This is a genomic window from Gilliamella sp. X-57 (assembly GCF_057063565.1).
The window spans coordinates 57,672-115,342 of record NZ_JBXSQI010000001.1; the positions used below are offsets into that span (position 1 = coordinate 57,672).

61 protein-coding genes (2 of these 61 cut by a window edge) are annotated in these 57,671 nt (G+C 34.3%); 28 read left to right on the forward strand and 33 right to left on the reverse strand.

What is annotated here, in order from left to right; translation table 11 throughout:
* A protein-coding gene (locus tag ACYIAL_RS00240) for a phosphoethanolamine transferase (RefSeq protein WP_174796026.1) crosses the window boundary here: on the forward strand, positions 1-327 show its end. It extends 1,272 nt beyond the left edge of the window; the window shows 327 of its 1,599 coding nt (coding positions 1,273-1,599); the start codon falls outside the window, past its left edge; the stop codon is at positions 325-327.
* A gap of 914 nt (positions 328-1,241) precedes the next feature.
* Here ACYIAL_RS00240 and ACYIAL_RS00245 read toward each other — a convergent pair.
* The 12 genes from ACYIAL_RS00245 to prfC all read right to left on the reverse strand — a co-directional run bounded on the left by ACYIAL_RS00245 (position 1,242) and on the right by prfC (position 16,369).
* Complete coding sequence (locus tag ACYIAL_RS00245; RefSeq protein WP_174796025.1) at positions 1,242-1,934, reverse strand: DUF2461 domain-containing protein; 693 nt, start codon at positions 1,932-1,934, stop codon at positions 1,242-1,244.
* Positions 1,935-1,937: 3 nt separating this feature from the next.
* Positions 1,938-2,702: a 3-deoxy-manno-octulosonate cytidylyltransferase gene (gene kdsB, locus ACYIAL_RS00250; protein WP_483750628.1), complete on the reverse strand. Its 765-nt coding sequence runs from the start codon at positions 2,700-2,702 to the stop codon at positions 1,938-1,940.
* Between the two features lie 17 nt (positions 2,703-2,719).
* Positions 2,720-2,905, reverse strand: a complete 186-nt coding sequence (locus ACYIAL_RS00255) for a Trm112 family protein (protein WP_483750629.1) — start codon at positions 2,903-2,905, stop codon at positions 2,720-2,722.
* Between the two features lie 3 nt (positions 2,906-2,908).
* Positions 2,909-3,916 carry a tetraacyldisaccharide 4'-kinase gene (lpxK, locus tag ACYIAL_RS00260; protein WP_483750630.1) on the reverse strand — a complete coding sequence of 336 codons (1,008 nt, stop codon included), beginning with the start codon at positions 3,914-3,916 and terminating at the stop codon, positions 2,909-2,911.
* 101 nt (positions 3,917-4,017) lie between these two features.
* On the reverse strand, positions 4,018-6,321 hold the full coding sequence (locus ACYIAL_RS00265; protein ID WP_483750631.1) for a DNA internalization-related competence protein ComEC/Rec2: 2,304 nt from the start codon (positions 6,319-6,321) through the stop codon (positions 4,018-4,020).
* 304 nt (positions 6,322-6,625) lie between these two features.
* Positions 6,626-6,916 (reverse strand): integration host factor subunit beta, encoded by a 291-nt coding sequence (ihfB, locus tag ACYIAL_RS00270; protein WP_065638907.1) that lies wholly within the window; start codon positions 6,914-6,916, stop codon positions 6,626-6,628.
* A gap of 98 nt (positions 6,917-7,014) precedes the next feature.
* Positions 7,015-8,697 carry a 30S ribosomal protein S1 gene (rpsA, locus tag ACYIAL_RS00275; RefSeq protein ID WP_160431020.1) on the reverse strand — a complete coding sequence of 561 codons (1,683 nt, stop codon included), beginning with the start codon at positions 8,695-8,697 and terminating at the stop codon, positions 7,015-7,017.
* 111 nt (positions 8,698-8,808) lie between these two features.
* Positions 8,809-9,489 (reverse strand): (d)CMP kinase, encoded by a 681-nt coding sequence (gene cmk / locus ACYIAL_RS00280; protein WP_483750632.1) that lies wholly within the window; start codon positions 9,487-9,489, stop codon positions 8,809-8,811.
* 1 nt (position 9,490) lies between these two features.
* Positions 9,491-10,771 carry a 3-phosphoshikimate 1-carboxyvinyltransferase gene (gene aroA / locus ACYIAL_RS00285; protein WP_483750633.1) on the reverse strand — a complete coding sequence of 427 codons (1,281 nt, stop codon included), beginning with the start codon at positions 10,769-10,771 and terminating at the stop codon, positions 9,491-9,493.
* A 21-nt stretch (positions 10,772-10,792) separates the two neighbouring features.
* The gene (locus ACYIAL_RS00290) at positions 10,793-11,665 is read right to left on the reverse strand and encodes a helix-turn-helix domain-containing protein (RefSeq protein ID WP_483750634.1); all 873 of its coding nucleotides are present in this window, start codon (positions 11,663-11,665) and stop codon (positions 10,793-10,795) included.
* A gap of 98 nt (positions 11,666-11,763) precedes the next feature.
* Positions 11,764-14,598, reverse strand: a complete 2,835-nt coding sequence (gene ptrA / locus ACYIAL_RS00295) for a pitrilysin (RefSeq protein ID WP_483750635.1) — start codon at positions 14,596-14,598, stop codon at positions 11,764-11,766.
* Between the two features lie 178 nt (positions 14,599-14,776).
* Complete coding sequence (prfC, locus tag ACYIAL_RS00300; protein WP_174796016.1) at positions 14,777-16,369, reverse strand: peptide chain release factor 3; 1,593 nt, start codon at positions 16,367-16,369, stop codon at positions 14,777-14,779.
* A gap of 201 nt (positions 16,370-16,570) precedes the next feature.
* On the opposite strand from prfC, the gene ilvY reads away from it, so the two are divergent.
* The gene (ilvY, locus tag ACYIAL_RS00305) at positions 16,571-17,473 is read left to right on the forward strand and encodes an HTH-type transcriptional activator IlvY (RefSeq protein ID WP_065638941.1); all 903 of its coding nucleotides are present in this window, start codon (positions 16,571-16,573) and stop codon (positions 17,471-17,473) included.
* 134 nt (positions 17,474-17,607) lie between these two features.
* A complete protein-coding gene (locus tag ACYIAL_RS00310) occupies positions 17,608-19,797 on the forward strand; it encodes a 3-hydroxybutyrate oligomer hydrolase family protein (protein ID WP_483750636.1) in 2,190 nt (729 codons plus the stop codon).
* Between the two features lie 74 nt (positions 19,798-19,871).
* Here the strand turns inward: ACYIAL_RS00310 and ACYIAL_RS00315 are convergent, their stop codons facing one another.
* From ACYIAL_RS00315 to fsa, 3 genes are all read right to left on the reverse strand, one after another.
* A complete protein-coding gene (locus ACYIAL_RS00315) occupies positions 19,872-20,453 on the reverse strand; it encodes an acyl carrier protein phosphodiesterase (protein ID WP_483750637.1) in 582 nt (193 codons plus the stop codon).
* Between the two features lie 16 nt (positions 20,454-20,469).
* Positions 20,470-21,279 (reverse strand): siderophore-interacting protein, encoded by an 810-nt coding sequence (locus tag ACYIAL_RS00320; RefSeq protein WP_483750638.1) that lies wholly within the window; start codon positions 21,277-21,279, stop codon positions 20,470-20,472.
* 149 nt (positions 21,280-21,428) lie between these two features.
* A complete protein-coding gene (gene fsa, locus ACYIAL_RS00325) occupies positions 21,429-22,091 on the reverse strand; it encodes a fructose-6-phosphate aldolase (protein ID WP_483750639.1) in 663 nt (220 codons plus the stop codon).
* A 265-nt stretch (positions 22,092-22,356) separates the two neighbouring features.
* Between fsa and ACYIAL_RS00330 the strand changes: the two genes are divergently transcribed.
* Entirely contained in the window at positions 22,357-23,223 is an 867-nt protein-coding gene (locus ACYIAL_RS00330; RefSeq protein WP_483750640.1) for a helix-turn-helix transcriptional regulator, read from the forward strand.
* A 65-nt stretch (positions 23,224-23,288) separates the two neighbouring features.
* Positions 23,289-23,543 (forward strand): hypothetical protein, encoded by a 255-nt coding sequence (locus ACYIAL_RS00335; protein ID WP_483748018.1) that lies wholly within the window; start codon positions 23,289-23,291, stop codon positions 23,541-23,543.
* Here ACYIAL_RS00335 and ACYIAL_RS00340 read toward each other — a convergent pair whose 3' ends face one another.
* Positions 23,544-23,765 carry an EexN family lipoprotein gene (locus ACYIAL_RS00340; protein WP_483750641.1) on the reverse strand — a complete coding sequence of 74 codons (222 nt, stop codon included), beginning with the start codon at positions 23,763-23,765 and terminating at the stop codon, positions 23,544-23,546.
* A gap of 351 nt (positions 23,766-24,116) precedes the next feature.
* Between ACYIAL_RS00340 and ACYIAL_RS00345 the strand changes: the two genes are divergently transcribed.
* Positions 24,117-24,332, forward strand: a complete 216-nt coding sequence (locus ACYIAL_RS00345; RefSeq protein ID WP_483750750.1) for an HTH domain-containing protein — start codon at positions 24,117-24,119, stop codon at positions 24,330-24,332.
* Between the two features lie 527 nt (positions 24,333-24,859).
* Here the strand turns inward: ACYIAL_RS00345 and proP are convergent.
* Positions 24,860-26,365 (reverse strand): glycine betaine/L-proline transporter ProP, encoded by a 1,506-nt coding sequence (proP, locus tag ACYIAL_RS00350; RefSeq protein ID WP_483750642.1) that lies wholly within the window; start codon positions 26,363-26,365, stop codon positions 24,860-24,862.
* Between the two features lie 338 nt (positions 26,366-26,703).
* The gene (locus tag ACYIAL_RS00355) at positions 26,704-27,585 is read right to left on the reverse strand and encodes a DMT family transporter (RefSeq protein WP_483750643.1); all 882 of its coding nucleotides are present in this window, start codon (positions 27,583-27,585) and stop codon (positions 26,704-26,706) included.
* Positions 27,586-27,808: 223 nt separating this feature from the next.
* Here ACYIAL_RS00355 and ypfJ point away from each other — a divergent pair, with 223 nt between their 5' ends.
* Both ypfJ and surE read left to right on the forward strand, forming a co-directional pair.
* On the forward strand, positions 27,809-28,666 hold the full coding sequence (ypfJ, locus tag ACYIAL_RS00360) for a KPN_02809 family neutral zinc metallopeptidase (protein ID WP_483750644.1): 858 nt from the start codon (positions 27,809-27,811) through the stop codon (positions 28,664-28,666).
* 9 nt (positions 28,667-28,675) lie between these two features.
* Positions 28,676-29,455, forward strand: a complete 780-nt coding sequence (gene surE, locus ACYIAL_RS00365) for a 5'/3'-nucleotidase SurE (protein ID WP_483750645.1) — start codon at positions 28,676-28,678, stop codon at positions 29,453-29,455.
* A 60-nt stretch (positions 29,456-29,515) separates the two neighbouring features.
* Here the strand turns inward: surE and ACYIAL_RS00370 are convergent, their stop codons facing one another.
* The 11 genes from ACYIAL_RS00370 to ACYIAL_RS00420 form a co-directional block, all read right to left on the reverse strand.
* Positions 29,516-30,724, reverse strand: coding sequence for an MFS transporter (locus ACYIAL_RS00370; protein ID WP_483750646.1), 1,209 nt, complete (start codon positions 30,722-30,724; stop codon positions 29,516-29,518).
* 336 nt (positions 30,725-31,060) lie between these two features.
* Complete coding sequence (locus ACYIAL_RS00375; protein ID WP_174796002.1) at positions 31,061-31,309, reverse strand: hypothetical protein; 249 nt, start codon at positions 31,307-31,309, stop codon at positions 31,061-31,063.
* 116 nt (positions 31,310-31,425) lie between these two features.
* A complete protein-coding gene (locus ACYIAL_RS00380; protein WP_174796001.1) occupies positions 31,426-31,860 on the reverse strand; it encodes a hypothetical protein in 435 nt (144 codons plus the stop codon).
* Positions 31,861-31,980: 120 nt separating this feature from the next.
* Positions 31,981-32,364, reverse strand: coding sequence for a hypothetical protein (locus ACYIAL_RS00385; protein ID WP_174796000.1), 384 nt, complete (start codon positions 32,362-32,364; stop codon positions 31,981-31,983).
* 8 nt (positions 32,365-32,372) lie between these two features.
* Complete coding sequence (locus ACYIAL_RS00390; protein WP_483748010.1) at positions 32,373-32,660, reverse strand: hypothetical protein; 288 nt, start codon at positions 32,658-32,660, stop codon at positions 32,373-32,375.
* A 373-nt stretch (positions 32,661-33,033) separates the two neighbouring features.
* Positions 33,034-33,420, reverse strand: a complete 387-nt coding sequence (locus ACYIAL_RS00395; RefSeq protein WP_483750647.1) for a hypothetical protein — start codon at positions 33,418-33,420, stop codon at positions 33,034-33,036.
* Positions 33,421-33,480: 60 nt separating this feature from the next.
* The gene (locus tag ACYIAL_RS00400) at positions 33,481-33,819 is read right to left on the reverse strand and encodes a DUF7716 domain-containing protein (RefSeq protein ID WP_483750648.1); all 339 of its coding nucleotides are present in this window, start codon (positions 33,817-33,819) and stop codon (positions 33,481-33,483) included.
* Positions 33,820-33,879: 60 nt separating this feature from the next.
* A complete protein-coding gene (locus tag ACYIAL_RS00405; protein ID WP_483750649.1) occupies positions 33,880-34,290 on the reverse strand; it encodes a hypothetical protein in 411 nt (136 codons plus the stop codon).
* 66 nt (positions 34,291-34,356) lie between these two features.
* Positions 34,357-34,839: a competence protein ComJ gene (comJ, locus tag ACYIAL_RS00410; RefSeq protein ID WP_483750650.1), complete on the reverse strand. Its 483-nt coding sequence runs from the start codon at positions 34,837-34,839 to the stop codon at positions 34,357-34,359.
* Between the two features lie 846 nt (positions 34,840-35,685).
* Complete coding sequence (locus ACYIAL_RS00415; RefSeq protein ID WP_483750651.1) at positions 35,686-36,120, reverse strand: hypothetical protein; 435 nt, start codon at positions 36,118-36,120, stop codon at positions 35,686-35,688.
* A gap of 78 nt (positions 36,121-36,198) precedes the next feature.
* Positions 36,199-36,702 carry a CPCC family cysteine-rich protein gene (locus ACYIAL_RS00420; protein ID WP_483750652.1) on the reverse strand — a complete coding sequence of 168 codons (504 nt, stop codon included), beginning with the start codon at positions 36,700-36,702 and terminating at the stop codon, positions 36,199-36,201.
* A gap of 127 nt (positions 36,703-36,829) precedes the next feature.
* On the opposite strand from ACYIAL_RS00420, the gene ACYIAL_RS00425 reads away from it, so the two are divergent.
* From ACYIAL_RS00425 to ACYIAL_RS00480, 12 genes are all read left to right on the forward strand, one after another.
* Positions 36,830-37,282, forward strand: coding sequence for a hypothetical protein (locus ACYIAL_RS00425; protein ID WP_483750653.1), 453 nt, complete (start codon positions 36,830-36,832; stop codon positions 37,280-37,282).
* 182 nt (positions 37,283-37,464) lie between these two features.
* Entirely contained in the window at positions 37,465-38,058 is a 594-nt protein-coding gene (locus ACYIAL_RS00430) for a hypothetical protein (protein WP_483750654.1), read from the forward strand.
* A gap of 86 nt (positions 38,059-38,144) precedes the next feature.
* On the forward strand, positions 38,145-38,522 hold the full coding sequence (locus tag ACYIAL_RS00435; RefSeq protein WP_483750655.1) for an Imm8 family immunity protein: 378 nt from the start codon (positions 38,145-38,147) through the stop codon (positions 38,520-38,522).
* A gap of 201 nt (positions 38,523-38,723) precedes the next feature.
* On the forward strand, positions 38,724-39,188 hold the full coding sequence (locus ACYIAL_RS00440; RefSeq protein WP_483750656.1) for a hypothetical protein: 465 nt from the start codon (positions 38,724-38,726) through the stop codon (positions 39,186-39,188).
* 150 nt (positions 39,189-39,338) lie between these two features.
* The gene (locus ACYIAL_RS00445) at positions 39,339-39,608 is read left to right on the forward strand and encodes a hypothetical protein (RefSeq protein ID WP_483750657.1); all 270 of its coding nucleotides are present in this window, start codon (positions 39,339-39,341) and stop codon (positions 39,606-39,608) included.
* Positions 39,609-39,755: 147 nt separating this feature from the next.
* Positions 39,756-40,202 carry a hypothetical protein gene (locus ACYIAL_RS00450; protein WP_483750658.1) on the forward strand — a complete coding sequence of 149 codons (447 nt, stop codon included), beginning with the start codon at positions 39,756-39,758 and terminating at the stop codon, positions 40,200-40,202.
* Between the two features lie 79 nt (positions 40,203-40,281).
* On the forward strand, positions 40,282-40,593 hold the full coding sequence (locus tag ACYIAL_RS00455; RefSeq protein ID WP_483750659.1) for a DUF7716 domain-containing protein: 312 nt from the start codon (positions 40,282-40,284) through the stop codon (positions 40,591-40,593).
* Positions 40,594-40,720: 127 nt separating this feature from the next.
* Entirely contained in the window at positions 40,721-41,602 is an 882-nt protein-coding gene (locus ACYIAL_RS00460; protein WP_483750660.1) for a hypothetical protein, read from the forward strand.
* Between the two features lie 283 nt (positions 41,603-41,885).
* Positions 41,886-42,278, forward strand: coding sequence for a DUF2750 domain-containing protein (locus ACYIAL_RS00465; RefSeq protein WP_085164754.1), 393 nt, complete (start codon positions 41,886-41,888; stop codon positions 42,276-42,278).
* Positions 42,279-42,341: 63 nt separating this feature from the next.
* Positions 42,342-43,463 carry a leucine-rich repeat domain-containing protein gene (locus ACYIAL_RS00470; protein ID WP_483750661.1) on the forward strand — a complete coding sequence of 374 codons (1,122 nt, stop codon included), beginning with the start codon at positions 42,342-42,344 and terminating at the stop codon, positions 43,461-43,463.
* 155 nt (positions 43,464-43,618) lie between these two features.
* Entirely contained in the window at positions 43,619-43,978 is a 360-nt protein-coding gene (locus ACYIAL_RS00475; RefSeq protein ID WP_483750662.1) for a hypothetical protein, read from the forward strand.
* A 174-nt stretch (positions 43,979-44,152) separates the two neighbouring features.
* Positions 44,153-44,770 (forward strand): hypothetical protein, encoded by a 618-nt coding sequence (locus tag ACYIAL_RS00480; RefSeq protein ID WP_483747093.1) that lies wholly within the window; start codon positions 44,153-44,155, stop codon positions 44,768-44,770.
* A gap of 18 nt (positions 44,771-44,788) precedes the next feature.
* On the opposite strand, the gene ACYIAL_RS00485 is transcribed toward ACYIAL_RS00480, so the two are convergent.
* Positions 44,789-45,121 (reverse strand): hypothetical protein, encoded by a 333-nt coding sequence (locus ACYIAL_RS00485; protein WP_483747094.1) that lies wholly within the window; start codon positions 45,119-45,121, stop codon positions 44,789-44,791.
* Positions 45,122-45,758: 637 nt separating this feature from the next.
* On the opposite strand from ACYIAL_RS00485, the gene ACYIAL_RS00490 reads away from it, so the two are divergent.
* The 4 genes from ACYIAL_RS00490 (at position 45,759) to ACYIAL_RS00505 (ending at position 49,626) form a co-directional block, all read left to right on the forward strand.
* Positions 45,759-46,073, forward strand: a complete 315-nt coding sequence (locus ACYIAL_RS00490; protein ID WP_483750663.1) for a hypothetical protein — start codon at positions 45,759-45,761, stop codon at positions 46,071-46,073.
* A 247-nt stretch (positions 46,074-46,320) separates the two neighbouring features.
* Positions 46,321-46,689: a hypothetical protein gene (locus ACYIAL_RS00495; RefSeq protein WP_483750664.1), complete on the forward strand. Its 369-nt coding sequence runs from the start codon at positions 46,321-46,323 to the stop codon at positions 46,687-46,689.
* 80 nt (positions 46,690-46,769) lie between these two features.
* On the forward strand, positions 46,770-47,195 hold the full coding sequence (locus ACYIAL_RS00500) for a hypothetical protein (protein WP_483750665.1): 426 nt from the start codon (positions 46,770-46,772) through the stop codon (positions 47,193-47,195).
* Between the two features lie 112 nt (positions 47,196-47,307).
* Positions 47,308-49,626, forward strand: a complete 2,319-nt coding sequence (locus ACYIAL_RS00505) for a zinc/cadmium/mercury/lead-transporting ATPase (RefSeq protein ID WP_483750666.1) — start codon at positions 47,308-47,310, stop codon at positions 49,624-49,626.
* A gap of 75 nt (positions 49,627-49,701) precedes the next feature.
* On the opposite strand, the gene birA is transcribed toward ACYIAL_RS00505, so the two are convergent.
* The 3 genes from birA to murB are packed head-to-tail and all read right to left on the reverse strand — an operon-like array spanning position 49,702 to position 52,842.
* Positions 49,702-50,655: a bifunctional biotin--[acetyl-CoA-carboxylase] ligase/biotin operon repressor BirA gene (birA, locus tag ACYIAL_RS00510; RefSeq protein ID WP_483750667.1), complete on the reverse strand. Its 954-nt coding sequence runs from the start codon at positions 50,653-50,655 to the stop codon at positions 49,702-49,704.
* On the reverse strand, positions 50,630-51,772 hold the full coding sequence (locus ACYIAL_RS00515) for an MFS transporter (RefSeq protein WP_483750668.1): 1,143 nt from the start codon (positions 51,770-51,772) through the stop codon (positions 50,630-50,632). The genes birA and ACYIAL_RS00515 overlap by 26 nt, the downstream gene beginning before the upstream one ends.
* Before the next feature lie 59 nt (positions 51,773-51,831).
* Positions 51,832-52,842: a UDP-N-acetylmuramate dehydrogenase gene (gene murB / locus ACYIAL_RS00520; RefSeq protein ID WP_483750669.1), complete on the reverse strand. Its 1,011-nt coding sequence runs from the start codon at positions 52,840-52,842 to the stop codon at positions 51,832-51,834.
* 456 nt (positions 52,843-53,298) lie between these two features.
* Between murB and ACYIAL_RS00525 the strand changes: the two genes are divergently transcribed.
* The 4 genes from ACYIAL_RS00525 to add form a co-directional block, all read left to right on the forward strand.
* On the forward strand, positions 53,299-54,528 hold the full coding sequence (locus ACYIAL_RS00525; RefSeq protein ID WP_160431065.1) for a phosphopentomutase: 1,230 nt from the start codon (positions 53,299-53,301) through the stop codon (positions 54,526-54,528).
* Positions 54,529-54,580: 52 nt separating this feature from the next.
* Positions 54,581-55,297 carry a purine-nucleoside phosphorylase gene (deoD, locus tag ACYIAL_RS00530; protein ID WP_483750670.1) on the forward strand — a complete coding sequence of 239 codons (717 nt, stop codon included), beginning with the start codon at positions 54,581-54,583 and terminating at the stop codon, positions 55,295-55,297.
* 107 nt (positions 55,298-55,404) lie between these two features.
* Entirely contained in the window at positions 55,405-56,661 is a 1,257-nt protein-coding gene (locus tag ACYIAL_RS00535; RefSeq protein WP_483750671.1) for a nucleoside permease, read from the forward strand.
* A gap of 279 nt (positions 56,662-56,940) precedes the next feature.
* On the forward strand, positions 56,941-57,671 hold the 5' portion of the coding sequence (gene add, locus ACYIAL_RS00540) for an adenosine deaminase (RefSeq protein ID WP_483750672.1). The gene runs 439 nt beyond the window's last position; 731 of the gene's 1,170 nt are visible here — the first part of the coding sequence; its start codon is at positions 56,941-56,943; its stop codon lies off the right edge, out of view.

The following is a 57,671-nucleotide window of genomic DNA, read 5'->3' on the forward strand; positions in this document are numbered from 1 at the left end:
AATAAATATAGTGATAATTATACTGTGATTTATACCTCGGATCATGGTGAGATTGTTAATGTAGGGCACGGTATAGGAAACAATCCTGACCAGTTTTTAATTCCATTTATGTTTACATCAACTAATCACCACTATGACTGCCAATTTATCGAATCGTTTCGAGGATCAACAGGTTATTTAAGTGGGCTGATGAATAAATATATTTTATCTATTCTATTAGGATACAATATTGATCAAACTATTCTTGAGAAAGAAAAAAGTAATGATCGAGTATTTATGCCAGACGGTAATGTCATGCCTTTTTTAGAAGTGCTTAACAAGCACTAATCCTTTACTTAATATGTTGAGTAACAAACTGCGAATATCGACGCAATAGCATTAAAGAGGGGCTAGCTTGTTAGCGTTGTCAAAAAAGATAAATAACCTAACAAATACCCCTGTTTTTGCTATTACATGCTTGTCTCGTTTATTTTCAATAGTAGACTTAGTTGAGAATGTGGATAATTTTCCAGTAAGGCTTACGCATTATTAACAGTGAGCCTAACGACTTAAATTACCCATCACTAATAGCCTAGTAAGAACAGGTTATTGATAACATAAATCACGTTTAGGTATATCAAACTTGTGGGCACATTTTCTGTGATTAGAGATATAACGTTTCGGCAAGAACTTTAAGTCAACTGTTGAAAGAACTCGTCTTGCGAAAATATGTTGTAGGAAAACGCTGGGCTGTTTACACTTGACGATTAAGCTAATCCTCTAAAAATGCATAAGGCTTTTTAGCTGAAATCGCTTTATACAGTTTAACTACATTGTAGAAGTTAATATTTTTTCTATTTTTTGAATCTTCAAATATTTGCTGATTATGCCATATCACAATTAAGGTACATATCACGCTTTTTGTTTTACCATCCGTTTTTGGACTCGCTGGTTTCGTGAATTTTGTTAAATTGTTTACATCCATTTCAATATTAATACCTTTACCACTATGTATTCTTTTTTGGTTTTATATGCCAGTATAGGAAACATAATGCGTTTTATAGTAAAGGAGGGGATTGAAGCCACCTATAAAATCATGTTTTTTGCTAGTTTGTGTTGAAACATAATTTATTATAAATGGTGTAAAAGAATTAATATTAAATTTTCCAAATAGTTAATATCAAAACATCATTTAAATATGTAAAAATATAATTCTAAAACGCAATAGTGATAAATTAAACATTACTGCTACTCAAAGTAAATTACAGTTTTGGTATATTTTTGATCATTTCCACTCGCATTAAATAATCATAAAGCGGGACTAATTGTTTAAATCCTTTCATTAATTTGTTGGGCAAATCGCTACTTAACACATCTTCAATATGCTCACTTGTTACCATAACAGCAAGATTTTTGCGGTTATACCATGTTGCTATTTTTGCATCTTGCTCTTTGATTAACGGTCGTTTATAACTTTCACCAACAAGCTCAAATGGTTTTTTAACGCAATGCGTCATCGCTAAAAACTTCTTAGTATCATTACGAATTTCTTCTCGAAAAATATCCATCGTTTGTTTTGATGAACAATAATAACCAAGTCCATATTGATAACTACTTGGGCTAATTTCAAAAAAGTAAGCGGGTGCTTCTTTCCAATCTCGATTGGGTCGTTTAAAGGTCAACCATAAGCGACTACGATAAAGTGATTTATCATTTGAAAAACGAGTATCACGATGAATACGTGAAATCGTTTTACCAATTGCGGGGCGAGTTTCGAACCATTTATCAATTTTAAGCATCTCTGGTGCTAGTTGCTCAACCAAAAGCCTAAAGGGTTTAACTAAATCGTTATCATAAATAGCGCGATGTTGTTCAAACCAAGGTTTGCTGTTATTTATCCAAGCATCTTGCAAAAAATTAAGCCCTGCTTGTGTAAAACCAGTGAAGTTTGCCATTGCTTACCCCTTAAATAATGCTCTTACTTTTTCTAAATCTTCTAGCGTATCAACCCCTATTGCAGGTGGCTGTTTTGCCACTGCAACATGAATTTTTTCACCGTACCAAATTACCCTAAGTTGTTCTAACATCTCAATTTGCTCAAGTGAAGATGGCGCCCAGTTGATATACTGACGAATAAAGCCAGCACGATAAGCATAAATACCAATATGACGAAGATAAAAGTCACCAATACTGGATTGTTTTAATAGATCAACCGATTTAGCAAAACGATCTCGTTCCCAAGGAATCGTAGCACGAGAAAAATAAAGCGCATATCCATCTTTGTCGGTCACAACTTTAACTGCACCGGTATTAAATGCTTCTTCAACAGAAGCAATAGGCACCGCTAATGTTGCCATTCCGGTTTTATATTGCACCAAGTTTTCAGCCACTTGATCAATAATAACGGGTGGAATTAAAGGTTCATCCCCCTGTACATTGACAATGATTTCATCATTAGCAAACTGATAAGCATTAATGACCTCTGCTAACCTTTCAGTACCAGAATTATGCTTGTCACTAGTAAGAATGACTTCACCGCCATACTCCTTGACTACGTCAAAAACTCGCTGATGATCTGTTGCAATAATCACTCGAGTGGCTGACGATTTTTTTGCTTGCTCCATCACTCGAACAATCATAGGTTTACCATGAATATCCGCTAGCGGTTTAGCTGGCAAACGACTTGAAGCATACCTAGCAGGAATAATAACTGAAAAATTCATAATTAATACCTTAACTCTTATTCTTGAACAGGCTGTGATTGATTAAGTGGCTTTGCTTCAATTTCTAGCAATACAGGAATGTTATCTTTGATTGCATAAACTAGATTATCCGCTTGGCAAATTAACTGCTGATTGTTGGCATCATATTGTAGTTGCCCATGGCACTTAGGACAAGCAAGTGCACTTAATAAGATTTCTTTCATGTTTTATTCTCTCTGAGATTTTGTCTTGGCTAATAACAAACAGATCTGATCAACCGCCTCTACAGGTATTACCGCATCAATGGGTAGATACCACCAATTTTTCTGGGCAAATTGCCTACATTTAACGGCGTCTTTTTCAGTCATTAAAAGTGTTTGTTCACTATTTGCGACATTGTTTAATAACGATAAAGTAAATTTTTGGTGATCGGCAAAAGAAGCAGTTTTAACCACATCCACTTGCATTTTAATCAACATATCAAAAAAACGTTGCGGGTGACTAATACCCGCAATAGCACAAATATTTTGCAGCGAAGATAATGCTTTTTGTTCTTTAGTAAGCAAATTTACTGCATACAGTGGTGCTAATTGCATTGTGAAAGTTTTTTTTGAGTATTGCTGAGTTAAATGATTTACACTATCACCATTTATGATAATCAAATCAACTGATTTTAATCGACTTTCTCGTTCTCTCATTGGCCCTGCAGGCATCCACCATCCATTACCAAATAAGCGCTTTCCATCAACCACTACGACCTCAATGTCACGCGCTAATGCATAATGTTGCAAGCCATCATCGGTCAAAATAACATCTAACTCATACTGCTTTAATAATGCTTGAACAGCTTCAGGGCGATGAGGCGATACAGCAACAGGTACATTAGTACGTTGAAAAATAAGTACCGGCTCGTCACCAGCTTGTTCGGTTGTGGTTGTATTATCTAAAATAACCGGATAGCTATCAGCCTTGCCACCATACCCCCGCGAAACAACGCCAACTTGTAATCCTTTTTGTTTTAACGATTCAATTAAACCAACAACCAGTGGTGTTTTGCCATTACCACCAACGGATAAATTGCCAATAACGATAATAGGTACAGGAGAGCGCCAAGATTTGAAAATACCTAATCGATACAAAGAGCGACGAATAAAAGCAATCAAACCATATAATAAAGAAAATGGTATGAACAACCAAAATAATCGATTTTTACCATACCACAGTTTTTCAATCATAACTTTAACATCACTTAATTACATTCAGTAAAATTGTTTTATCTTTTAATGTCGACATAACAATTATTAAAATGGTTGCCTATAGCAAACGATAGCCTATTTTACTCATAAATTGGTAAACTACCAAACCAATCATGATACCATCTAGGTTTAATTTCGCCTCGCATGTTTTTTAACTCCCAAGTGTGTTTATTAAAAAATAGACTTATTTGACCAGTTCTAGCAGTAACATAATAATCCAAGCGTAAATCTTGATACCGCGTTATTACCTTATTGGAAGGCAGTTTCCAAGGGTTATAACGAGATGTTGACGCCAACGATTTTAGTGGTTTAACATGGTTTAAAAATGCATAACTTGACGAAGTACTACTACCATGATGCGGAATTTGTAAGATTGTGGATGCTAACTGATTTCGATATTTTGTAATTAACTGATACTCCTGATTACGCTCTAAATCCCCAGTTAATAATACAGAAAAGTGCCCATCGGTTACTTGTATTACACAAGAGTCCTCATTTTGGGCATATTTTACCAACTTATTAGGCCACAATATATTAAATGTCAGATCGTTCCAATTAATACGATTATCGGCTAAACAGGGATAGTTATTATTTAAATCAGAAGAAGAACTCATTAACCATGCCTTAGGGTAAACTTGTTGAAGCAATTTTAAACCTCCAACATGATCATTATGTTGATGACTAATAATAATGCCCTGTACATTCAAATTATGCCATTGCAAAAAAGGAATAATGACCCTTTCCATAGCTGAACTTGTTTCCCAGTTGGCTCCGGTATCATACAAAATGGCTGACTTGCCATCATGAATAACAATTGCCAAGCCATGACCAACATCTAACATATCTAACCGCCAACGATAGTGTTGCTGTTTGAAAAATGGTGTGACTAATATCGCCAAAATGGCTAACAAAGTAATACTAAAGTGGTGCCAAATCCCAGTGCGCATTATAACTACACCTAACCAGCCTAAAAGACTTAACCAATAAAATTCTGAAGGAATGTTAAGCCATAACCAATTAAGCCAATTTAAACTAAAAAATAACCATTGCAAAGATTTATCAGCAATCAACCAAAACCACAATGCGATGGAAAAACAGTTGATAATACTAAATATTAGTGCCAGTAAAACAGAAGGAAAAGTAAATAACGAAATAACAGGAATCGCAATCAAATTGGTTAAAATTGAAACCGCACTAACACCCTGAAAAACTAAAAATTGAATGGGAAGTAACAACAAGGTTAACCCAAACTGTAAATGCAATAACCTAAGTACATACCAACGCTTTTTGTTCTTTACTGCTTTAGGGAGTGGCAACCAATCAAACAAAAAAATTAAGCTAATTACCGCATAGCAAGATAACCAAAAACTTTCAGATAAAATCATCAACGGATCAAACAGTAATAATAACGCAATAATTCGATTAACTTTTTGCCATGCACTTATATGATGTTTTGTATAACGTAAATAAATCCAAATTGATAAAGCCAGTATAGCGCGCAATGTAGGGGGATTGAAACCCGTTAACCATGCATAAAAAAGAGCGCATAACCACCCTATAATAATCGGCACAAAAAAATAGATAAAGCGCTTTGGAATAAAAAATAGTAACACTTTAACCATAAAACAGCTCAGGCCAAAAACCACTAAAATATGCATACCCGATATAGCCATTAAATGGGCGATGCCTGTTTGCTTCATCACCACACGATGAGAGTCATCTAATTGAGATCGATCACCAAAAGCAAGGGCATACAAGATACCTCGATAACGAAACAAATCAATGTAAGATAGTGCTGAATCAGTAATAAATTGTCTTAGATCAGATTTACTATCTACTAGTTTGGCATCAATTAATTTAGCTGATAGCAAACTTCGGTTTGCTATCGAAAAGCGCTGGCTATCAAATCCGCCTTCATTTAAATAGCTATGCACAACTTTCGTTTTTAGTGTTAATTGCCAAATTTGTCCCGATTTTGGGAGGTCTGACTTATCCCAATAAACCGAAATCGGAATACTATTAGGCAGCATAACATCTGAAATAGAAAAAACAGAACATGACAAATAATAAGGATCAATTGCTGTTTGTCGTGTATTTATATTTACTATTTTGGCTTTAACAACAAGCTGTTTATCAATATAAGGCGAAATACTCGATAAATATTGTTTAGAATATGCCGTAGACCATAAAAAACCTAAACCCAATACAATAAAAATAGACAAAATATTGTGTAACTTAACTGGAACAACCAGCATCAACATGATCAAGATTATGGCAATACCATACCACAACCAATCAGATAATAAGTATGGCAAAAACAATAATGGCAAGCAGCCTAGCGAAAACATGATAGCCAATAAATCAAGGGAATAAAATTGCCGCATTAGTGCCCGCCATATTTATTTTCAACCAATAGCCAGCCTATCACTGAATATGCTTAACAAGATAAATGAATTTGATTTTTTCGATCAGTCTTCCAATTTGATCATTAATTTAGATAAAATTAGCTAAAATTTGTTTGTCATGTTCATAATTAAAAAATACAACATAGTTATCGTGTTGATGGATTTTTCATGGACGGATTGGATTAAATAAACGAGAGAGCATTGCTCAATGAATTAGCTTGCTCAAAATAAAAAAGCCAATGATTCGACTCAAAGGCTTTTAATTAAACATAGAATTTAAAGATTATGCGTTTGCAGCTTTGTTTACTCTTTCTCGCAACTCTTTACCTGGTTTAAAGTGAGGAATATATTTATGTTTCACTTCAACACTTCCACCCGTTCTTGGGTTTCTTGCTTTACGTGGAGCACGATAGTTTAAACTAAAACTACCAAAGCCTCGGATTTCTACACGATCGTTGCTTTCCATGGCTAAAGCGATCTGCTCAATAATATCTCTAACAGAATCATCAACTAACTGCACAGGAAGATGTGTGCGCCAATTAACAATTCGTTCTACTAAATCTGATCTGTTCATGGTCACTCCTAATTTATTTATGTGTCATGTAACTTATTCAGTTTATACCATAAAAGAAAAAGAGGGCAAGCCCTCTTTACTCTTTACATAAATATTTTTTACTCAGTTTTTGAAGCGGCTTTAAATGCTTCAGCCATTGCATTAGTGAATGATGCCTCTTCTTGAGTTGCAGTACTATTTACCGCAGCAAGAGCTTCTTTTTCGTCAGCTTCATCTTTTGCACGTACTGATAAAGAAATTGCACGAGATTTACGATCGATATTAACGATTTTAGCTTCAACTTCATCACCAACTTTTAATGCCGTTGTTGCATCTTCAATACGTTCACGAGCGATATCTTGTGCTTTTAAGTAGCCTTCAATACCTTCAGCGATTTCAATAGTCGCACCTTTAGCATCAACTGCTGTTACATTTCCTTTAACAATTGTGCCTTTTTTGAAGTTAGAAGCAAAGCTACTAAATGGATCGTCTTCTAGTTGTTTAACACCTAGAGAGATACGTTCACGTTCAGCATCAACTTGTAACACAACAGCTTCGATATCATCGCCTTTCTTATAAGCTTTAACTGCTTCTTCGCCAGGCATATTCCAAGAGATGTCTGAAAGATGAACTAAACCATCAATACCACCATCTAAGCCAATGAAGATACCAAAATCAGTAATTGATTTGATCTTACCGCTAACTTTATCACCTTTATTGTGTGATTCAGCAAATTGTAACCATGGATTTGGTTTGCATTGTTTAAGACCAAGTGAAATACGACGACGCTCTTCATCAATTTCAAGTACAACCACTTCAACTTCATCACCAAGACTAACAACTTTAGAAGGATGAATATTTTTGTTTGTCCAATCCATTTCAGAAACGTGAACTAAGCCTTCAACACCCGTTTCAATTTCAACAAAACAACCGTAATCAGTTAAGTTAGTTACTTTACCTGTTACTTTAGTACCTTCTGGGTAACGCTTAGCAATTGAAACCCATGGATCTTCGCCTAATTGTTTTAAGCCAAGAGAAACACGTGAACGTTCTTTATCAAATTTAAGTACTTTAACAAGTAATTCTTGACCCACTTCAACCACTTCACTTGGGTGTTTAACACGTTTCCAAGCCATATCAGTGATATGAAGTAAACCATCAACGCCACCAAGATCAACAAATGCACCGTAATCAGTAAGATTTTTGATAATACCTTTAACTTCAGAACCTTCTTGTAGATTTTCAAGAAGTTGTTCTCTTTCTGCACTATTTTCTGATTCAATAACAGCACGACGTGATACAACAACGTTGTTACGTTTTTGATCTAATTTAATAACTTTTAATTCGATTTCTCTATTTTCAATATGAGACGTATCGCGTAATGGACGTACATCTACAAGCGAACCAGGAAGGAACGCACGAACGCCATTAAGATCAACCGTAAAGCCACCTTTAACTTTACCATTGATAACACCTAAAACTGTTGCAGCATCTTCAACTGCTTTTTCTAGAATTAGCCACGCTTCATGACGTTTAGCTTTTTCACGAGATAAGATTGTTTCACCAAAGCCATCTTCAATTGAGTCAAGCACAACATCAACAATGTCGCCGACTTGAACTTCTAATTCGCCTTGGGCATTTTTAAACTGCTCTACTGGAATTGCTGATTCAGATTTTAAACCAGCATCAACTAAAACAACATCTTTGTCGATAGCAACAACAGTACCACGGATAAGATTACCAGAACGAGTGTCTAGTTGATTTAAAGACTCTTCAAAGAGTTGAGCAAAAGATTCAGTCATATTTATATACTTAAATTAATATTAACGTCCACATTACATCATGTCTTGTGGGGTTGTTTAAAATACTCCAAATATCCCTATATTGGAGCTTGATCAACGCTGAAAATAAATTTACAGCGCAAGTTTTTCGTTTATATACTTAATAGATTGATTAAAAACATCTTGAATAGACAGTGATGTGGTATCAATTATTAGCGCATCAATTGCAGGTTTTAGTGGCGCAACAGTTCGATTACGATCGCGCAAATCACGCTCAGTTATCTCCTGCAAAATTTGGGCGAATTTAACATGATTTTGCTTATCTTGCAACTGTTTCATCCGCCTTTCTGCACGAGAGTGTGCACTTGCGTCAAGAAAAATCTTAACAGGCGCATCTCTAAATACCACGCTGCCCATATCACGTCCATCGGCAATCAGTCCCGGCGCTTGCCTAAAGTCACGTTGGCGTTGTAATAAAGCAGCTCTAACTGTATTAATAGCCGCCACTTTTGATGCTGCACCACCTATTTGTTCTGTGCGGATGTCTTTAGTGACATCAATATGATTTAATAGCACCTTAACTTCACAACCATCAGTATTAAACGTTAACGGTAAATTAAGTGCTAATTGCACAAGCTGACTTTCATCTTCGAGAGCAATAGCTTGTTTAATCGCACTAAGTGCTAGCACCCTATAAATAGCGCCAGAATCTAAAAGATGCCATTTAAAATGATTGGCTAACGCTTGGCATAATGTGCCCTTACCAACACCACTTGGTCCATCAACAGCAATAATGGGAACAGGTTTATTCATTTTATTTTTCGCTTAATCGTTTAAATTGTTCGAAATAATCAGGAAAAGTTTTCATGGTACATTTAGGATCTAATATTGTTACAGCTGTATCAGAAAGCGCCACGAGTGAAAAGCACATAGCAATACGATGATCGTTATAAGTTTCGATTTCGGCATGGGTTAATTTTGCGGGTGGCAAAATAGTAATATAATCTTTGCCTTCATCGATCGTCGCCCCTACTTTACGCAATTCAGTTGCCATTGCATATAAACGGTCGGTTTCTTTAACTCGCCAATTATAAATATTACGGATTGTAGTTGGCCCTTTAGCAAATAAAGCCGTTGTTGCTATCGTCATTGCTGCATCAGGAATATGATTCATATCCATATCAATACCGTGTAATTGCCCATGTGAACATTCAATATAATCATCAGCCCAAATCACTGTAGCACCCATTTTTTCAAGCACATGGGCAAATTGTGTATCACCTTGTAAGCTTTTTTTACCAATGCCCGTTACCCTAACTGTGCCACCTTTAATTGCAGCCGCTGCTAAAAAATAAGAAGCCGACGAGGCATCGCCTTCAACTAAATAATGTCCCGGCGATTGATAACACTGATTTGCTTTAACCGTAAATTTTTGATAGTTGTGATTTGTGACTGACACACCAAAAATAGCCATCATTTTGATAGTGATATCAATATAAGGTTTAGATACCAAATCCCCAATGATAGTAATTTCAGTATCATTTTGTGCCAATGGCGAAGCCATTAACAAGGCTGTTAAAAATTGGCTAGATACAGAACCATTAACTTGGATGTTACCACCGGTAAAACCACCTTGAATATGTAGTGGTGGATAACCTTCATTTTCGAGATAATCAATATTAGCGCCTCCTTGACGCAATGCATCAACTAAATGGCCAATTGGACGTTCTTTCATACGAGGTTCGCCAGTTAACACAATATTATTAGGACCAAGACATAATGCAGCAGCTAAAGGACGCATTGCCGTACCAGCATTACCTAAAAAAAGCTCTAATGAATGGTCAGATTGCAACATTCCCCCTATACCTTGAACATCACAAATGGTGCGATCGTGCGATAACTGATACTTAACACCTAATGCTGCAAGTGCATCAAGCATATAACGCACATCATCACTATCTAGTAAATTAGTTAAACGAGTATTACCTTTACTTAGTGCTGATAGTAATAACGCACGATTAGAAACGCTTTTCGAACCTGGCAAATTAATCGTACCACTAAATTTTTTTATTGGTTGTAATGTTAAGGATAACATAATGACTCTCTTTAATATTCTTTAAAATTTTTCTAACGTCGTTTTTAATAAATCAATTGCTTGCTTATCTTTCGCACTATTTTGCCATAACTTATCAAATAAAAGACGATACCGTTTAATGGCATCATAAGATGAAGTGATTGACGCAATACCAGTAACCACGTTAGGTAACTCACCTAATCGAAATGGGCTCATTGCTAATGAGATGGGACTTTCATCTTGATAAAAAATCTGAAAAGCAATTGATGGAATCGCTTCTTGGGTAATAGCAATAGTGGGGGCAAAAGATTGTTGTTCTATTAGCTCAATTAAATGATAAACTTCTTTACGTGCTAATAACACCCTTTCTGACTTCTTACCTGGTGAAATTGTCAAATTTCCCACTAAACCAATATGCAAAAATCGCTCTACATTACGCAAACTAATTAAATTAATCACCTTTGGAACTGATTGATGAAACTGCTTTTTACGTTCTTTTAAAATTGACAAAATGACTGAATATTTTTGATGATCAATCAACTCGCTTGATTCATTGAGCATCAGAGCTAAATGAGAAAGATAATCAGGTGAAGTTAATAAAAATGAAAATGGATCGAAGTGAGAATAGATATGCGTTGATTGCTCTTCTAACTGACGCATGCGCTCAAAAAAACCTTCACCACTCGAATAATATTCGGTATCAATGCCAAGCAGACTTGCAAAAGACGTATCGAGTAAAGATGCCAGTCGCTCTAAAGTTTCGATTTTAACAATTTCACCTTTTTCTAACCGATAGACTGCTGCTCTTGAAATTTTAAGACTTTCTGCGACATCTTCAGCCTTCAATGAAGCGGCAATCCGATACGCTCGTAAACGCTGACCTATAGCACAATAATCAATCGATCCAGTAATCATAATACACTCAAACTATTGGGATTTTGGCAGTGTATCACAAGGTGATAACAATGCCAATTTTTGTCAAAATGGTTCGGATTAATATACATTTGAGTCTATTATTTTAACAAAATTTGTTGTAAAGCCGATGCGTTTTCAAACTCGGTATACTCGGTTATTGCTTGTGGTTGTTTTGATAAATCAGCGATATTACCTAATGCTTGAGAAGCAAAAACGAAACCTTTTGACTCCATTACAGCTCGAGTATAAAAATCAATCAAATCTTGCTTGGTTATTTTTTTTACCTGCGCTATTTTTTTAGCTCTAGAGTCAAAAGCAAATCGAGATAACCGATAATCTGCCATATAACGCCCTAACTCTTCATCCAATGTTTGTGGTGGCATATTTAATTCATCAAGCACACCCTTTTTATATTGCTCAATATCGTCTTTCGATAATGCTTGCAATTTGTTTAGCATGATTGGGAAAAACTCTTGATAACGTTTTAGCAAATAAGCTGGATCATATTGGTTGCTTTGAATTAAAAACCCAATTCCTGATGACTCACCTACGGTCACTGGTTGAGAAAATACAGCATAACCAAGCTGTTCATTAGTGCGCAGTTGGTCATAGAACCATGGTGAAATAATTTTTGACAGTAGATAACTTAATGTTCGTCCAGTGATTTGGTCATAATTAGCAGGGATATAGCTCATCATCAGAGCATTATCAGTTGTTTTAGCTCGCTGAGTGAGCCTAGCTGTTAACGCATTTTTGATTTTGATATCCTCTATCGGTGTAAACTCTGCACTACGAACCAACGTTTTTTGAATGGCATGATAAAGATCTAATGATTGATCATTTGATAAATTACCAACGCTTAGCATATAAGGTACTGAACTTGTTAACAACTGATCCCGATAAGCTAAAATATTATCAATACTGATATTGTCTATAATTTTACGTTTTTCACCTCGTTCAAAATAACGTGGCATTACCGATAAGGCTTTTACTGGGTTGATAGCTAATAAATAGCTTTTAGCATGCTCAGCAGCGTCAAGTTGTTGCAAATACCATGATTTAGCCAAAGCCAAACTTTGTTCATCAATATTAACTTGTCTGTAACTATCAAGGATTGCCAAAACCATTTCGGATAAATGCTGATTAAAACCACTTGCTGTGATCATCAATCCGTTATCACTACTTGTTGACAATGACATACCAGCAACGCCAGCTTGAAACTGTAACTTAGCTAAATCACGACCAACAATGTAGTCAAGCAAATCAAATGTTACCACTGATTTAGCATCACTAAAAGCTTGATTGTTGCGTAACGAAATAACAATAGCAGCTTTAGGTTCATTATTAAAATACTGACTAACAAAATGGATATGATTACCACGTTTACTAAACTCAGCTGGTTGAGCTTGATCACGGTTTTGCTTCATAATTGAAAAATCATCAGGAATATAAGGATTTAATTTGGGCAGATTAAACGCATAATTTTTGCCTAACATTGCCCAATTCGATTTTTGATCGCGGGTAATATTATCCACTTTATACGGTGCATCAACAAAATAAGCGGTCTTATTGGTAGTTTGATTTGGTGCAATCACCCAAATTCTAGCATTATCTGCCGTCAAACTTTTTAAACGTGCCGTAATGGCTAATTTATCAAAATAAGTAGCAACATAATCTGAATTTAATACGTTTTGTACGGGATATAATAACATCTGGTCGGATAGCCATTCTACATATGACATATCACGCTCAACATCTTGATATTTGAACCCTAACGCTAACACTTTTTGCATTTCTTGATAATAAGTGTCAGAAATGCCCTCTTTTTGCATCAGCTGTAAATAATTAAAAATAGCTCCAATAACTTTATCTTTTTGTGCAAGCCCCTCATCAGTTAAAGTCGCATTGATACTAAAAATGCCACTATTACCATAGCGAATCGGATCGCTTCCAGCTTGAATACCTTCAATCAATCCTTGTTTTTGTAGCTGATCAGCCAACGTATTTTGACTACGATTACTAATTAAATAAGCAATATATTCATCACTCTTGTTTGCAAATTTAGACAAGTTATTTTCAATTGGAAATTGCAACAACAATAACTTTTTGGGTTGAGCTGGTATCATGGCAATTTGCTTACCTAAACTATCAGCAGTGATTGCTGGTTTATCAACCTTAGGCGCATTGATATTTTTATTAGGAATTTTTCCGAAAGTGCTTTCAGCTAATTTTGCCAATTTATTGATTGACTGATTACTATAAATCACGCCTACCATAATATTGGAGGAATAATAATTACGATGAAATCCAACTAATGCATCTTGCAACTTACTACCGTCTTTATCGCTTAACGTTTCTAAATTACCGCCTGAAAATTGCGAAGCTGGATGATTTTGATTAATTGTTTCGGAATCAACTTGCCCAATTAGAAAACCATCATTAGATCTGGCCATAGTCATTTCGGCATTAACGGCATTGCGTTCTTTATCGGCAAAATTAGGATCTAAATTAGGTTCAGCAATCGCATCGGCTAAATAATCGAGTGCTTTATCAAATGCGCTATTTTCAATCTCAAAATAAAACGCGGTTCGATGTGCCGCAGTGCTAGCATTATAACTACCTGCATGACGGCTTAAAAACTGAGAAAAGCTGGCAGGCTCTGGGTAATTTTTTGATCCCATTAGCACCATGTGTTCAGCATAATGTGCCAACCCTTGCTGATCTTGCGGATCTTGTAATGATCCAACAGGCAACGCCAATGAACCGAGTGACTTAACTGCATTAGGATCAGACACAAGCAGCACTCGCATTTTATTTGAGAGCTCAATTACTTCATATTGACGCTTGTCACGATCGCTTTGTTGTACTTTTTCTAACAAAACTGGTCTTGCAAGTTTATTTTCAATAGCAAAAGATATAGGTGAAGTAGTCATAGTTAATAGTCCAATAAAACTACCAATTATTAAATTCACTACTCTTTTATTTTTCAAATCCATCATATTCACTCGCTTGACTTTATCGTAAAAAAATAAGTTTTAAAAAGAAAAGAAAGAGAATTTATCAAAACACCTAGGCATGATGATAAATTCCGCTATTATGTGATAAATACAATTAATGTTCCCGAGTTTTTCGAAATTCAACATCAGGATATCGTTCTTCGGTCAAATTCAAATTAACCATACTTGGTGCAATATAAGAAAGATTATCTCCTCCATCTAAAGCCAAGTTCTGCTCGCATTTACGCTTAAACTCTTCTAATTTTTTCACATCAGAACACTCAACCCAACGAGCAGTTGTCACATTAACAGGCTCATAAATGGCTTCAACGTTATATTCCGATTTTAAACGCGCAACGACCACATCAAACTGTAGCACACCAACAGCGCCCACAATTAAATCATTATTCGCTAATGGGCGGAATACTTGTACCGCTCCTTCCTCTGATAGTTGAACAAGTCCTTTTAATAATTGTTTTTGTTTGAGAGGATCTCTTAAACGAATGCGACGGAATAGTTCTGGTGCAAAGTTAGGAATACCAGTAAATTTCAAATCTTCGCCTTGCGTAAAGGTATCACCGATTTGAATCGTACCATGATTATGTAAACCAATAATATCGCCGGCATAGGCTTCTTCAACATGTTCACGATCACCGGCCATAAATGTTAAGGCATCAGAAATATTAATATCTTTGGCAATACGCACATGACGTAACTTCATACCTTTTTCATATTTACCTGATACAATGCGCATAAATGCCACGCGGTCACGATGTTTAGGATCCATATTAGCTTGAATTTTAAAGACAAAACCACTGAATTTTTCTTCTGATGATTCAACTTCACGTTTATCGGTTTGACGAGGTTGAGGAGTTGGTGCCCAAGCAGTTAAGCCATCAAGCATATGATCAACCCCAAAATTACCCAATGCCGTACCAAAAAAGACTGGCGTTAAATCACCCGACAAGAAAGCATCTAGATCAAATTCATTGGAAGCCCCTTGCACTAATTCAAGCTCTTCGCGCAGTTGCTGTGCTAAATCATCACCGACCGCTAAATCTAAATCAGGGTTAGTTAACCCTTTAATAATTCGCACCTCTTGTATAGTATGGCCTTGACCAGATTGATAAAGATATGTTTCATCTTTCGCTAAATGATAAACACCTTTAAATAACTTGCCACAACCAATCGGCCACGTAATCGGCGCGCACATTATATTTAGCTCGTTTTCGACTTCATCAAGCAATTCCATCGGGTCGCGAATATCACGATCTAACTTATTCATAAAGGTTAAAATTGGTGTATTACGCAAACGCGTGACTTCCATTAATTTACGTGTGCGATCCTCTACCCCTTTTGCCGCATCAATCACCATCAAACAACTATCAACCGCAGTTAGCGTGCGGTAAGTATCTTCAGAAAAGTCTTCGTGTCCGGGAGTATCCAATAAATTAACCAAACAATCATTATAAGGAAACTGCATAACTGAGGTGGTAATTGAAATACCACGTTGTTTTTCCATTTCCATCCAGTCTGATTTAGCATGCTGGGCATTAGCGCCACGGCCTTTGACTGTACCTGCTGTTTGGATTGCGTGTCCAAATAAAAGCACCTTTTCGGTAATGGTGGTTTTACCGGCATCAGGGTGAGAAATAATCGCAAAAGTGCGACGTGCATTAACTTCGTCTAAATAAGCTTGTTCTGTCATAAAACTGTTTTAATCCACACAAAAATAATCATCTATTTTAGCAGGTATCTGTCTGTTTTGCCATTGATGTTATGCACAAGCCCATTTGCCTTATTTGTTGAACTATGCATAATATTTGCCTAATAAGTCATGCATAATTTACTGCTTCTTGACAAAAAGTTTCAGGAAACTATGCGTTTTAGTATAAAACCGGAACTTGCTATGAACATTCGTGATTTAAAATTGTACCTACATTTATGCGAAACCTGTCACTTTGGTATCACCGCACATGCCATGCATGTTAGTCCTTCAACCTTATCAAGACAGATCCAACGGCTTGAAGAACATTTTGGTCATCCGCTATTTATTCGCGATAACAGGCAAGTACAAATCACTCAAGTCGGCGAAAAAGTTAAACGCTTTGCTCAGCAAGTAATAAACATGCACCAACAGCTAAAATATGATTTAGATCAATCCAACCAACAGCTTGTCGGCGAACTTACGCTTTTTTGTTCGGTCACGGCCGCATATAGCCACTTGCCCGAAATACTCGATCGCTTTAGAAGCCACTATCCACTTGTTGAAATCAAGCTTTCAACCGGTGATGCCGCCGACGCAGTTGAAAAAATACAAGCCAATGCAGCCGATTTAGCCATTGCTGGCAAACCTAAACAACTCCCAACTGGCATTGAGTTTTTAAAATTTGGTGAAATTGAAATGGTCTTGCTAATCCCCAAACTTAACAGCACATTTAGCGACAAATTACATCAAAAACAACCCGATTGGCATAATATTCCGTTTATACTGCCAGAACACGGGCCAAGTCGCCACCGTATCGATTTATGGTTTAAGCAAAAAAAAATCACCAATCCCAAAATTTATGCAACAGTTGCGGGGCACGAAGCCATTGTATCAATGGTTGCTTTAGGATGTGGCGTCGCTTTATTGCCAAAAGTTGTAATGGATAACAGCCCAGAGCGAGTAAGAGAACGCATAACCGAATGGTCTACCAACTTAATGGAACCGTTTGATGTAGGTATTTGCGTACAAAAGAGACGGTTATCTGAAAAAATCATCGCTGCCTTTTGGGCAATTTGCAATTTAAATCTACCTAATAACGAATAACAAAAATATAGTGTATAATCGCGCATTAAAAACTAAAACCATCATAATGGACGTATTAAATTACTGAGAAACGACTCATTTTTTGCAAGATATAACAATTAAATCTGATAAATATGATTGTAATGGAATTCCAAATGAAACAGATAAAAATGTTAGCCTCATTGATACTTCTTGCTGGTGTTACCCTACCATCAGTAACACAGGCCAACACGACAGAATCAATCGAACCAGTTAAAAAGACTAAAGCGACCACATCTGGGACAAACACAGATACCAGCATAAAAACCGACAACAAAACAGTTGCAGCTACAGCTACAACCAATACCAAGATTGACACTAACAGTGATACCCCAGTCCAAAATGACAACACAATCCATAAACCTAAGTGGTTAGTTCGCAGTACATTGGCTTATTATGATGGCGATAGCAACGATCTTGTTACCGCTGGACTGGGCTTTACGCCGTTATCAACCACCATTATTACTCCTGAAGTCGAAGTTCCGAGCAAACCACACTTTCAAGAACGACGACAAGCCAAATTAAATCGTTATATTGACACCAAAATTGGCGAGGGAACACTATTCGGTTTTAGAAAGCAAGAATTAACTCCTTTGTTTGACGGCAAAATTGCAGGTACTGAAATATTAGCGGTACAAAGGCAAGACGGCGTGGGCATGCTGCTACAAATTCCGATTGATTTTGACAAAAACAAACCTTGCATTGTTGCCGTTCCTGCCATTGATTCAGACGGAGTACTCAATGCCAAAGATGTACAAATTCGTGGATTATGGGGACTTAGGCACAACTGCGCAGTGGTCTATAACGACAAAGGATTAGGCAATGGCATTTATGATATCAAACGCAAGCTTGGTTTTACCGTATGGGGCGAAGTGGATAGCGGTAATATCTTATTTCATCCTTCGATAAAGAATAAAGAAAAATATATTCAAAAATATCCCCATCGCTATGCCATAAAACAACTGCACTCAAAAATCAATGCCGAAGCACGCTGGGGCGAACATGTTCTAAAATCTCTTGAGTTTGCCTTTTATGAACTTAATAGTATGTTTTCGCCCAATAAACAGGTTATATTTAATAAAGACAATACCCTTGTTTTAGTCTATGGAGCGAGTGATGGTGGCGGTGCAGCATTAAAAGCAGGCGAATTGGATGACCAAAATATGATAGACGGCATTGTAGCAGTTAATCCACAAATTCAGCCGAATATTGATAAATCCCGAGTTACCCTCAAAATAGGTAACAGCAACAAACAAAAACTAGAAACAAAATCCATTGCCAATTACAGTGCTTATGGCGCACTATATATACCGTGTGCAATTCCCGCAATAAAACCTTATAAAGACAATGCTTACGTGCCTTATGCCAGTTATTTTCTTCACTCACAACAACGCTGTAATGCCCTAAAAAAGGCAAAACTACTCACGACAGGTACGCCCGAAGAAGCGCTAGAAAAACTACACCAAAATGGCTGGACACCCGATATGGACATCCAACTACCCTATTTTTACTACACGGAATCCATTGGCCTACCTTACCAATATATTAGTGCTTATGGCAAATACGATGTCACCGAAAACATGTGTGATTTTTCGGTCGCTAGTACTCAGCAAAATCCAATATATTACAGTGGAAAAGTCGCGCCATTAGAAGAAATTTCGTTTGAACAAATATGGGGCATGGCAAACGGACATTTGCCGCTTTGGAATGGCCGAGATGCAACGGTTTTGGATCTGGTTGAAAACGAAGATCTCAACACGCCAAGACGTGAATTTTATTCTAGTTCGCAAACCAAAAATATGGTTGATTATGGCACTAAAGGCGCAATTTGTGTTTATAAAAAATCACAAGATCCGCGCGTTAAGCAAGGCATAAAACAAGTTATGGCATCGGGCAACTTAAATGGTATAAAAACTTTTATTGTACATGGACGCAATAATGTTAAACAGTTACCCAACTATACATCGCGTGCTTATGTTGCTTTAAATAGTTTAGTTGAAGGAAAACAATCGCAACTACGATACATTGAAGTTGAAAATGCCAGTTACTTAGACGGCAGACCACCATTTGACAACACTTTAATACCAATTGATTATTATGGCGAAGATGCCATTGAATGGTTATGGGCCAATTTAACCACCAACGCCACACTACCGGTAAGTCAAGTAGTGCGAGCCAAAGCGCGCGGCGGCAAAAGTGGTTATGCACCACAAGTAACCAGTAAAAATTTAAAATCGATAACGCAAACGCCGAATCGCAATGATGTCATCCAAACAAACGATGGCAAACTGATATTACCAAATTGACAGTAAATATCCCAAAACCACTATCGGTTTAAGTGGCAGTATAACAGCTTAAACCGATAGCAGCAAAATCCATCTTAGTTCATGCTTTCTTTTACCGCTAAACAAATTTTGGGATATAACACAAAAAACAGCGAGGCTAATTGTGTATAATGTTGTTTAATATCAACAATAGTTTCGCTTAACAAATACAACTTTGGCCGTCTATTGGCCATGCGACCTAGCACATCACCGACAAAATCGATAGAAGCATAATTTTCCAGCCATGCACCTTGCCACACCGCGTTCATAAAATGTTGATAATCGGCCGGATAAGCATCAATATAAGGCTGGATATGCGCTTTTGTTACTTGATTAAATTGAGCCACACTTGGCAACACCCCATAATTAGCCCAATGTTTTGACAAAAAGTGATCCCAAACAATATCTAACGTAATGGGAGCAACGCGCTGATGCGATTTTCGAAATAGCAATTTGGCCTGTTTAACTTCAAATAGGCTATCAGTTAAACTATCAATTTTGCGATGCAACATAATGCCATCAGCAATAGTGGGCTCATAAGTTAAATAAGGATCACCTTTAACAAAATCCGCCACAGTATTACCAATTAACGAACTACGCGCCAACGTAGCCAAATGTAAATGAGCCAAAATGTTCATAAAATAGCAACACCCATTATTCACGATGCTTAAATTCGCCTTCGGCAAAACCTTCTCGCCAATAGCTAGTAATATGAAAAGCATCTGGCTGCAAATGTGTAAACTTATCCTTAACGGCATGACGAACAGCTTGTGCCAACGAACGTTCCATTCCCCCCCAAAATAATAACTTATCTTGCCCTGATAAATCGGCACTGATCACCGCATCAATTAACTGATGAGGTTTATCCGAATTTTGCACCAACCAGTTAACCTCAACACTTTTATTAACTGGCAATGACACCATATCACTTTTATGATTAACCTGCATAAAAGCAAAAACCTTTTGTTTTTTAGGAAGATGCTCAAGTGTATAACAAATGGCAGGCACCGCTGAAATATCGCCCATCAACACCAAATAATCATCAGTAAATTTCAACTTACCGGCAGCGCCAATTAAACCAATTTGATCGCCAACCTTAGCTTTTTGCGACCAAACCGAAGCTAAACCAGTGTCATGAATGGCAAAATCAACAAAAAATTGATTGGCAACGTGATCAAACTCGCGCACGCTATAGCTACGAACAAGCTGACGCAACTTATCGTCAACAAGGATTTTATTATTTTCATCAAGTTGCGGAAACGCAATTAAGCCAGTTAAAGGATCTGGGAACAACAATTTTAAATACGGACAAATCCATAATGGATCAATATTAACTGGTTTATTGCAACCAAACTCAATGCGAATAAAGCTCGGTGAGATTTTTTCAACATTCAATACTGTTAATAACGCATTAACAATGACTTTTTTGTTTATTTTGATTTTTTGTTTTTTTTCATCCATCATGTCCACCCTTATTTTTATTGTTAATTAAAATCATCATACAACAAAAAATGTTAGAGTTATGCTATTTTTACAATTGAAAAAATAGATACACTTGTTCGACCTAATAGTGGAAGAACAAGCTCATGCAAAAAACTAATTGTCAAATAAATTTAAAACGTTAACTTACCAAAAGCACCACACCAATCTTGACTAAACTTAGTAATTGCTGCATCCACAGCTGGATCAGAAATAAACTGTTCTGCCACATCTACCGGCAACGTAATAGATTTGCAACCTGCAAGCATACAATCTAACGCTTGCCTTGGTGTTCTAAAACTAGCGGCTAATACCATTGCCTGTGGGCAATGCAAATCTAACAATTTTTGCAACTCAAGCACGGTATCTTTGCTATTTCCACCTTGAGCATCGATGCGGTTGACATAAGGTGCAATATATTTAGCTCCTGCTAATGCTGCCAAAAAGCCTTGTCCTGCACCATAAACAGCCGTGCCTAACGTAGGAATACCTTGCTGGGCTAGTGCTTTTATTGCAATCAAGCCTTGCGCATTAACAGGGATTTTAGTCACAATCGACGGCACCTCCTTTCTAAGTTGATGAGCTTCTTTTATCATTTCGTCGGCATTACTTGAAAGCACTTGGGCAAACAGCAATTTATCTGAACCTAACACCTCTTGTAATTCATCTAATAACGAAAAAATTGGCTTGCCCGATTTTGCTACAATGCTTGGATTAGTGGTAACCCCACTAATAGGTAACACTTTAGCTAAACGTTTGATATCGGCAATATCGGCGGTATCTAAATATAATTCCATGGTTAACTCCTAATTCAGAATGAACAATCACTTGTTAACATATAACAACATTTGCATAACAAACATCGTAAAAAAAAATAACTCTACCGCCTAGAAGACGAATTTGCCATTTACTGGATTTTTATACGCTATATAAAAAAATGAGACTTAGATCACACAATTAAAACTTTAAAATAACTTATTAAATAAAAAAGATTTATAACAATTTTCATCTTTTTTTAACTGTATATAATCTAAATAAACCTACACCACTTAATTTATCCTTATGACAAAATCCATCAACAACGCATTAACCAAGTTTGTAATTCGTCAGCAAACAATCAATCGTATCTATTTTGTAAATAACAGCAATTGCGCCCTTTTGCATACCCACCCCGTCGACTTTCCGCAAATTGAAATCATATTAGAAGGAACGCAACAAATGCAATGGGCGGATAACAATGGAAAAATTATTGAAAAAATATTATCGACTAATGATCTTTTATATATTTCCGCTCACAGCTGGCACAAGCCCCTTTGGCATACACCATCGACCTTATTAAGTATCTTATTTGATAAACAACAAATCGGTATAAGCTTATTGCATTGGGATGGATTGCAGTTAATTCCTCAAGGTCAAGTCAATACCCCAAGACGAGGACCTCGGATTGGCACATTTATCATTCAAGCACTGAGCGAACTCATTTGGCACAACCCACTATACAAACACAATCAAACCGCCCACTACCTTATTCACAGTTTACTGAGCAATACGTTAGATTTGCTCAATACCGACATCAAAACTTCATCCAAAACAACCAGCCTATATGAAGCTATTCGCCAATATATCGATATACACTTTCGTGAAGATATAACGCGTGACTTTTTGGCAAATATGTTTTATATCTCACCCAATTATTTATCACATCTATTTCAAAGCGAGGGAAAAATAGGATTAAACCAGTACCTTAATCATATTCGCTTGGAATATGCCAAATCGCTGTTAAAAGATTATGAGCTGAATGTAAAGGAAATTGCCCTTGCATCAGGTTTTAAAGATAGTAATTATTTTTGTCGGATTTTCAAAAAAAAGACAGAGCGAACACCAACCGAATATCGTCGACAATATCATAGTAAGTTAATGTGCAAATAGTTTTTTCACAGTTAACGTTCAAACGCTTTTGTTTTTCACAATGAGCTATAGAAAAAGTTGAACCATTGGAGGCTCAAGAATTTATTATTAATGATTTTGGTCAGGCTAATTATCAATTTCCAATAAACGGTAAGCAATCAGCATTTGCAAAATTAGTTGATAACAACGGCAATGAAAAGACTATTTGGTCGAAACAGATTAATCGATTTTTAAATGAAAATAAAGCAGAAAAAGGAGATAAGATTATAATACAAGGTGATAAGTTTATAATGAATAAGAAGCAAATTAAGTCTATAAACTTATCACAGATAGAGATTTAATTAATCCCACGCGTGAGGGTTGTGTTTTGGTGTTTCTATACTTATTAATGCATCAAATACATTTTTACAGTTTAGACTATCTCCATCAATTTCGCCATTTTGACATTTTTTATTATATTCATCTCGTAGTTCTTTGTTATTTTCAAAGTCAGAAACAGTATAGGTCTTTTCATTACATCCGAATAAAAATATAGCGGTAATTAATACTAGTATCTTTTTCATATAAATTCCTTATAATTGTGGGTTTATATTAGATTAAGTTTTATTGTGTTTTATTAAGAAATCATTTACAGCCAGCCTAAGTAAATCAGAAATTGTCTTCAAAGGCAACTTTGCTCGTTTATTTTTTATTTCAATATCGTCTAATTCTTCATATTAGCTTTCATCAATTTCAAACGAAATTTTTCTCATGACTTTAGATTTAGATTCTGTCTTACCGCTAGAATATGGACGATCTGCTAATTCATCAGCCAGTTTATTTGCTTAGTTGTTTATAGTAATTTGATAAGGCATTGTAATGAATATAAATAAAAAGCAAAATTAACACTTTATCAAAGACAAGGGGTTTGTCACATAAATCATAAAGAAAAAATAACTGTCACTGAGTTGGCTAAACGCTTTATGATTAGTCGTCCGACTATTTATAACGTACTAAAGAAAACCCGATTGAAGCTGTCTGTGCCTCTAACCAGCATAGTTAAATGTTATAAAACAATTAGTTATAAATCTAAACATCTGGTTAAAGTTAAAAAGTCCATTGAAGATAAACTAAGACAACAAGCTAACTAAACACTATAACAAAACCTATCCGGGCGAAATAATCACTGAATAGCATAACCAATGATTTCTAAACCGCCTATGCGGCGGTAAACTCCAAAACTCGGTAAATGCTGTTTTATATTTATTTCTAAACCGCCTATGCGGCGGTAAACGTTGTCAATACCACTGTGCGCCATGCCTGTTATTTCTAAACCGCCTATGCGGCGGTAAACAAATTACCTACTTTTTCTTTTTAAATGAATTTTTTCTAAACCGCCTATGCGGCGGTAAACTAGAAACTGATATACTATAAACCTTGTTTAGCAAAAGGCAAATAGGATTTCTGTTTTCAAAAACCCTTTTTTGTATCGCTTTCCTAATATATTGTTTTTATTTACTTTAATTTATTAACAAAAAAAAGGGTTGGCAGCGTTTTGGTTATTTTTATGATGGGTTAATTTTACTATTAAAAATTATTCAGGTAGAGTATTGATTTTATTAAATTTTAGTTTTGTATATTTTTAAAGCAAAACATACAAAACCAAAAAAATAAAAAATCAATCTAACTTAGGATGCTGATCCACTAAATTTTGTCGCTGAGCCTGCAGGGTTTCGATCTTCTGTTCAATATCTTCGACTTTGTGCTCTATTGTGTCAAAGTGATCCGATAAGATTTCTTTGGCTTCTGAACGATCTGATGCCGCTGGCGTTGCGCCACGCAATGGTTGGTTTGCGGTTTCTCTCATCTTTATGCCAGTAAGTAAACCAATTAATGCCACGACCATTAGATAATATGCTGGCATATATAGATTATGACTTTCTTCAACCAGCCAAGCGATAACGGTAGGTGTCGCACCAGCAACTAATACCGAGATATTAAAAGATATCGCCAATGCACTATAACGAATACTGGTTGGAAAGATAGCCGGTAAAATGGAAGCCATAACACCAGTAAAACAGTTAAGTAATACAGCTAAAATCAATAATCCTAAGAAAATAAGACCAATAATGTCACTATTGATCATAATGAAAGAGGGATAAGAAAGAATTAATAAACCTAAGCTACCGCCAATAATAAATGGTCGGCGACCAATTTTATCGCTAATAAAACCGATCAATGGTTGCACAAATAGCATGCCTACCATAATGGCAATAATAATTAGCACCCCGTGTTCCGTATGATAATTTAGGTTGTGAGATAAATAGCTAGGCATATAAGTAAGCAACATATAATAAGTCACATTAGTGACAATAACGAGCCCCACACAGACCAGTAGGCTTTGCCAATATTTGGTTATGATCTCTTTAAATGTCATTTTAGGTTGATTGGTAATATGATCACGATCATTTTGATCCATTAAATCGGTATGCTGCTGAAATGCTGGTGTTTCATCTAATGCATGACGTAAATAAAGCCCAATTAATCCAAGTGGCAAAGCAAATAAGAATGGAATTCGCCAGCCCCAATCATGAAATGCATTTTTTCCAAGAATGCTTGATAATAATACCACTAAGCCAGCACCAACTAAAAACCCAGCAATAGAACCAAAATCTAACCAACTCCCCATAAAACCGCGTTTGCGATCTGGCGAGTATTCGGCAACAAATATGGCTGCGCCAGAATATTCGCCGCCAATTGAAAAACCTTGCGCAAATTTAGCTAACAGTAATAATATAGGGGCAGCAATGCCAATTGATGCATAAGATGGAATTAAGCCAATACAAAAAGTGCTTAATGACATTATGATAATGGTGATTGATAATACTTTTTGTCGTCCAAATTTATCGCCAAGAATACCAAAAACCAATCCCCCTAACGGCCGAACTAAAAACGGAACCGAAAATGTGGCAAGCGCTGCCACCATTTGAACACTTGGCGAGGCATCAGGGAAAAAGACTTGCCCTAATACATAAGCTAAAAAGCCATACACACCAAAATCAAACCATTCCATTGCATTACCTAACGCAGCTGCAGTAATGGCTTTTTTTAACTTGCTATCATCAATTATTAGAATATCGTTGATGTTTAATGGTTTGTTTTTGAACTTTCTTGTTTTTTTCATAAAATACCGCCTGTTTACCTAAAAATAATAAAAAAGGAATGATGCAACAAGGTAAACGGTTACCTTTTAATACATAAAAAAACAATACTTTTTGGACTACACATCAAAATGTGTTTATCAGCTAATTAAAATTGAAGCAAAAGACAGCAAAGATAAAAAAAGAGGATAATAAAAAAGCAAAAACTAATGTTTTATTGTCTATTTTGTTTTTTACCAAATCACAACAAAACAATTCCTTTTCGTGAATATTGAATACCAATTATAGCAAAATAACCCTATTTTGTAAAATGCAGCAAATAAACTGCTAATCATGTAGCTGTATAAATATAATTAGCAGTTTATTTTTTTGAACAAAAATAGATCCCAATCACAATGAATACTATCGAAACAAGATGAAAATAGGCAACTGGTGTATGTAAAAACACAATACTGAAAATGCCGGCTGATAAAGGGATGATGTGGGTATAAATTTGCCCTCTTGTTGCGCCAATTTCAACTATGCCTTTATTCCAAAATAGATAAGATAGCCAAGATGCAAAAATAGCAATATAAAGTAAACCCAGCAAAAAGTCAGGGGTAGTATAATGTGCTAGGTTAGAAACTGGATAACAATAAAAATAGACTAAAGCAATAGGCAATAGCATTGCTGAACCTAACACTGCACTGATAGTTACAAAAGCATTACCCGATATCGATTTATCTTTTAACCGCAAAAATGCGCTATAACAAGCCCAGCTTAGTGCAGATGCCATTGCCCACAGGTCGCCTTTATTGATATTGCTAAGTTCAGTTAAATTGGTTAGGTTTCCTTGTAAAATTAAATAAATCACACCGATAGTACTAAATAAAACCCCTAAAATATTATTTTTTGAAATCGTATCATTAAATAATAATTTATTCATAACCAATACCATGCATGGTGTTGCCGAAAGGTAAATTGAGGCATTAAGCGATGAGGTATATTGCAATCCAATATAAAGTGTTAGCGGGAACAAAATTTGCCCAAAAATAGCAAGCAAACATATTGGCCAAATCGATTTTTTAATTTTAGGCAGATCACTGCCGAGTTGTTGATGGTATAAACACAATAATAACAGTGCAGTAAGAACCCATCGACCTTCGGATATTATCATAGGATCGGCTTGTGTAACTAAAACGCGCCCAACAACATAATTTCCGCCCCAAAAGCAAGCCGCTAATGTAAGTAACAAATATGGCATAATAATACCCTAACATTAAAATGAAGATATAATGATTGTTGAGCGTATTATATACCTAAAAATAGTCAGAAAATAACGCATTTGAAAATCAAACATGCCACCTAATTTAGGTTCACTGATTTCGGCTAATTTATGTAAATTTAGATAAGAATATCAACTTAATCTAGAATCCTTATTTGTTATCCTTTAAAATAATTAAACCCAAACTGATAAGGTAATCCCTATGCGCTGGAGAGACCAAAGAGAGAGTGATAACATCGAAGATCGCCGCTCACAATCAGGAAGTGAAATGGGAACAAAAATTCCCATTGGTGGTAAAGGCAAAGTTGTTTTATTTATTGTCGTGTTAGTAGCGGGCTATTATGGCGTTGATTTGACCGGCTTGTTAAATTCAAATCTAATTGATACTAGCAGTACTGAGCAAAGTACCAATCAATATTCAATTGATGATGAAGATGCAGCTAAATTTACATCAATCATTTTAGCCAGTACTGAGGATTATTGGCATCAAGAATTTCAACGTTTAGGCAAAACCTATGTTCCCCCAAAATTAGTACTTTATAAAGGCACAACAAGAACATCGTGCGGCACTGGGCAAACCTTTATGGGGCCGTTTTATTGCAGTATTGATAAAACCGTTTATCTTGATATGTCGTTTTATCAAGAGATGAAACAGCGACTTGGCGGTGGTGGTGATTTTGCTCAGGGCTATGTGATTGCGCATGAAATTGGTCATCATGTACAAAATTTGCTGGGTACATTTAGCCAAGTTGAGCATTTAAAGCAGGATCAATCAACAATAACGAATAATCAATTATCCGTTAAGTTAGAACTGCAAGCTGATTGTTTTGCTGGTATGTGGGGCAATGCAATGCAGCAACAAAATCGACTAGATACAGATGACATTGAACAAGCCTTAAACACAGCAAAAGCTATTGGCGATGATCGCTTGCAACAACAAAGCGAAGGATATGTGGTGCCCGATAGTTTTACGCACGGCACATCTAAACAACGTTATAGTTGGTTTAAACGAGGATTTGATAGCGGTGCAATTAATGAATGCAATACATTTGCCCAATAAGGAAAGAATATGCTAAATAAGTTAGTTAACCGCGTTTTATTAGTGAATGATGACGGATTTGATGCACCGGGCATTAAGTTATTGCAAGAAATCGCAAAGCAAATAGCCCACGAGGTTTGGCTTGTTGCACCAGCGATAGATCAAAGTGGTGTATCGTGTTCAGTAAGCCTAAAATCGCCATTTAGAGTTACTCAGCGTGGTAAACACGAATTTGCCGTTTATGGCACACCTGCCGATTGTGCGTTATTTGCGATTAAATATTTGATGGCGGATCATTTACCTGATCTTGTGCTATCGGGAATTAATAATGGTTCGAATGTAGGCTTTGAAACAATCTTATCTGGCACGGTTGGTGCGGCAATGATGGCAATGACGTTGGGCATTCCTGCGATTGCTTTAAGTCAAGTAACCAGTGAAGATAATCAGCCAACTAATTGGGATTGTGCTAAGCACCATGCACAATCAGTTGTCGCTAAATTACTTTCGTTATCGGCTCCGCAAAATATCTGCTTTAATGTCAATTTTCCTGCCTGTGTAGCACATCAAGTTAAAGGTTTGAAAATAACCAAACAAGGCGATAGCGATGTAAGTCGTTTTGTGGTGATGCCAACCCAAGATCCCGAAGGCAATAACTATTTTTGGTTTAGAGCTAAACGCAATTTGCGAGTAATTGATGATAATAAAGAACTTGATGCCGTTAATGCCAACTTTATTACCATTACACCATTAAGTTATGAAAGAACAGATTATGCCTTTTACGAAAAACTATTAAACACATTTAATCTTTAATTATTTTTTGGCGATTTGTCTTCCTTACTATTAGGAAGACAAATTTGCTATTAATTATCTTTAATCCACTTTATTGTTTGCATCTTTTACCAATGCACAAAAGAATAATGATACTGCAACCATAACTAACGCAATCCAATAGATGACCTCATGCCCATAGGCTTTTGAGACAAATCCTTGTAGCATTCCAGCGATAATTATGCTAAAGACAACACCATTATTAAATAAGGTTGAAGCCACGCCCATTTGAGTTGGCAATAAGTCCTGAAAATAGATAATGCCAATATTGGCCACAATCCCAATGAATAGCGCGTTAAATAGCTGTAATGCTAACAATGCGGTTTTATCGGTGCAAAAAATCATACCAATATAAAAAATTAAGCCACAGATAATCGCAATAAAAAACAGGTTTCGTTTGCCTAAATAAGGCACTAAATATCCCGCAATAATCATAACGGGAATTTCAATACCTGCAGCAAGCCCCATTAACACCCCTGGCAATGAATCAGATAGATGCAATACAACATCCACATAAATTGGCATATCAATGATATACATCATGTTTGCTGTCCACATAAATACGGTGGATAACAATAAGCAAAGCACATTTCTGTTTTGCCAAATTGGTTGATTTGCCGCTTGTAGCTCTGTTGCGCTATTTAGTTGTGAAGTGGGATTTTTTGCAACCGAAGGTAAAAAAATGGCAACAAACAGCATCGCGACCATAAACATGCTCATGGCGGTTAAATACATAACCGTAAAGCCAAATTTAACGGCTAAACCAAATGAAATTGGCGGACCAAACACCCAAGCTAGCGAAAGTTGAGCACGAATGAGTGAATTAAAGGCCACAACATTACGCCCCGTTTTTACCGCATATTCGCGCGCTAAGGCAAAAATTTGTGGCATAGCAGCAGAAGATAACGCAGCAAACAGCACCCCAAGGGTGATTAACACCAAATAGTGACGTGAAAAGGCAAAGATGACGCTGTTAGCAATACCCATTAAACAGCAGAAAATGACAATATAACGCCTGTCACCTTTTTGGTCGGAATATTTAGCCAATAAAAAGCTACCCACAATGCTCGCTAAAGCATTAATCGAGAAAAAAAGCCCTACTAAACGAGAATCAACGTTGACTTCAAAGGTTAAAAATCGACTTAATGTGGGAGATTGTAAAGCGCCTGCAATACCCACAATAAAAGTGGTAACTAGAAAAGCAAAAAAAATAGTGCCTTGTTTTTGGCGAAACGAAGATACATTAGCCATATCAATAAATAATAGAGGAGAGTTTATGCCAATTATATACTTAAAATCGACATACACGTAACAAAATTTCGAACTAAAATTCGAACTAAAATAAGCTTTCTTCGATTTTTTGACCATTTATTATGGTTTAAATCGACGCTAATGTGACTTTAAATTTTACAGCTGTAATGATTTGAATTTATTATGATTGATGTTGTAATGATTAATCTGTTTTCCAAAAAATAAGGCAATAAGATTTGCAATATGATAGCTAATTGACAATTAAGCAATAGTGAGGCGCGCAATTTTACCAATAAATAACCCAATTTATTTACCTATCTATTTGATATAAATAAATTAAAATTTTGATAGATATTGAATAATATTCTTTTTGGTCACTTTTTCTAAAATCACTGCATTTTTATCTTGAAAATAGCCGTTATTAGTTATTTCATGATTAGCATCTTGAACAAATCGCACAGGATCATAAAAATTGAAGGTGTAGTGACGGTTATTTATGGTGACGCTAAAATTTAAAATGATACCTTTTGCTTCACTTTCAAATTGCAATAAATCGTCATACCAATCAGGTAGTTGAATCATCATTTATCCTATTTTTGCTATATAAAATCTATACTGAAAATCTAAAAATTTTTGATGCATAATATTATTGATTGTATATCAATAGATTAAATATTTATTAACTGGTTGTCTTTGTTATTTTATTCAAATACTTTGAACTTTGATAATCGATAATCGCCTTTATCGTACACACATCCAAGTAAAACATTCCCTTGGGTTTTTATGGTTATTTCACGCTGATAACAATACTGCTGTTCAAATTGCCACGCTATATTTGCAATATCTAGATATTTTAAGATAAGTTCAAAACTACTATTAGCATTGATAGTAAAATCATTTAAAAATGTAAGGGAGCTACGCTCGACATCAACGCCTAATGAGTATATTTTGGCTTCTATTATCATGATTTCTATTGCATGATAAAAATAGCTAAAGCCTTCGTCTTTATTAGATTCATCAAAATAATGTTTTTTACCTAATACTTTGGGGGGTAAAATTGCATATAATGCTTGTTCGGATAACCCTACTTTTAAGCCTAAATAACTACCTGTTTCTAGAAAGTTTTTTATATTCATTGATTTATCCATGACATGGGGAATAGATATAACACAAAAAAAACACGCGGTATTATTACCTTAACGTTTTGTTATCACAATGAGTATTTATTGGTTTTTTAGTACTATTTATGTTGAGTACTATTTAACATCATATAAATAAAATCCCTCTTCAGTAAGATAAAAAGCCCGTTTGCAATCTTGCATAAATATGGAAGATATCAAAAACGGCCTGAGGTCATCATGATTAATAGCGTGCTGAATAAAATCGATCAATTGTGCTTTAAATGCCCTGACTAGTTGCCCTGCAAATATAGCTTTTTTACCCTTATAAACAATTAAGTGATGTGCAATATAATAGCTATCCTTTTCAAGGAGATAAACAAGGTCTGAAAATGACTGAGTAAATAAAGTTAAATTGCCCTTACGCACAACGTCTAACATGTTGAAAAATATATCTTGCTTATCAGTTCCTAATACAAATTCTTTGTTGGCTAAATTTTTAAATACGTAATTATTTTTCATTGAACTATTTATGATGACTTAATATCTGTAAGTAACTGCTTTAGTCTTCTAATTTCATTAATTAATCTTGGTATATCCTGTCGTGCATGAGCAATAAATTCTTGATCGGCAATAGTAGCGCCAATAAGCTCAATGTCTTCGCCTCGATTATTGTTACCGCCTGTCATGATAAAATTACCGCCACTAGTATGATTTCTACCCTCAACATAAGACACCCAAGGTCCTTTAGTTGCGTTATTACATCGCATTTGTATCAATTCTAATTCGTCATCAGAGATATTCGTTGTTCGTTGCATTGACACCTCTTTAGCTAAGCACGGTAAAATAATGGGAAAAGTTGATTATCTTGATTGCTAAATGCAGTATATAACCATAAATTGATCATTAAATAAATTTAAAACCAGTAAATCATCTCGATAAACAAACATAATGATTTATATTTCTAGGCAAAATCATCCTATACTTTAATTAAATTTTATTATTAACAAACTTATATCCATTAATCATTTTATTTTTCTGCATAATCCAGTTCAAAAAGTTAATCGGCTATTCTTCTATTATCATTTTAAACCAATCTTAACGCAGTTGTTTGCTCTGATACAAAATTGGGAACTAAATAGTTTTGTTTTAGATTGTTTTAAAATAAGTAACTAGGGTAAATAGTCTTTATCATTTGTTATTTAATCGTCGTTTTAACTTTCTTATTTCAGGCGTTAATGCAAAGCAGTCTTCTATAGGCTCATCAGATAACGACCAATAATCAATGAGATCCATATAATCATCATGATTATGAAATAAAAGCGCTAATACTTGGCTAATTTTTGGCGATGACGCGCTAATTCCAGATGATAATAAATCATTGGCCACATCAAGTAATAAAGTCATGAGTATGTGCTTTTGTAACTTTGAATATGTTGAATTAACATAAGCATAGAGGTATTTATCGAGCCATGTTTGCGTTCGATACTGATCGGGCAGTTCATACGCCCAATCTTGAGTGAATTTATCACCGAGTGGTAAATGTAGATCGTTACATAGCTGTTTTAGTTCACACATATTTTATTCTTTCATTATTGATGAAGCTATAATTGATAATATTTCCTGTTACTTGTTGCGTTACAGCTCTAAAAAATTATCATTTTCTGCATAATAATTTAATGATTGAATAAAGTCATCTATCGTGGCTGACGGCTTTTGATCTAAGACAACATCAACAACATCAGCAAATTGTTGACCTGAATAGAGATAATGTAAATGCTTTTGCCGTACAAGAGGAGGGTAAATTTCTTGTCCATCATCATCGACTTCAGGATAGTCATCAATATAATAGCTTTCTTGATTTTCCAACGCTTTGTCTTCAATGCCATATACACAAAAATCATCATCTCGTTCAAGACTATTTTTCATATAGTCGATTATATCGTTTATTGAATAAAGATTTTCTTTAATAAGCATGTTCCTAATACTCCTATATCATTTTGGATCATTATAATATTGCGAATATAATCTCTACTTTTATAAAAAGGCCGTTTCAGCATAACCTATTTTTATCATTGAAAGATTTTTTAATTTAACGCCGATACCATGTTCACTATCGCCAGACCAGGCAAACATAAAGCCATATTCATCCTTTTCTGGTAATAAGTAAATTTTAATGAGTGAAATTTGCGATAATACTTTACCGCCATCTTGCTTATAAACTTGAGTAATATAAGCCGTGATTTCATTATTGATGATGTGATGTAGTTCGACTTGGTGAGATTTAATAAAATCGATATTATTTTGCATTTTATTATCAGACTCAAAGGATTCTAGATAAATAATCGGGATACATTGTTGGCTAAAACTATCCAACATAATATCTATTGCTATGCCTTCGTCTTCAATAATATAGCTTTTTATATTTTGGCGATTGTTCTTTTCCATTTATTAATCTCGATTAATTTTGTGGCGAGTATGTCCCGATTAGCGCTAAACCTGTTGAAGTTGGCATTATACTCTACCTGATTGAAGCATTTTCCCTTTTTGACCACCCCATTGGTCATCAATAATGTAGTGAGCAGTAATCGGCACAAGTGCAGGTACAAAGGTAAATTTATAAAAAACTTCATCGCCTTCACAAATTTCATAATATAGTGAATATAATGGTGCATCTAATTGTAGGTTAACAGTAAATTTTTCTGTCGCCGAGGCAACTTCAATCACATTGTCAGGATGTGTATAAAAAGGAACAACAATGCAACGTTGGGTTTGATTATCCATTATAAAACTATCTGCTAAGGTTAAAACGACATTCGCACCGAAAGCATCATCAGGTAATGGATCAAAAATAACATAATCGTGATGCATAACGACACCTTGTTCGATATTTTGTTTGCCCCATTGCGATAATTCTTCACTGTATGGTCTTGATCTAACCAAAATTTGACTATGAGATATTAATAAATCCACAACCTGCTGTTTGTTTTTTTCCATCAACAATACCCTCTTTTCCACACTATAAAATCATCAAATTAAATATAGGAAACCGCTGGATGGTTTACACCACATGATTAAACTAATCCGCTAACACTTACACGGCGTTTTACTAAAAATCGCTTAAGTTTTGTTTTCTATTTTTTACATCACTAACTATTTGCTGATTATGCCACATCTCCATGAAAGTAAGCATATTTTTCTGCTTTTTCATTCATTTATTAGCTAGCATCTTTTGTGAATGTTTGATTGATTCGTTAGTATCATAGGTCTTAACCAATAGATGCTGCAAAGTCTCAATTAATCACCAAACGGTATAGAATCCTGAATATTTTTTACAAAAAATATGACCGAAAAAATAAGCCTCACATCTTCATTAAAGTACCTATCACTTTTAGTTTTCCCATTCTTTGGTCGGGCAGGTTTTGTGAATGTTTGGTGATACGTTAGTTATCATAGTTTTTACCCAATAGATACGGCAAAGTCTCAATTAACCGCCAAACGGCATAGAATCCTGAATATTTTTTACAAAAATATGACCGAAAAAATAAGCCTCACATCTTCATTAAATGACATTTCTTTCAGCTTTCCCATTCTTTTGTCGGCTAGTAGCTTTTGTGAATGTTTGATTGATTCGTTAGTATCATAGGTTTTAGCCAATAGATACGGCAAAGTCTCAATTAACCGCCAAACGGCATAGAATCCTGAATATTTTTTACAGAAATATGATCGAAAAAGTGCACAGTTGAGTAAATACCCTGCCTGTTTTAGTAGATAGCAGACTATTTAATGCTTCATGAGGTCTTTCGGTGTTATCTATATGACTTAAAAAGAATATAACAAAACTTATTTAACTAAAATAAGATTAAATGGGTTATTTAATTCAATTACTATTTTGAAATTGGCACTTGATTCCACCCTAAGAAAGTGATTGGGTAATTCAATTGCATTAATGAATGGGTTTGATGTTTCGAAATAGATCACCCATTTTAAATCATCCTTAGGTGTTAAGTAGGCGATAAAACCTTCCGAGCCATAGCTTCCTTCACCTAAAAAGCATTTATTACCATTTGTTTGGGTGATTTTTTGGATGATATCTATATTAGTGATATTATCAGGATCTTTATCCAAAAAAAGATTAAGGTTGAATGGTTTCCCTTTTTTAATTAACAATTGGGGATAAAACTGGGCTGAAAGGGATATCGATTCACCAGTAGAAAAGTAAATCCCGTCTTTTATAGGTAACGTTTGTTTATTCCATAACGCCAATATTTTTGTCATCTAAGCACTCTTTTATATGTTAATCCCAAAAAGCGTGGTTAATTTATTGCATAATCAAATCTAGATTTGATGCAAGTATTATAAATCTCTATTAGCTAATTTATACGGAATATTCATCAAAGTAGCCTTTTGTTTTTTATCGAACATTACTTTATATTTGCTTAATGTCGAGTGATTAACTGAACTATAATGCTCTAATTCAGTACTTAGTGTACCATCATCCTCCCAATCACATAATGGGCAAACATCGTATTGTCCTTGATGAGTTAAGGTTAAATAATGGCAACAAGGGCATGCATGCAAAATATCTTCGTCCCCTATAATGGTAATAGGTGCATCATATAAAGCACTAACATATTGTTTTAAATATTGATTAGAATAGCCTTTCAATTTAATATCAATAAAATAACCTAATAAAAACGGTTGAATAGCATCATCATAGATATTTGTATATGTTAAAGGTTGACCATCTTTATCAAGATAATTTGCAAAGAGAATATTCTCAATATCCTGTTTTGAAGATTGTGCAATCATTTCGATAGCTAACAGTGTTAAAGCGAGTTTTCGGCTGAGCGTCTTCATTGAGTAAAAGTGAACAATGATAAATTATCTAATTTATCAAAAATACAGTTTGATCACTACCTCACTTTTTATTTTATGCTTATGATAAATGAAAAACTGGAACAATAAAAAAGATAGAATGTGAAATATGGAAAGATTAAATATTGATCTTATTGATATTATTAACAATGGCGGCTTTTTAAAATGCCTGCCTGCTTTAGCGCAACATGCTTTTTTTCGACATTGCCAAATAGAAACAATGAAATCAGCCATTTTGTACACAGCTAAAATCGGACTTTTTGATATAGAAATAGGTCTTGATAAAAAAGAACATAGTGGCTATGAACTCATTAATTTATCTGAAGATAACCATGAAGTTAGTGGTATCGCGATCCATGATACTTATGGAATAATGAAAACAAATTTTAATGCTTTATTACCAGCTAATATTATCCAACTATTGCCTGAGCATACAGTAAACCATATAGATAATATAGAACAAATTGAAATACACTTCTGTAGTGGAAGCACTATAATTTATCAGCGAGCTGACTTACCGCCTGCGGTGATATCCAATACATTAAAGAGCGTCATTTTTTGAATTGGCATAATGAGTGATTTGTTTATCGTCATCAATTAATATATGATTATTATTGATTATATAAGGAAAAATAGAGATAACATTTCAAAAGAAGATCTCAAAATTTAATCAATTAAAATTGAGTCACATGAAAAAAGAAATGTTGCCCTTGTTCTGTTGCGATACCCAAAAGGTAATAAAAAATGAACTCTATCGATATTATAAAAAGCTATTTGGCAGGCACACTTTCTCCGCAGGATTTTCAAAAAGAACTTTATTATAATAAGGATATTGAAGATCTTCTATCTGAAGAGCATCAAATTCCCCCCTATACCAACAGATATAAAAACGCATTTTTATATCTTATTGAAATTGATATTTTATTGCCATCAGGTGAAATCAATAGTAAAGATTTACTTTCAAAGTTTCTTACTAAAAGAAATATTAACTTCTCGCTAAATAATGAACATAAAAAAAAGTATGATCTATTTATGAAAATTCAGCCAAGCTGGTTAAATTTAACTGAACCATACTTTAATTTAATTATGAATAAACATCGGGATAAAGTTGGAGTTGAATTGGAAAGAGCGTTAAAATTAGAAATTAAGAAAGATTTTAAATTCTTAAAAAATAGACCTAAATGGCTTCAATCCCCAAACTGGCCAACCGTAGATAACAAACCGTTAATTTTTATAGGTCAATTAGATATAACCCAAATTAGCCATGATATATCCTATTTATATATATTTTTAGATGAAAATAAAAATACATATATGACTTTTGAGCAATCAACATAAACAATAACTAACTGGCAACACGGCGATATGATTTAATAATAATTCTATCGGGTTGCCATATCTAGCAAAATCTCAAGCGATATATCATGAATAAATTAAAAATTAGGCAACAAAAATTTGAAGTGAAACATTACTGGTCCCCAGATATACATGATCCTTGGCGATGGAAGCCAGAAGACAATGCAGTATTTTACTTATTAGAAATGAATATTGGTATTACAGGAAAGGATGAAACAGATATTTATTCAATTATTATTGCTACTCCAGAAGGGATAATGAATTTAAATAACAACAGAATACAACAACCTAAATTATATAAAATGTTGTTACTATACCAATACGATTGGAATAAGGTTAGACGCACAATAGATCAGCAGCTTGCTTTGATAAATCCCTCTGATGAAATACAAGCCTTGGATAAATTAGCCAGTAGTTTTTATTGGGAATATGATGGTATGAAATAACCCTAAAAAAAATATGCTAATTATGAATATGTGGTGATGAGTAATTAGCACAATTTATTAAGTGATCCTTTATAGCGGTTTGAGTAAAAATAGTTTGGTTGAGACTGAGCCTAATGGGAACGTGCAAACTAAAACCAGCGTTCATGTGGATTGCAAAAGTGAAGTACATAAGTATTCCATAAAATGGGAGTTTTAATATTAATGCATTTTCAAAGAGAAAAGATCTTATATGCAATTCAAAAAGCATATGGCGATTTAAGCAACCCAGATTTCCATTTCGTGATGGAATCCTATAACTCCCTAAAATATAAATGTCTACTAAATGATATCCATGCTTTATTTAAAGTAGAAGATAATACTGATTTAAACTATGACGTATGTATATCGCTAAAATTTAATTATCATAATAAATCAATGTACTTATATTTATCTTTAGTGTCGGCCTATGCTTTTTTATATTATGAAAATAAAGTTATCGATTGTAATGATGATATTTATCAAATATTGCCTGAACTGATTGATATATTACATGATTATCATTTTGTGTTGTTAAACAAAAATGAGCTTTTATTTACCTTTGATATAAATTCCTCGGCTTTTGGTTTCGAGGATAAAAAAGCATCAGTTTTAGCACTGTTGTTTTCATTCGGTTTATCGGTCAATTAAAAATAATAATTAAACTACATGACGACAGCTTGGGAATAGTCGAAATAGGAGAAAAATAAAATACCAGAAGTAAACAATCAGGCAATTGAAACAATCTATGGAGAAATATATGGAAGAGACGCTTTAATATTAAAAGACATCATATTTGATATGTTTCCACTGGAATTAAAGGTAGTAGCTTCTTTGTGGTTACCACATTGCCAACCCAGCAGAGGATTAGAAGGCGAGGCTTTAATCTGTTTTAAATTTAAAAATATAAAAAGTTTAACTATTACGATGATTGATGAATCAAAATATCAGCTGGTACAAAAATCTTGTTTCGATAAAGTATTTGATAAGGAACAAAATGAACATTATGTTTTAAGTACTTATGATCATATTTTTGATGTGATTGGTCAATGTGAAGTAAGCTACAAATAGTTATTAACGTTTGTAATAATTTGGAAGGAAAATTGGCTGATAATATGGTTGTACATCATAAAAACCCATTATTTCGTCAATAATAAAGATTTACACAAGTATCCTAAAAGAATATCCCTTATTTGGTACTAATTAAAAGAGGTCGGTATGAATTTATTCTGCGATAATTGTAATAAAGCATTTATAGCATCAGAGGAGCAAGACCGATTCATCTTAGTTTCTCGTGAAAAAAACATGAAATTCATTATGATACAGTGCCCTTATTGTTTTATGAGTTATGCTTTTAATCCAATGCAGTTAACTAACCTAGACAATAAAAAAATCCCTGTTGTTAATGGGTTAAGATGCCCTAAAGAAACATGTACGGGTATAGTATCTTATATTGAAGATATCCCTCCATTTTTTGGGTGTGGTGAATGTGGTAACGTCTGGTTAAAAAAAGAAAATTTGTATGATGATATTAAAAATATAATATCTAAGTATCCTTATAGAAAACATGCATATAATATAATAAACGGCGAATATTTACCTGTTCTAGATAAAGAAATTCCACCATGCTATGATGAGCAAGTCAATTTAGAGTGGAATGATTAAATAAATCAAAATGATGGTTGTGATGATTGCAGAAAATAGCCAGATACAATTTATTGTAAATAATAATTGGAGATTATGAATGAAAACTATAAGAGGAATTGAAAATTTATTCCGTATTTATAAAAATCTGGATGAACCATGGCGCTTTTTTGTGGAACCTGAATTTATAAATGAGATCAATTGCATTAAAAATGCCAATTATTACTTTGCAGAGACGGAAGATGAATTTGATGAAATGGATGATACACCTGATAAATATAACCCATGGTTAGAATATCCGACATTTCAAGCCATTATCGATAATAAACTTGAACATCATCCTAATGCTACAAAAAAAGATTTATTAGATGCTGTTATTTATTACCTTGAAAATGATGATTTTTTGGATTAATCCAAAATGGGAAGGTCAAAAAAAGATCTTTCCATTTTTAAGCAAAAATCTGTAGTAGTAAAATTTACCGTTGTTAACCGCATTAATGCAGTCTATTTAAAACAGTTTTTATCGCTAAAGAGAAATTATGAAAAAATTTTTAGAATTACTAAATAAACAAGGTATAAAGTACCTCATTGAAGACAATAAGATCACAGTTGATGGTAATTTAAATCTAAGAAATAAAGGAATTAAAGCATTACCTGAAAACTTGTTTGTTAACGGGGATTTGATTTTAACTCATACCAAAATTGAAGCACTGCCTAAAAATTTTTCTGTTAGTGGTGATTTAGATTTAACAAATACAGAAATTAAAAAATTACCTGAAAATATACTTATTGGTGGCTATTTATATTTAACAAATACGGAAATCAAAGCATTACCTAAGAATTTTTCGATTAGTGGTAGTCTAAATTTAGCAAAAACAAAAATAACAGCACTGCCAGAAAACCTATCTGTCCAAGGTGATCTCAATTTAACAGTGACAAACATCAAAATGCTACCCGAAAACTTATCAGTTGGTGGGAGTTTATACTTAGGATTTACAGAAATAGAAGCATTACCAGAACACTTTTCTATTAAAGGTGACTTAGATTTGAAATTTACCAAAATGACTAGGTTACCTGAATACTTATCCGTTGATGGTCACTTAAACATCGAATCGACAGAAATTCAAGAATTACCCGAAACCTTATCTGTTGGTCGTGGCATACATTTGGATATAGATCAAATACAGAATATAGCTTATCGTAAAACTGATGAAGATAAGTCGCAAACTATTTTTGCTTGTTGGGCTAATGGCGCATTTGCAATTCAAGCAATGGACTTTTTTGGTACACTTGCAGATTTTGAAAAAATGGTGGATGAAAACTATTCTGAAGAAAATGCGATACAATATAAAAAAATGGCGAATGAATGTATTAAAGAGCTGACTACAAAGCTTAACAAACCGTCATCGATAGTAAATTAAGATAAGGTAAAAAAACAACCTTCCTTGATTACCCCAATAAGATCGGCAAAATGACTATAATGCCGAATACTACCAAATAATGTGAACTGTCCTCATTTTAGTGGACAGTCATTTTAAATCACTCTTTAATTTAATTTTATTTTAAAATTTAATAGGTTATAAAAAATACGGATATCAATATACTGTATTTCAATACTCTAATTTATACAAATTTTCAACATTGACATGATAATTATTATTACCTATGCTTACCAAACGTAAGCAAAAAATACGAGGACTAATTATGAAAGTATCAGCCAAAGAAATCGAAGCTATGTCAAATAAAGGCAGCAAAGAGAGATACATTTATTCTATAAAAAGAATTGTTGATAACGAAAAAGCTTGGGTTTTGGATTATGATGGTTTTGCCTTGAGTGGCATAAATGGTGACAATAGTGAAGTTCTTATATTATGGCCAGCTCGTGAATATGCTGCAAATTGTGCTATAGATGGTTGGGAGAATTACAAACCAAAAGCATTATCGCTTGATTATATAATGGATGATTTGTTGCCTAAATTATCATCAAAAGGGACTCAAGTCGGTATTTTCTCAGTTCCAGGTCTATCTAATACCCCAGTTGTTGATGCTGAAAGTTTACTGCTTGATTTAGAACACGAATGTAGTAATTATATGTAATTTTATATTAATATCAGAATAAGAATAAAATTATAACAACCTTTATTATTTATGCGAGATATAATGGAAAAGTTTTTGGAGTTATTAAACAAAAAAGGCGTAAAATACTGTATTAACGATAATAAAATCATAGTTAATAATAATTTAAATTTAACAAAAAAAGGAATTTGTGTATTACCCGATAATTTATTGATTAACGGCGATTTGGTTTTAGCTTATACAAAAATTGCAGCACTACCTAAAAATTTTTCTGTTAGTGGTGATTTAGATTTAACAGATTCAGCAATTCAATTATTACCCGACAATTTATCTGTAGGTGGTAGTTTATATTTATCGTTTACACATATCAAAGAACTGCCTAACAATCTATCTATTGGCGGTGATTTATATCTAGGAAATACAGACATTCAATCATTACCAGAAAATTTATCAATTGGTGGCGATTTAGATCTTGTCTTTTCAGAGCTCAAAGAATTACCTGATAACCTATCAGTTGGTGGTAATTTAAATCTAGAAAATACAGAAATTGAAATACTACCAAGAAATTTATCAGTTGGTGGGGATTTATATTTAATCAATAGTCAGATCAACAAATTATCTGAAAACTTATTTGTTGGTGGCGATCTTGATTTAGCCTATACAAATATTCAATCATTACCTGAAGGCTTAACAATCGGTGGTGATTTAGATTTAAGAAATACAAACATCAAACAACTACCCGAAAAATTTTCTGTTAGTGGTTATTTAAATTTAAGAAATACAAAAATCCAAACATTACCAGAACATTTATCTGTAGGCGGGTATTTAAGTCTAGCGAATACAGAAATTCAAGCATTGCCTAAAAATTTATTTGTTGGTGAGCATTTAAATATACAGTCAACCAAAATCACATCATTACCCGAAAACTTATCTGTTGGTCGTGGCATACATTTGGATATAGATCAAATACAGAATATAGCTTATCGTAAAACTGATGAAGATAAGTCGCAAACTATTTTTGCTTGTTGGGCTAATGGAGCATTTGCAATTCAAGCAACGAACTTTTTTGGTACACTTGCAGATTTTGAAAAAATGGTGGATGAAAACTATTCTGAAGAAAATGCGATACAATATAAAAAAATGGCGAATGAATGTATCAAAGAGTTAACTATAAAGCTTAATAAACCGTCGCTGATAGTAAATTAAGATAAGTTAAAAAAGCAAATCTTCTTAATTGACTCAATGCTATCGCCAGATAAAGTAATATTATACCAATCACGTTCTTCTATATGATTAGGTAACAAGCGTTTTAGATATTTACGATAATATTGTTGATTTAAAACAAACTAAGCTGCTAAAAAATGAATATACAACATATAGAAACAGCTGATTGCAATATATTGGATACTAAAATATTTTCTCATGAAATTAAGATATATTTTGCATCAGTTTACCAATTAGAGACAAAACAACGCATAACTAATGTTTGTTTATCGATTTTTAATTGGTCATTTTTTGAAGCAAATGTTTTTATCGTTAATCATTTGAATAATCGCTTTGAACAGAAAACGTTATTCAAACATGAATTAGAGTTTTTTGAATATATTCAGAAAATATCGCTTGAAGAGAATAATTTTATATTACAAGGATACAGTAAAAAATCTGGCAATTGGCTAGAGTATCGTTTCATAGATAGTGATTTTTGCTTGACCATGTTTTAACAAAAATATAGCAGCGTATGTAATAACTATGCAACCGTTTTTGTGGTGCTATAAGCATTGATAAAAAAATAAATTAATTGTCTGACAAAAAGCTTAAGTGATCTATGGAATATAGGCTGTCATTTCTAGTGCCATAACACGTTTATTTGGGTGTCAATGTAAAAGTACATAATCATGAAATCAAAAGATCAGCGCTTCCTATTCTTAATTGAAAATAAAACCGCCCCTTGGGGCGACTGGGGCGATATACTTTGGACAGGGTTAACACCTTGGGATGAAAATAAGCAGTCTATTGCTATCGAACGTACCGGACCTTTTACTCCAAAAGCTTATTTTTCAAGTAATAACTTTATTTTTACAAAAGAAATAAAAGAACTAATCGAAAATTCCTCATTAAAAGGCATTAAATTTTTGTATGAAATAGAAAAAAAGAAAATTATTAATCTTGATTGGACAAAATGGGATGTGAATAAAGATATAACTGATTATTTAGATGATCTATATGAACCAGTGGATTTAATTTTTGATGGCATTAATGATGTAAAATTAAATCAGGATATGCCAGATTATTACTTGTCTAGTATAGAAAGCCAAATTCATTTAAACAAAAATAAACTTATCGATATGCAAAACCCTTCGGAATATATTACTTTTGTTGGCAACGAACTTGATGATTCTGATTTTTTTATGGGAATTGAAATACTAGGCTGTTTTATTAGTGCAAGAGCCAAAAATTGGCTAGAAAAATATTGCCCTAACTGTTTTGACTACTATTTAATTAAATCTGATTAATAGTGGAAATATTCTAACTTAATTGCTTAATCTAACTAAAAGATAATCATATAATTTTTCTGCTAAAAAATTAGCATGCTCACTTTTTACGATTAAATTAAAAAAATAGTATTGGTTATACGAATCTTCAATTATAGGATCGGAAAGCATACAAAATTCGATGTAAGCTAAATATAATTTTTTTATATCATCAGAAATTTCTTCTAAAGAGATATGATAATTGCTTATATCATAAAAAATATTAGTAAATTTATGATTAATAATACTTAACTCTATAAAAGGAGTATGATTTTTCTCACAAAATGCCCAGTGCATAGATTTTGTTTTATCATCTTTATAAATAAATTTCATAATTAATCTTTTATTTTAAAATTTGTGACATGTATCATTATGTCATTTTCCCCTGTTTCACCATATAATGGATTCCAACATCATTAATTTTTGTTCTATCCTCTAAGAGCTTTGGATGTGGTTCACTGATCATATAATTCAACTTGGCTATGGCAAAATAATTTTCGGGTGTTCTATCTAAATAAGTATCATTAATCTCAATAAGATCTTCATAGTATTTGTTTGAAAACCCCAAAATGACTTCTAGCGGCAATGATTTTCCAACACAATCAATACAATAGCCAAAGGTACGTTGCGTTCTTTTGTTATAGCGTGATTAATCGACCAAAACATCCCATTTATGTCTAATCTGGTTATTATTGAATTTGTATTTTAGTTATGCTGAATCATTATCAACTGGTGAAAATAAAATATAATCAATTAACTAAAAATTCAATAGTTAATAACTTTGTGATAATTTTGTGATAAAGTTAAGGTTAAAGTATTTAAAAAACTTTCAAACGAATCAAATATATTCATCATATTAATTCCCAAATTATATTGCACCTGTAACTATCCGCAAAATAATAGAGTAAAAAAACACAAAACTCATCTACAATATCAATAAAATAGGATGATAATTTTTAGGCAAATAGCCATGATCCAAGAAATATTAAATAATCTAAGAAATGGTCCAACTATTTTAACGTTATCTCAGATAATAGATGTAATGAAATATCTTCAAGCATTTAAAGTTGAGGAGATATTAAAAAATGATCAAGGTTTTTTGGAGGTATTAGATATATTAGTTGAATCTTATTCTGATTCAGCGATATTTGAAGTCAATAATGATAATAAATCATTTTTAGAAAATTTTAGTGATTGGTTGCTTAAATTAGGGGAAAAACACTCACTAGGTAACGATCAAGATGATTTAAGCTCTTATGCAGATATGTTTTTGAAAGAAATGTAAAATATTACTACTGAAAACAGCTAAAAGGTATGGAAAGCAAGATTCCAAATTATTATTTCAATAAATAATTTTATAGCTTTAGATAAAAACGTTTTTAATGCCTATTGTAGGCCATATTCAAGTTTAGATGCATAAAAGCGAATATTAAATCTCTGAATCAAGATTATAATTTAGTTGCTAATGCTATATACTTTAAAACTATCAATTGAATAATGACTTTCTTTAAGAAAAGATAAGGATTCATAAAATGAAAAATAAATATCTTACTGAAATTGATGATTATTTATCTGTTCCAACAAATTTCGATTTTTTAAAGTTATTAGATGCAGATCATCAATTGGATCTAAGAGATGAATATATATTTGATGATCAGTGGATGAATACCTTTAATGCATTAAAAAATAAAAGCTTTGATAATGAGGAAATCAAATTGATTAACACATTACGAGAAAAAGCATTTATGCTATCTTTAAAAGCAATTAATGATTTTGAAATATCATCCCGAATCGCTGACGATATTGAGATAATAACCAAGAGCTTTATAGCAGGAGAATATACTAACTGGGCTATTACACACTTATGGTCTGCTTATAAGAATAAAAGATTTCCTGTATAAATTTTATAAAAAAATAGCAGTTAGATAAAATATAGTTCGCCATGGTATATATTTTATGAATAAAAATTTATTCACCATTGATGAAAAAATATCCTATTGCATGGAGATTTAATTCTCAAGATTGCTTGCTATCCTTTGATGAAAAAAAGAGGATTGTTTTCCTTGATACCGAAGAATCGAGTCATTTTTGGGATATGATATTTCCTTTTGAACATTTAATGAACATCAATTCATCATTTTATTCTATTCTAGAAAAAATTAATTTGGATTTTAACTTTCCTAAAGAATCTTCTTTGTTTTTTAAAAATAAATTAACCAACATTTCATCGTTTTTTTTCTTTTGGGAACGAAAAGCGAGTGCTATTGTACCCGTGGAGATTTTTATTAAAGCATGGAGCGATTTTTTTTATCCTAGTGATGAATCAAGTATTCTTTTAATTACCAATAGCAATAAGATGATCTTTTCTTATGAAGAAACATTTTTTTATGCAAATATATTAGATTAATAAAGGATCAAAAGATCTGTCATCCCCCATTACCTCATTATTAAAAATAAAATGATTTTCTTTTTTATTTTTTAGCGTACAATCAAAATCATCCCCAAAACGAGGTAACGTTATGTTATATAATAACAAATCAATGTACCACAAACATCACCGCCATGAATGTTGTCATGATAATTGTCAAAATCTGGCGCATAATCATGCAAATTTCTCTCATGTTGTAAATTGTTATCAAGAATCAACCCAGCGTTGTGGCGGTAGTACCCATAAGACTAACCCCAAAAATGAGTTTGGCGATCCCCCTGATGACCCCGACAGGCAAATCAATCAAACTAAATTAACATGGAAAATAAAAGGCATGGATTGTGCAAACTGTGCGCAACAAATTGAAAATAGTTTAAAGACATTACCCAATATTTGCCAAACCAAGATTATCTTTTCTACCGAAAAATTAGTCGTTTTTGTTCCACAAAAGAATGAAAAAACGATTAAATTGATCGAAGATAAAATCATCGAGTTAGGCTATAAGCCCATTTTTGAATCATCCCCCGAACATTCACATCATCATGAGCATTCCCATCGTTTTGATAATAAAGCATTAATCCCTTTAGCGGTGTTAGGCGCTTTAATTGTTATGAGTTATATCCTTTTGTTATGTAATCAAACCGTTGGCGAATATGCCTTTATGGTGACGGCAATTGTTGGGCTCATTCCTATTTTGAAAGAAGCATTGGTTTTAACGCGCAGTGGTACACCATTTGCGATAGAGTCGTTAATGAGCGTGTCGGCTATTGGTGCTTTATTTATTGGTGCTGCCGAAGAAGCCACCATGGTGATATTTTTATTTATGATTGGTGAAATGTTAGAAGGTGTTGCAACAAGTAAAGCAAAAAAAGGCATTTCCTCGCTTGCTCAGCTCATGCCAGAAGAGACCGTGATAATCATTGACGGTGTACGAAAAACCGTTGCCAGTCATAGTTTAAAACCCCAGGACATTATTGAAATTTCATCTGGAGGGCGGTTGCCTGCTGATGTCATTTTAATGAGTGAGCAAGCCAATATTGATGAAAGCGCATTAACTGGCGAGTCCATTCCTGTTAATTATCTTTCAGGCGACAAAATTATGGCTGGTTCGCTGGTGGTTGATAATACAATTCAACTTAAAGTAGTATCAGAAGTCGGGCAAAATGCGGTTGATCGTATTTTACAGATGATTGAAGATGCCGAAGAGCGCAAAGCGCCTATTGAACGTTTTATTGATAGATTTAGCCGTTACTATACGCCTACAATTGCTTTATTTGCACTATTGGTGATTGTTGTGCCACCTTTGTTGCTTAATGCTGATTGGTATACTTGGTTTTATCGTGGCTTGACGTTGTTATTAATTGGTTGCCCTTGTGCGCTGGTGATTTCAACGCCTGCGGTGATAACATCGGCCTTGTCTAACGCGGCAAAGCAAGGTGTGCTAATTAAAGGTGGAGCAGCATTAGAGCATATTGGTTCGGTTAAACTAGTTGCGTTTGATAAGACTGGTACCTTAACTGAAGGTAAACCACAAGTAACCAATGTGATTGCTCAAGATATTTCCAAAGAACAATTATTAACAATGGTTGCCTCGGTTGAAAGTGGTTCGCATCATCCTATTGGTAAAGCTATTGTTGATTACGCATTACAAAATCAGTTAAGCATTAATCAAGCCGATAATCGTAAAGCAATTGCGGGAATTGGTATTCAAGGCGAGATTGATAATCAGACTTTTTATATTGTTTCGCCAAACAAAGTTGCGACCGTTTCAACGCCTTTAAATGATGAACACACTAAAATCATTGCGGAACTTGAAAGTGCAGGTAAAACCGTGGTGGTTGCGGTAACAAATCAACAACTGATGGGCATTATTGCTCTGCAAGATATATTGCGGTCAGATGCAAAGACTACAATGAATGAACTTAATCAGCTTGGTATTAAATCTTTGATGCTAACAGGCGATAATGCGCGAGCAGCTAAAGCTATTGCCGATCAGTTAGGTATGGATCACCGCGCTGAACTGTTGCCTGCCGATAAGTTGATTGCCATTGAAAAGATCCGTAACACAACGTCAATTGCTATGGTGGGCGATGGTATTAATGATTCACCAGCCATGAAAGCCGCAACTGTGAGTATTGCCATGGGAAGTGGCACAGATGTTGCGCTAGAAGCTGCCGATGCCGCATTAACTAAAAATAGCTTACTCAGTTTGCCTAAGTTAATTCGCTTAACTCGCTTTGCGAGTCGTAATATTAAACAAAATATTACCATTGCATTAGGCATTAAGTTGATCTTTTTGATTACCAGTTTGTTTGGTTTTACTGGACTGTGGCTAGCAGTGTTGGCTGATTCAGGCACGACTGCGATTGTGACCGCTAATGCTCTTAGGGTTTTGAAATTTAAAAAATAAAAGTTAAGAATATGTTTGCTTAATCTATTCCGCTTGTTACAAGCGGAATAGTTTTGTTAAATCATTTTGGGTTTATTATTCATCAATTCTTAATGATATTTCGCCACCAATATGGGCATTAATTTTACCATTTTGTTCTAACAATAAAGCGCCTTGCTCATTAATGCCTTTTGCAATGCCACGAATAGTGTTATCGCCAATTAATAGTTTTACTGGTCGATTGGCAAAATTATCTAGTCTATTCCAATCATGAATAAATGGAGCTAAACCATGTTTTTCAAATTCGATTAATTTACTTTTTAAGACTTTGGCAACTTGCGCCACAAGTAAATTACGATCAACATTACCTAAATTAGCCCATTTTTGGTTAACTATGTTGATATCGGGGTTTGTCATGGTTAGATTGACGCCTACACCAATCACTACATGGGCACAGTCGCCAGTTTTACCGGCGAGCTCAACTAAAATTCCTGCTAACTTTTGGTCGTTAAGATAAAGATCATTTGGCCATTTAACTTTGATATCTTGGCCTGATAATGTGCGCAAGGTATCGGCAAGTACTATCCCGACCACCAAACTTAACCCCATTGCCGCAGCCACGCCTTGATCTAATCGCCAATACATCGAGAAGTATAAATTGCTACCAAAAGGTGAAAACCATTTTCGCCCACGTCTTCCTCTTGCTTTTGATTGAAATTCAGCCACACAGCAATCACCCGATGTTAATTGCCCTATTCGATCTAGCAGATATTGGTTGGTTGAATCAATAATCGGTAATACTTCACACTGACTATTCGACTGGTAATACTGGTCAATTTTAGCTTTATTAAGCAAATTAAGAGGAGAAGCCAAGCAATAGCCTTTACCTTGCACTGACGTTAATGCTATCCCCCACTCACGCAGTTGTTTGATATATTTATTAATACCCGCACGTGTTATGCCGAAAATGGTTGCCAATTCTTCGCCTGAATGGAACTGTCCATCGGCCAATATTTCAATTAATTTAAGTGGATTTTTGTGGCTGCGCATCCGTTCCTCTTTTTTTAACTAATAAGATAACGAAGTATAACGAAATTATAGCAAAACTAACAAATAAATAGGTATTACTCGTTTTATCCATGATGAATGCTATCACCGCAGGAGCAACTAAGCTACCTAAAGTGTTAGTTAATAGCATTGCTTGGTTCATAGCCACAATATTTTGCTTTTTAACACATGAGCAAGCCCAAGCCATCGATATGGGATAAATGGTGTAAATGGTTGCACCTAATAAGATAATTGCCAGCGCACCAAACCAATTAAATATAAGCATAATACATGCAACCAACATGAGCAGCGATTCAATTAGCAATACAACTTGCCGTCCAAATTTATCGGCACACCAATTGGCAGGCATTTGTGCTGCTACCCCTGATAAAATAAGTAAAATCATCCGATTAGCAACTTGAGTATCGCTATAACCCAAGTGTGAATAATAAACTGGTAACAGTGAATATAACGACCCAATTAACATACCAGCAATAACGCAACCGATTAACCCAAGCCGAGAGGGTTTATTTAATATCATTGGCATAATGTCAAAGCTGCTTTTTTTTCTTTTTGGTAATTTATAATGTGTGCGCAAAATAAATAAAATCGCAAGCCCCATTAATAACATAATAACCAATCCAAAATACAAGACATCTTGTGGAAAATACTGTAACAATGCTTGCCCTAAAACCGTACCTAAATAATAAGTGGTTAAATAAACTGCAAGCATTTTTCCACGTGTATGCACTGGGCCTGTGAGTAATATGCAACTTTCAATCACCACCCAAGTGACAGCGCAAGCAATGCCAATAAAAAAGCGCCACATGATCCAACTATAAAAATTCATTGAAAAACTTAAGCCAACAGTTGCAATAGCAAAAATAATGCAACTATAGGTATAAGTGTGCCGAGCATTAAATTTACTAATAAACCAATTGGCAAAAATAGTACCAATCAAGTTGCCAGTAAAATAGCTTGATCCCACAAGACCAATTTGCCCAAGCGAAAACTCATTACGCACTAGCCACAATGGTACTTGCGTATTGAGAGCTGACAACGAGATAGTCACAAAGAGTAAACTCGTTAATAAAATAGGAAATGAATACGAATGTTTCATAATGTTATCGCATATAATTTATGGGTTATAATTTGCGGGCAGTTATAATTTGGCGTTAATTATAAATAACTGTCAGCATCAATTTCGCCCGAGTTGCCGATAAATCGGATTTCTGGCGATAAACTCACCAAGAATTTTTGTAATACACATTTTTTTATATAACGAGCTAATTCAACTACATCTTGTGCAGTTGCTTGTTTTTTGTTGACTAACACTAACGCTTGTTGTTGATGCACGGCAGCTCCGCCTATTTGATAGCCTTTTAGACCACACTGATCGATAAGCCAACCTGCGGCCAATTTTGTTTGATGATTGGCTTGTGGATATATTGGCATATTCGGATAAATTTCAAGTAGCTTATCTGCCTCAATTTTATCGACCACGGGATTTTTAAAAAAGCTCCCTCCATTGCCAAGAACTTTTGGATCGGGCAATTTACTACGGCGAATTTCGCACACTTTATCAAAGACCATTTTTGGAGTGACATTTTTTGGATCAAAGTTTCGTAATTCACCATAAGTTAGTACTGATTGCCACTGTTTGGGTAATTTGATACCAACATTGATAACTGCATAACCTTGCAAATATGCTTTTTTAAAGATGCTTTCACGGTATCCATATTGACCATCGGTGACTGTGATGATTTTACCTGTAGCAAGCTCAAGCAGTTCTACATAATCAGCAATGTTTTGAAACTCAACACCGTAAGCACCAATGTTTTGGATGGGCGCAGAACCAACGCACCCCGGAATTAATGCGAGGTTTTCAAGTCCTGATATATCTTGCGCAATAGTTGTTGATACTAAATCATGCCAAATTTCGCCAGCCCCCACTTTTAAATGCCACGCTTGTTCGGTTTCGGTTATGGTAATACCTTTTAGGCGATTAACAATAACAATACCATCAAAGTCACAGGTAAAAAGAGTATTACTGCCTTCACCAATAATTATAATAGGTAAATTTTGAGAGTTATCTTGCCAAACTCGTTGTAATTGTTCGACCGTAGTGATCGTGACAACTTTTTGTGCAAAAACAGTTAGACCAAATGTATTAGGAATTTTTTGTTTCATTAATCACTACCTTTATTTTGTGAAAGTAGACACCCAAGTGTAATTCGATTTTATCTGTTATTGTTATGATTTGGGCTCTATTGCATTTGCTGATTATATTACCACATTGGTTAAGCTTATTTGATTAATTATTTGATCGCGAATAATTTTAAATTTTCTTTAAATTTGCTATTAATCGTGCACTTCATAAAATTAGTCTATTTACTTTTTTTCGACAATAGTGTGACTATTATCAAATTCATCACATTATTTATACAAATATTCGACTAAAGTAACGCTTAAATCTTTTTTGTTTTTTGTTATCGTGTATTATAACTAACCAAGCGATGTTTTTTATAAATTATAGTCTGAATTACTTATTGCTAGCACGAAAAACAACCAATGTTATTTGATTAGCAATTATTGATTATATTGATTGTGCGCAAGTTAAGTTTTGCTTATGAGTTAGAGGAAATTATGAAAAGAGTTTTTATTATGATCCTAGATTCCTTTGGAATCGGCGGCGCTGCAGATGCCAAAAAATTTGGGGATGAAGGTGCTGATACATTGGGTCATATCGCTGAGTTTTGTGCATTAGGTAAAGCGGAACAAGGTCGAAGTGGACCATTAAAATTACCTAATCTAGGAAAATTAGGCTTAATAGAAGCCGCCTATGAGTCAACCGGAGCATATCCTAAAGGCATGATGACAGAAGGCGAAATTATTGGTTCATATGGTTATGCCAGTGAAATTTCATCAGGTAAAGATACACCTTCAGGACATTGGGAAATTGCAGGTGTACCAGTCCTTTTTGACTGGGGCTATTTTACTAATACGACTAACAGCTTTCCTCAAGATCTTTTAGATAAGATTGTTTCTCGCGCAAAACTACCCGGTTATCTTGGTAATTGTCACTCATCAGGCACAATTATTCTTGATGAACTTGGTGAAGAACATATGGCGTCTGGCAAACCTATTTTTTATACTTCTGCTGATTCAGTATTTCAAATTGCCTGTCATGAAGAAACATTTGGCTTAGATAGACTTTATGAAGTTTGCGAAATTGCTCGCGATGAACTAAATAAGGGTAATTATAATATTGGCCGTGTTATTGCAAGACCATTTGTTGGTAAAAAAGCGGGCGAATTTGTGCGTACTGGTAATCGTCACGATCTTGCTGTTGAACCACCAGCGCCAACAATGATTAAAAAGTTGGTTGATGAAAAACAAGGCACAGTGGTGTCCATCGGTAAAATTGCCGATATCTATGCCCAAGTTGGAATTACCAAAAAAGTGAAAGCAACCGGTATTGAAGCTTTATTTGATGCATCACTTGAAGAAATCAAACAAGCAAAAGATAACACTATCGTATTTACTAATTTTGTCGATTTTGACTCTTCATATGGACACCGTCGCGATGTTTCGGGGTATGCTGCTGCGTTAGAATATTTTGATCGTCGCCTACCTGAAATGTTAGCGCTTATGAATCCCGGCGATCTACTTATTATTAGTGCCGATCATGGTTGCGATCCAACTTGGCCTGGCACTGATCATACTCGCGAACATATACCTGTCATTGTTTATGGAAATAGTGTGCCAACTGGATCTTTAGGTCATCGTGAAACCTTTGCCGATATTGGGCAAAGTATTGCCGATTATTTTGGCTTATCACCAATGGATTATGGTAAATCGTTTATAAAAAAATAAGTAATTTAAGTTTAAGTAATATTGATTTAGAAACAAATATCAGGAGAAGTTGATGTCTACCCCGCATATTAATGCCATTGATAATGCTTTTGCAAAAACCGTTTTAATGCCTGGCGATCCGCTACGAGCAAAATTTATTGCAGAAACCTTTTTAGAAAATGCCCAAGAAGTAACTAATGTAAGAGCCATGTTAGGTTTTACGGGTTATTATAAAGGCCAAAAAATTTCAGTTATGGGACATGGAATGGGTATTCCGTCTTGCTCTATTTATACAACCGAACTAATTAAATTTTATAGTGTTGAAAACATTATTCGTATTGGTTCGTGTGGTGCAATTAGCCCTAATGTTAATGTGGGCGATGTTATTGTTGGAATGGGTGCATGTACCGATTCAAAAGTTAACCGCTTACGTTTTAAAGATCATGATTTTGCCGCTATCGCTGATTTTGATTTGACCTGTAATGCCGTCAATGCGGCTAAAAAGTTAGGTGTAAATGTGAAAGTGGGTAATCTTTTTTCTGCCGATCTTTTTTATAGCGTTGAGCCTGATATGTTTGATGTTATGGAAAAATATAATATTTTAGGTGTTGAAATGGAAGCGGCTGGGATTTATGGAGTTGCTGCCGAATATGGCGCTAAAGCACTGGCCATTTGCACGGTTTCGGATCATATTCGAAAAGGCGAAGCAATGTCGGCAGAGCAAAGACAGTTAGGCTTTAAAGAAATGATCACAGTTGCACTAGAATCTGTTTTATTAAATCAAAACTAAAAAAATGGCAGGTAATCTGCCATTTTTTATTTTTATTTATCAAATAATGATTATATTGGTGTTTAGATAATAGATTACACCAAGATCTCATTAATAAGGAATCATAAATGAATATTAAGTATCAGCTTAAAGTTATATTTTTCTTACAATTTTTTATCTGGGGAAGCTGGTTAATTACCTTGGGTTCTTACATGATGCGTAAATTAGATTTTACTGGCATTGAAGTAGGATCAGTATATGGCACAATGGGTATTGCTTCGTTGTTCATGCCTAGTTTGCTTGGTATTGTTGCTGACAGATGGATCCCCGCTAATCGTTTATATGTTCTTTGTCATTTGATAGGTGCTATAACACTGTTTATAGCTGCTTCTGTAACATCCCCTTTCTTGATGATGATTGTAATACTTATTCATTGCTTAGCTTTTATGCCTACTATCGCAATTTCAAATTCAATTTCTTATTCCTGCTTAGAATCACAAGGACTTGATGTTATTACTCAGTTCCCTTGTATCAGAATATTTGGCACCATCGGCTTTATTGTTGCCATGTGGCTTGTGAGCTTTTTACAGTTAGAACTTAGTAGCATGCAACTTTATATAGCTGCTGCATCTTCTTTGTTACTTAGCCTTTATTCTCTCTCATTACCACTGATTCCAACTGCTAAAAATGCTACTGAAGAAAAAAGCATCATTAGTTCATTAGGATTAGATGCTTTCGTTTTATTCAAACAACCTAGAATGGCTATTTTCTTTTTATTTGCGGTTTTATTAGGCGGCATTTTACAAATCACCAATACTTTTGGTAACCCATTTTTGCATGATTTTGAAAAATTTCCAGAATATGCCGATAGTTTAGTAGTTAAGTATCCTTCTGTATTGTTGTCGATTTCTCAAATTTCAGAAGTGGTATTTATTTTATTTGTACCTTTCTTTATGAAACGTTTAGGTATCAAATATGTTATGCTAATTAGTATGTTTGCTTGGGTGGCACGTTTCGGTTTATTTGCTTATGGTGACCCATCTCCTGTCGGTTTTGTACTATTATTTCTTTCAATGATTGTTTATGGTTGTGCCTTCGACTTTTACAATATATCAGGCTCAATGTATGTTGAAAAATCAGTATCTCCAACCATTCGTAATAGTGCTCAAGGATTATTTATGACCATGACTAATGGACTTGGTGCTTATTTAGGTTCAGTAATTAGTGGCTTTGTAGTCGATCATTACACAACTACAAGTGGCATTGATTGGCAAACGGTCTGGCTTGTTTTTGCAAGTTATGCTTTGGTTCTAGCTATTGTGTTTATGTTGATTTTTAAAAACGAGAATCCAAATCCACAAGCAACTGCGACCATCAATAAATAATTCATTGAGTGGTTGTTCATTCCAACCACTTAATCAATATGCAGGCAACAATATAAGTTGTTGCCTTTTTCTAGCACAAAATTAGCGTAAAAATATGATTTACCAAACAAAAATATAAATAAGTAATGCAAAAGGTATGGCAGAAAGATGTCTTATCAAGGTAAAATACCCTAGCTTATAATTAGCAACAATAAATATGCTATTTTTAGTTTTGATAAGTGTTTTAATGTCATTATTACTAAAAACCATTTAGCTCATTTTAAATAGATTAAACACCTAATGAACAATCAAATAATACCCAAAGTCATATTACATGAGCACATTGAAGGGAGCATTACTCCTATTATGGCTCAAAAGTTAGCTGATAAAAATCAGATCCCCTTTCCTAGTTCTTTATGTTATAAAAAGGGAGAATATGATGAGCAAGAGTATCAAAATGGACGTTATCGATATGATGAAACAAATTTCATAGAATTTATTCAAACTTATGATGCCGTTTCTCACTTTTTAAAAACGCCAGAAGATTATTATTTAATTACATTTGATTTTTTGAGTAGAAATGCCAAACAGGGACTCATCTACTGTGAACTTTTTATCTCTCCTTACCATATCTGTGCAACCGAATTTGATGGCAAGATGACTTGGGATAAAAAACGATTCCAACAAACCTTAACGCAAATGGATAAAGCCATTATTGACGTCCAAAAAAATCATAATATTACCGTTAGGTATCATGTTATCGGCGTTCGACATCTTGGTGCTAAAATTGTCCATGAAACATTGAAATTTATTGAAAATAATCCTCACCATTTTATTACTGGATTCAACATTGCAGGCAATGAAAGAGCAGGTCATTTCGATGATTTTCAAGATTCACATCAATTAGCATCTAAATTAGGCTTACAAAAATCTTATCATGCAGGCGAAATTGAGCCAGCAGAAAGCATCATTCAAGCATTAAAACATGGCGCAACAAGAATTGGGCATGGCATTAAAGCCATTGATGATCA

Coding starts and splice junctions, on each gene's coding strand:
- ACYIAL_RS00495 (WP_483750664.1), top strand. CDS start 46,321: ATGAAAAATAAATATCTTACTGAAATTGATGATTATTTATCTGTTCCA.
- ACYIAL_RS00475 (WP_483750662.1), top strand. CDS start 43,619: ATGAATATACAACATATAGAAACAGCTGATTGCAATATATTGGATACT.
- ACYIAL_RS00255 (WP_483750629.1), bottom strand. CDS start 2,905: ATGAAAGAAATCTTATTAAGTGCACTTGCTTGTCCTAAGTGCCATGGG.
- ACYIAL_RS00340 (WP_483750641.1), bottom strand. CDS start 23,765: ATGAAAAAGATACTAGTATTAATTACCGCTATATTTTTATTCGGATGT.
- ACYIAL_RS00490 (WP_483750663.1), top strand. CDS start 45,759: ATGATCCAAGAAATATTAAATAATCTAAGAAATGGTCCAACTATTTTA.
- ACYIAL_RS00505 (WP_483750666.1), top strand. CDS start 47,308: ATGTTATATAATAACAAATCAATGTACCACAAACATCACCGCCATGAA.
- ACYIAL_RS00380 (WP_174796001.1), bottom strand. CDS start 31,860: ATGAATATAAAAAACTTTCTAGAAACAGGTAGTTATTTAGGCTTAAAA.
- comJ (WP_483750650.1), bottom strand. CDS start 34,839: ATGGAAAAAAACAAACAGCAGGTTGTGGATTTATTAATATCTCATAGT.
- ptrA (WP_483750635.1), bottom strand. CDS start 14,598: ATGACTACTTCACCTATATCTTTTGCTATTGAAAATAAACTTGCAAGA.
- ACYIAL_RS00465 (WP_085164754.1), top strand. CDS start 41,886: ATGAAAGTATCAGCCAAAGAAATCGAAGCTATGTCAAATAAAGGCAGC.
- ACYIAL_RS00395 (WP_483750647.1), bottom strand. CDS start 33,420: ATGTGTGAACTAAAACAGCTATGTAACGATCTACATTTACCACTCGGT.
- ACYIAL_RS00415 (WP_483750651.1), bottom strand. CDS start 36,120: ATGACAAAAATATTGGCGTTATGGAATAAACAAACGTTACCTATAAAA.
- ACYIAL_RS00370 (WP_483750646.1), bottom strand. CDS start 30,724: ATGGCTAATGTATCTTCGTTTCGCCAAAAACAAGGCACTATTTTTTTT.
- ACYIAL_RS00525 (WP_160431065.1), top strand. CDS start 53,299: ATGAAAAGAGTTTTTATTATGATCCTAGATTCCTTTGGAATCGGCGGC.
- lpxK (WP_483750630.1), bottom strand. CDS start 3,916: ATGATTGAAAAACTGTGGTATGGTAAAAATCGATTATTTTGGTTGTTC.
- ACYIAL_RS00485 (WP_483747094.1), bottom strand. CDS start 45,121: ATGAAATTTATTTATAAAGATGATAAAACAAAATCTATGCACTGGGCA.
- ACYIAL_RS00265 (WP_483750631.1), bottom strand. CDS start 6,321: ATGCGGCAATTTTATTCCCTTGATTTATTGGCTATCATGTTTTCGCTA.
- aroA (WP_483750633.1), bottom strand. CDS start 10,771: ATGTTATCCTTAACATTACAACCAATAAAAAAATTTAGTGGTACGATT.
- surE (WP_483750645.1), top strand. CDS start 28,676: ATGCTAAATAAGTTAGTTAACCGCGTTTTATTAGTGAATGATGACGGA.
- ACYIAL_RS00400 (WP_483750648.1), bottom strand. CDS start 33,819: ATGCTTATTAAAGAAAATCTTTATTCAATAAACGATATAATCGACTAT.
- ACYIAL_RS00430 (WP_483750654.1), top strand. CDS start 37,465: ATGAACTCTATCGATATTATAAAAAGCTATTTGGCAGGCACACTTTCT.
- ACYIAL_RS00310 (WP_483750636.1), top strand. CDS start 17,608: ATGAAACAGATAAAAATGTTAGCCTCATTGATACTTCTTGCTGGTGTT.
- prfC (WP_174796016.1), bottom strand. CDS start 16,369: ATGACAGAACAAGCTTATTTAGACGAAGTTAATGCACGTCGCACTTTT.
- ACYIAL_RS00515 (WP_483750668.1), bottom strand. CDS start 51,772: ATGAAACATTCGTATTCATTTCCTATTTTATTAACGAGTTTACTCTTT.
- cmk (WP_483750632.1), bottom strand. CDS start 9,489: ATGAATAAACCTGTTCCCATTATTGCTGTTGATGGACCAAGTGGTGTT.
- ACYIAL_RS00445 (WP_483750657.1), top strand. CDS start 39,339: ATGTTTCCACTGGAATTAAAGGTAGTAGCTTCTTTGTGGTTACCACAT.
- ihfB (WP_065638907.1), bottom strand. CDS start 6,916: ATGAACAGATCAGATTTAGTAGAACGAATTGTTAATTGGCGCACACAT.
- ACYIAL_RS00455 (WP_483750659.1), top strand. CDS start 40,282: ATGAAAACTATAAGAGGAATTGAAAATTTATTCCGTATTTATAAAAAT.
- ACYIAL_RS00470 (WP_483750661.1), top strand. CDS start 42,342: ATGGAAAAGTTTTTGGAGTTATTAAACAAAAAAGGCGTAAAATACTGT.
- ACYIAL_RS00440 (WP_483750656.1), top strand. CDS start 38,724: ATGCATTTTCAAAGAGAAAAGATCTTATATGCAATTCAAAAAGCATAT.
- ACYIAL_RS00385 (WP_174796000.1), bottom strand. CDS start 32,364: ATGAAAAATAATTACGTATTTAAAAATTTAGCCAACAAAGAATTTGTA.
- rpsA (WP_160431020.1), bottom strand. CDS start 8,697: ATGACTGAATCTTTTGCTCAACTCTTTGAAGAGTCTTTAAATCAACTA.
- ACYIAL_RS00500 (WP_483750665.1), top strand. CDS start 46,770: ATGAAAAAATATCCTATTGCATGGAGATTTAATTCTCAAGATTGCTTG.
- ACYIAL_RS00405 (WP_483750649.1), bottom strand. CDS start 34,290: ATGGAAAAGAACAATCGCCAAAATATAAAAAGCTATATTATTGAAGAC.
- ACYIAL_RS00450 (WP_483750658.1), top strand. CDS start 39,756: ATGAATTTATTCTGCGATAATTGTAATAAAGCATTTATAGCATCAGAG.
- ACYIAL_RS00535 (WP_483750671.1), top strand. CDS start 55,405: ATGAATATTAAGTATCAGCTTAAAGTTATATTTTTCTTACAATTTTTT.
- ACYIAL_RS00330 (WP_483750640.1), top strand. CDS start 22,357: ATGACAAAATCCATCAACAACGCATTAACCAAGTTTGTAATTCGTCAG.
- ypfJ (WP_483750644.1), top strand. CDS start 27,809: ATGCGCTGGAGAGACCAAAGAGAGAGTGATAACATCGAAGATCGCCGC.
- kdsB (WP_483750628.1), bottom strand. CDS start 2,702: ATGAATTTTTCAGTTATTATTCCTGCTAGGTATGCTTCAAGTCGTTTG.
- ACYIAL_RS00245 (WP_174796025.1), bottom strand. CDS start 1,934: ATGGCAAACTTCACTGGTTTTACACAAGCAGGGCTTAATTTTTTGCAA.
- deoD (WP_483750670.1), top strand. CDS start 54,581: ATGTCTACCCCGCATATTAATGCCATTGATAATGCTTTTGCAAAAACC.
- ACYIAL_RS00420 (WP_483750652.1), bottom strand. CDS start 36,702: ATGAAGACGCTCAGCCGAAAACTCGCTTTAACACTGTTAGCTATCGAA.
- ilvY (WP_065638941.1), top strand. CDS start 16,571: ATGAACATTCGTGATTTAAAATTGTACCTACATTTATGCGAAACCTGT.
- ACYIAL_RS00435 (WP_483750655.1), top strand. CDS start 38,145: ATGAATAAATTAAAAATTAGGCAACAAAAATTTGAAGTGAAACATTAC.
- fsa (WP_483750639.1), bottom strand. CDS start 22,091: ATGGAATTATATTTAGATACCGCCGATATTGCCGATATCAAACGTTTA.
- murB (WP_483750669.1), bottom strand. CDS start 52,842: ATGAAACAAAAAATTCCTAATACATTTGGTCTAACTGTTTTTGCACAA.
- ACYIAL_RS00390 (WP_483748010.1), bottom strand. CDS start 32,660: ATGCAACGAACAACGAATATCTCTGATGACGAATTAGAATTGATACAA.
- ACYIAL_RS00375 (WP_174796002.1), bottom strand. CDS start 31,309: ATGATGATTCAACTACCTGATTGGTATGACGATTTATTGCAATTTGAA.
- ACYIAL_RS00355 (WP_483750643.1), bottom strand. CDS start 27,585: ATGCCATATTTGTTACTTACATTAGCGGCTTGCTTTTGGGGCGGAAAT.
- ACYIAL_RS00290 (WP_483750634.1), bottom strand. CDS start 11,665: ATGATTACTGGATCGATTGATTATTGTGCTATAGGTCAGCGTTTACGA.
- ACYIAL_RS00480 (WP_483747093.1), top strand. CDS start 44,153: ATGAAATCAAAAGATCAGCGCTTCCTATTCTTAATTGAAAATAAAACC.
- ACYIAL_RS00320 (WP_483750638.1), bottom strand. CDS start 21,279: ATGATGGATGAAAAAAAACAAAAAATCAAAATAAACAAAAAAGTCATT.
- ACYIAL_RS00425 (WP_483750653.1), top strand. CDS start 36,830: ATGGAAAGATTAAATATTGATCTTATTGATATTATTAACAATGGCGGC.
- ACYIAL_RS00460 (WP_483750660.1), top strand. CDS start 40,721: ATGAAAAAATTTTTAGAATTACTAAATAAACAAGGTATAAAGTACCTC.
- ACYIAL_RS00315 (WP_483750637.1), bottom strand. CDS start 20,453: ATGAACATTTTGGCTCATTTACATTTGGCTACGTTGGCGCGTAGTTCG.
- birA (WP_483750667.1), bottom strand. CDS start 50,655: ATGCGCAGCCACAAAAATCCACTTAAATTAATTGAAATATTGGCCGAT.
- proP (WP_483750642.1), bottom strand. CDS start 26,365: ATGAAAAAAACAAGAAAGTTCAAAAACAAACCATTAAACATCAACGAT.